This is a genomic window from Dactylosporangium sp. NPDC049140 (genome assembly GCF_040648435.1).
Map to the genome: position 1 here is coordinate 205,970 of NZ_JBEZDS010000002.1, position 57,671 is coordinate 263,640.

Consider the following 57,671-nt stretch of genomic DNA (forward strand, 5'->3'; position numbering starts at 1 on the left):
AGATGTGCGGCGTCACCGCGCGGGAGATGTGCGGCGTCACCGCGCGGGAGATGTGCGGCGTCACCGCGCGGGAGATGTGCGGCGTCACCGCGCGGGAGATGTGCGGCGTCACCGCGCGGGGCTGTGCGGCGTCACCGCGCGGGGCTGTGCGGCGCCACCGCGCGGGGCTGTGCGGCGTCACCGCGCGGGAGATGTGCGGCGTCACCGCGCGGGAGATGTGCGGCGTCACCGCGCGGGAGATGTGCGGCGCCACCGCGCGGGGCTGTGCGGCGTCACCGCGCGGGAGGTGTGGGGCGGCCCGCCGTACACGGTGACCTCGGCCGTCGCGGTGCTGGCCGTGAAGCCGTGCGGGCGGTGAACCGTCGCCGTGTCGCCGTACGGGTTGCGTCGGCACGCGCAGCGGGACGGGCCGGTCGCGGCGTCCGCGCGGGAGACTCGGACGGGCGGGATTGGGAGTGCATCCGCGGCGCCCGGAGCGGGCAACGGAACTCCGCCCGGAAAATGCGCCTCCGCGCGCCGGTAGGCTGGGGGCGTGAGAGTGCTAGCGGCGATGTCCGGCGGGGTCGACTCGGCGGTTGCGGCTGCCCGGGCGGTAGAGGCCGGGCACGACGTGACCGGCGTGCACCTCGCGCTGGCGCGTAACCCGCAGACGTACCGCACGGGCGCGCGCGGCTGCTGCACGCTCGAGGACTCGCGGGACGCCCGGCGGGCCGCGGACGTGATCGGGATTCCGTTCTACGTCTGGGACATGGCCGAGCAGTTCCACGAGGACGTCGTGGACGACTTCGTCGCCGAGTACGCGGCCGGGCGCACGCCGAATCCATGTCTGCGGTGCAACGAGAAGATCAAGTTCGCGGCCGTGCTCGATCGCGCGGTCGCGCTCGGGTTCGATGCCGTCGTGACGGGGCACCACGCGCGGCTGGGCGCCGACGGGCTGCTGCGGCGCAGCGTCGACCTGGCCAAGGACCAGTCGTACGTCCTGGCCGTGCTCACCCGCGCCCAGCTGGACCGGGCGATGTTTCCGCTCGGGAGCTCGACCAAGGCCGAGGTGCGCGCGGAGGCGGCCGAGCGGGGCCTCGCGGTGGCCGACAAGCCCGACAGCCACGACATCTGCTTCATCGCCGACGGCGACACCAAGCGCTTCCTCGCGGAGCGGCTCGGGCAGGCGCCCGGCGACATCGTCGACGCCACCACCGGCGCGGTCGTCGGGCGGCACGAGGGCGCGTACGCGTACACCGTCGGCCAGCGCCGCGGGCTCGACCTGCGCGTCTCCGCGCCCGACCGGCAGCCCCGCTACGTGTTGTCGATCACGCCCGTGACGAACACGGTGACCGTCGGGCCCGTGTCCGCGCTCGACGTCACGGGCGTCGTCGGGGAGCGGCCGGTCTGGACGGCACCGGTGGACGGCGCGGTCGCGTGCGAGGTGCAGATGCGCGCGCACGGTGAGACGCTGCCCGCGACCGTGCAGCTCGAGGAGGGCCGCCTCGTCGCCGCGCTCGGGCGTGCCGCGCGCGGCATCGCGACCGGGCAGGCCATCGTCTGTTACGAGCCCTCGCCCGACGGCGACATCGTGCTCGGCTCGGCCACCATTTCGCACACCTCGTGACCTCCGGAGCGGCAGTGACCTCATACCCCTGGCCGGTCGGGGCGGCGACCGGCATCGGTTCCCTGCCCGGCACCGACATCGCCGAAGCACAGCGCATCGTGCTCGGCGAGCTCCCCGACCTGCCGCACCTGCCCGAGCTGCCCGCGCGGGGGCCCGGGGCCGACATGATCGGGCGCGGGGGCACGTTCCTGCCGGAGATCCCGATCGAGCTGTACGCCGCGCGGTGGCGCGTCGCCGCCCGGCCCGGCCACGACCTGCGCGTCGCGCGCGACCTGCTCGAACGCGACCTGGACACGATGACGGAGCAGGCGGGCGCGTACACCGGGACCTTCAAGGTGCAGGTGCCCGGGCCGTGGACGCTCGCGACGTCGCTGGCCCTGCCCATCGGCGGCCAGGTGCTGCGTGACCCCGGCGCGACGCGCGACCTCGCGGGGTCGCTCGCCGAAGGCGTCCGCGCGCACATCGACGAGGTCCGGGCCCGGCTCCCGCACGCGACCGTGCTGCTGCAGATCGACGAGCCGTCGCTGCCGGCCGTGCTGGCCGGGCGCGTGCCGACCGAGAGCGGGTTCGGCACGCTGCGATCCGTGGACCCTTCGCTCGCCCGGTCGGCGTTGTCGGGGGTCATCACTGCGGCCGGAGTCCCGGTCGTCGTGCATTGCTGCGCTGCGGCGGTACCGCTGACGCTGCTTCGAGAGGCGGGTGCCGTCGCGGTGGCCGTCGACCTGTCGCTGGTGCGCAACCTCGACACGCTCGGCGAGCTGCTGGACGCCGGGATGGGCCTGCTGGCCGGGGTGTCCGGGGACTCGGCCGAGGCGCTGGCCGGCCAGGTCCGTGACCTGTGGCGCAAGCTCGGCTTCCCGCTGAAGTCCCTGCCCGCGCAGGTGGTCGTGACGCCGCCTTGCGGGCTGTCCGGCGAGGCCAAGGTGACGGCGGCGCTCACGGCGATCCGCGAGGCCGGCCGGCGTCTGACGGCTGACCTGGACTGACGCGGTTTTTGTCGTACCCCCGGAGTAAATTCTCAGCCATGACCGACGCTGAGTCCGAACCGACCGTCGAGGCGCGTGAGCGGCACGCGGAGCTGGCCCGTGAGCTGGACGAGCACCAGTACCGCTACTACGTGCTCCAGTCGCCCGCGGTGGATGACTCGGTCTACGACACGCTCATGCGCGAGCTCGAGGCGATCGAGCAGCAGTACCCGGCGCTGCTCACCCCGGACTCGCCGAGCCAGCGGGTCGGGGGCACGTTCTCGACCGAGTTCGCATCCGTCGACCACCGCGAGCGCATGCTCAGCCTCGACAACGCCTTGAACGAGCCGGCGCTGGAAGCCTGGGCGGAGCGGGTCGAGCGGGACGCGGGGAGCCCGCCGCGATACCTGTGCGAGCTCAAGATCGACGGGCTGGCGCTGAATCTGACGTACGAGCAGGGGCGGCTCACCCGGGCCGCGACCCGCGGCGACGGGCGCACCGGCGAGGACATCACGCTCAACGCCCGCACGATCCGCGAGATCCCCGAGCAGCTGGCCGGCGACAACGTGCCCGACCTGCTCGAGGTGCGCGGCGAGGTGTTCTTCACGCTGGAGGGCTTCCAGGAGGTCAACGCGGCCCAGGTGGCGGCGGGGGAGCGGCCCTTCGCCAACCCGCGCAACGCGGCCAGCGGGAGCCTGCGCCAGAAGGACCCGCACATCACCGCGGGCCGGCCGATGCGGATGCTGGTGCACGGGTTCGGGGCCCGGGAGGGGTTCAACCCGGCCAGCCAGTCCGAGGCCTACGAGCTCATGCACGCGTGGGGGCTGCCGACCTCGACCCGATACCGGGTGTGCGAGGACATGGCGGCGGTACAGGCGTACATCGCGGAGTACGGGGATCGGCGGCACAAGCTCGAGCACGAGATCGACGGCGTGGTCGTGAAGATCGACCAGATGTCGATCCAGCGCCGGCTCGGCTCGACGAGCAAGGCGCCGCGGTGGGCGATCGCGTTCAAGTACCCGCCCGAGGAGGCGATGACCAAGCTCGTCGACATCCAGGTCAACGTCGGGCGGACCGGGCGCGTCACACCGTTCGCGGTCATGGAGCCGGTCTTCGTCGGCGGCGTGACCGTGCGCCAGGCGACCCTGCACAACGCCCAGGAGGTCGTGCGCAAGGGCGTGCTGATCGGCGACACCGTGGTCATCCGCCGCGCCGGCGAGGTGATCCCGGAGGTCCTCGGCCCGGTCGTGGACCGCCGCGACGGCTCCGAGCAGGCGTTCGTGATGCCGGTGCAGTGCCCGTCGTGCGGTACGACGCTCGCCCCGGGCAAGGAGGGCGACGTCGACATCCGCTGCCCCAACACCCAGTTCTGCCCGGCCCAGCTGCGCGAACGGCTCTACGGCCTGGCGCACCGCAGCGCGCTCGACATCGAGGCGCTCGGCTGGGAGGCGGCCGCGGCGCTGCTCGAGTCGGTGATCCCCAACGAGAGCGAGCTCTTCGACATCGACGCCGAGCGCCTCGCCAAGTCCCCGTTCTTCGTCAACATGAACGGCGCCCTGGGCACCAACGCGGCCAACCTGCTGGCCAACCTCGAGGAGGTCAAGCAGCGGCCGCTCTGGCGGGTGCTCGTCGCGCTGTCGATCCGCCACGTCGGGCCGACCGCCGCGCAGGCCCTCGCCAACTCCCTCGGCTCCATGGAGGCGATCGCCAACGCCACCACCGAGGAGCTCGTCGCCGTCGAGGGCGTGGGCCCGACGATCGCCCGCGCCGTGCACGAGTGGTTCACGGTCGAGTGGCACCGCGCGTGGGTCGACCGCTGGGCTGCGGCCGGCGTCCGCATGGTCGAGGAGCGCGCCGACACCGGCCCGCGCCCGCTCGAGGGCGTGACGGTCGTGGTGACGGGGTCGCTGGAGCGGTACTCGCGGGACCAGGCCACCGAGGCCGTGACCTCGCGCGGCGGCAAGGTCTCCGGCTCCGTGTCGAAGAAGACGGCCTTCGTGGTCGTGGGCGAGTCGCCGGGCTCGAAGGCGGAGAAGGCGGCGGCGCTGAAGGTACCGATCCTGGACGAGGACGCCTTCGAGATCCTGCTCAGCGAGGGCCCGGACGCGGCGCGCGCGGCGGCGCAACCGCCGGACGAGGAGGCGGTCGCGGAGGCCGAGGCCGCGGACAAGACGGCCGCCGCGGAGAAGGCGGAGGCCGCCGCGGCGGAGTAGGACCGGCGGAGTTGGGCCGGGAGGAGTCCGCGTCCGGCGCGGCGGAGTAGCCCGAGGCAGTGGGCCGAGGCGCGGCGGCGGAGAAGGCGGAGGCCGCCGCGGCGGAGTAGGGGCCGGCGGAGTTGGGTCGGGAGGAGTCCGCGTCCGGCGCCGCGGAGAAGCCCGAGGCAGTGGGGCCGAGGCGCGGCGGCGGAGTAGGTCAGGAGGAGTCCGCGTCCGGCGCGGCGGAGAAGCCCGAGGCAGCGGGCCGAGGCGCGGCGGCGGAGTAGGCCGGGTGGAGTCCGAGGCGGCGCGGTGTAGGTCGGCGGAGGCTGCGGCGAAGCCTGTCCGCCGCGGTGGGCAGGCCGGGCGGCGTCCGAGGCTGCGGCGGCGCGGTGTAGGTCGGCGGAGGCTGCGGCGAAGCCTGTCCGCCACAGTGGGCAGGCCGGGCGGCGTCCGAGGCTGCGGCGGGGCGTGGGCCGGGGGAGGCTGCGGCGAAAGCGAGGCGGCCGCGGCGCGGCGGGTCGGGTCGGGTGGGCGCTAGAAGCCGCGGAAGGTGCGGATCGCCGTCTCCGTCGTGGTTTGTCCGGCGGTCGGACTTCCACCCAGGTGGGGTACCCATGCTCGTGGCGGGGCGCGGCGGCGAGATGCCGTAGGCACCGAGGCCGGGCCGGAGCGGCCGTGTTGGGATTCCGCGCCATCGGCATCGGGTCGGTTGGCGGCTGAATATGAGCGGCGCGTGGCGGGCCGGCCGCGTCTGCTGTTGCGAAGAACGGTGCCCGCGTCGAAGGAGAAAGCGCGGAGCGTAGTCGCCTCGATATATGTCCGTAACCGTACCTGGGGTTATCGGTGTCAATGCAAAAGCGTGACAGAAAGTCCGGCAGTGGTTACTCTGCACGGATATTCAAGCTGATCTGTCCATTGTGGGATCGCCCGGTCGGTTGATTAGGGGGTCGGTTCTGCATCGATTCGGCATCCTTTCCGGATACCTCCGGTGTTGAGGGTGCAGGCTCGCATGGCGTCCGAAACGTACGGCCGGCCCGGGGCACGAACGCATGCGGCGGAGAGCGGGGAGCGGATGGAGCAGAGCGCGCTGCGCAACGTCGCGCCGCCTCGGCATCGTCATCGGTTCTTCGCGTACGTCGCGGTTGTCGTCGGGCTCGCGGCACTGCTGCTCGTGGGCAGCGTGCTGCACGAGGGGCTCCGGGTCGACGCCGTGTTCTGGGTGTTCGCGGGCCTGGCCGTCGTGGCCGACACGCCGCCGTTCGTCCAAGGTTCGCGCGACGAGAGCATTCCCACCTTCCCGTCGGTGTGCTTCACCTTCGCCATTCTGATCGCGTACGGGTGTGCGCCCGCGGTCGCCGTGCAGCTCGTGGCCGTCGTGGTCGCCGCGGTGTGGCTCAAGCACACGTTCTGGCGGGCCGCTTTCAACGCCGCGCAGTACATCCTGTCTTTCCTGGCCGCGGGTCTCCTGCTGCCCGAACGGTCGGGCGGGGACGCCCACGAACTGTTGCACGCCGACCGGATCGGCTGGGTGCTCGCCGCCGCGGTGACGTGGTTCGTCGTGAACAACCTGCTCGTGTCCGCGGCCCTGTGGCTGCGCTTCGGAGGGCGATGGTGGTCGGTGTTCACGCAGGCGGTGCGCAACGATGCGCTGCCGAACGGGGCGCTGCTGCTCTCCGCGCCCGGGCTGGTCGCGGCGGCGCACGTCGACGCTCTACTGGTACCGCTGGCGCTGCTTTCGCTTTTCGCCGTTCGGCGCATGACGGAGCTCGCCGCCCAGCGGGCGCGGGCCGGGCGCCTGGACCCGCTGACGGGACTGCCCAACCGCAAGGCCCTGGAGCGCGAGGTCGCGGCGCGGCTGAAGGAGCACGCCGAGCGGGCCGAGGGCGGCGCGGCCGAGCGGCGCCTCGCCCTGCTGCTGCTCGATCTCGACGCGTTCAAGCAGGTCAACGACGCGCTCGGGCACCGGGTCGGGGACCGGCTGCTGGTGGAGGTCGGGGAGCGGCTCACCGCGGCCGCGCGGGCGTCCGGGGCCGACAACCTGGTCGGGCGGCTCGGGGGCGACGAGTTCGCGGTGGTCGTGCCGCACCTGCGCGACACCGCCGACGCGCGCCGGTTCGCCGCGGAGATCATGTGCGCGCTGGCCGAGCCGGTGCTGCTGGACGGGCTGCCGATCGACGTGGGCGCGTCGGTGGGCGTCGCGGTGTACCCGGAGCACGGCACGGACTTCGCCGAGCTCATGCGCCACGCCGACGTCGCGATGTACGACGCCAAGGGCCGCGGCGACAACCTCGCCGTCTACGCGCCCGAGTCCGACCACAACACCCCGGAGCGGCTCAGCCTGCTCGCCGACCTGCGCAAGGCGCTGGAGTGCGGGCCCGAGGGCGGCATCGAGCTGTACTACCAGCCGCAGGTCGAGCTCGCGACCGGCGCGGTCGTCGGCGTCGAGGCGCTGCTGCGCTGGCGGCATCCGCGCCGCGGGCCGATCGACCCGGAGGAGCTGATCCGGGTCGCCGAGCACAGCCCGGTGATGCGGCTGCTCACCCTGCGCGTCGTCGACGAGGCGATCGGGCAGCTCGCGGCGTGGCGCGCGACCGCGCCCGCGACCGAGGGCGTGCGCGTCGCGGTGAACGTGAGCGTGCGGGACCTGCACACCGGCGAGATCGCCGACCGGATCACGGCGCGGCTGGCCCAGATGTCGGTCGACCCGTCCCGGCTGGAGCTGGAGATCACCGAGAGCGCGCTGATGGCCGATCCGCGCCGGGTGCTGACCACGCTGGCGCGGCTGAAGAAGCTCGGGGTCGCGATCGCGCTGGACGACTTCGGCACCGGGTACTCCTCGATGCTCCACCTGCGCCGCCTGCCACTCGCCGAGGTGAAAATCGACCGCTCGTTCGTGCTCGGCGTGGCCACGGACCCGGACGACGCCGCGATCGTGCACTCCATGATCAACCTGGCCCGGGCGCTGGGGCTGCGCGTCGTCGCGGAGGGTGTCGAGGATGAGCGCACGTGGCGGATGCTGGTGGAGGCCGGCTGCGACGTCGCGCAGGGCTGGTACTTCGCCCGCCCGATGCCCCCGGACCGCCTGCTGGACTGGCTGTCCAAGACTGCCGCACGGCCCGCCTTCACCACGAAATAGACTCGTCGGGTTGACGCGGGCATGTAACGCTGCGTCCAAGCCGACGACCTGAAGGAGAAGCGCGCCGATGGCCACGATTTCCCGCGAGGAGGTAGCGCATCTCGCGCGCCTCGCGCGGCTTGCCGTCACCGATGAAGAACTCGACACCTTCGCCGGCCAGCTCGACGTGATCCTGCAGGCCGTCGCCCAGGTGGGTGAGGTCGCCGCCGCCGACGTGCCGCCGACGTCGCACTCCGTGCCGCTGACGAATGTGTACCGCGACGACGTCGTCGTTCCCGGCCTGGTGCGCGAGGACGCGCTCGCCGGCGCGCCGGACGCCGAGGAGAACCGCTTCCGCGTCCCGCGGATCCTGGACGAGGAGGCCTGAGCCGTGAGTGACCTGACGAAGCTGTCCGCCGCCGAGCTCGGCCGCCGCCTGGACGCCAAGGAGGTCTCGGCCGTCGAGGTCGCGACCGCGCACCTGGAGCGCATCGACGCCGTCGAGGACAAGGTCCACGCGTTCCTGCATGTCGACCGCGAGGGCGCGCTCGAGGCCGCCCGCGCCACCGACGAGCGCCGGGCCAAGGGCGCCGCGTTCGGCCCGCTCGACGGCGTGCCGATCGGCGTCAAGGACGTCATCACGACGCGCGGCGTGCCCACGACCGCGGGCTCGAAGATCCTCGAGGGCTGGCGCCCGCCGTACGACGCGACGATCATGACGCGCCTGCGCGAAGCCGGGCTCGTGATGGTCGGCAAGACCAACATGGACGAGTTCGCGATGGGCTCCTCGACGGAGTACAGCGCCTACGGCCCGACGTACAACCCCTGGGACACGACGCGCATCCCGGGCGGCTCCGGCGGTGGCTCCGCGGCCGCGGTGGCCGCGTTCGAGGCGCCGCTGGCCATCGGCACCGACACGGGTGGCTCGATCCGCCAGCCGGCCGCCGTCACCGGCACCGTGGGCGCCAAGCCGACCTATGGCGGCACGTCGCGGTACGGCCTCATCGCCTTCTCCTCGTCGCTCGACACCCCGGGCCCCTGCGCGCGGACCGTGGAGGACGCGGCGCTGCTGCACGCCGTCATCGGCGGCCACGACCCGCGCGACTCGACCTCGATCCCGCAGCCGGTGCCCGACGTCGTCGCGGCGGCGCGCCTGGGCGCGACGGGCGACCTGAGCGGCGTGCGCCTGGGCCTGGTGAAGGAGTTCGCGGGCGAGGGGGCCGAGCCCGGGGTCGCCGCGGCGTACCGCGAGTCGGTCGACGCCCTGGTCAAGCTGGGCGCGGAGATCGTCGAGGTGTCGTGCCCGAGCTTCAAGTTCGCGCTGCCGGCCTACTACCTGATCGCCCCGAGCGAGTGCTCGTCCAACCTGGCGCGCTTCGACGGCGTGCGCTACGGCCTGCGCACCGGCGACGACGGCAAGCGCTCGCTGGAAGAGGTCATGTCGCTCACCCGTGACGCCGGCTTCGGCCCGGAGGTCAAGCGGCGCATCATCCTCGGCACCTACGCGCTGTCGGCGGGCTACTACGACGCCTACTACGGCCAGGCGCAGAAGGTGCGCACGCTGATCACGCGCGACTTCACCGCCGCGTTCGAGGTCGCCGACGTGCTCATCGCGCCGACCACGCCGTTCGTGGCGTTCCCGCTCGGCTCGCGCACGTCGGACCCGTACCAGATGTACCTCGCGGACCTGTACACGATCCCTTCGAACCTCTACGGCGGGCCGGCCATCTCGGTGCCGTCCGGGCTCTCCGAGGGGCTGCCGGTCGGGCTGCAGATCATGGCGCCGACGATGGCCGACGACCGGATGTACCGGGTGGCGGCCGCGCTGGAGTCAGCGCTGCCGCCACTCACGCCACCGGCGTTGTGACCGCGGCCGGATCAGCCCCGGCCGCCCTGGCGCCACGAGAACGGGCCGGGCAGGTCAACGCGGTTCTTCTTGCTGCGCGAGTTCCACGACCAGGGGCCCAGCTTGAAGCTCCACGAGGAGAACCCCTCCTGCGTGAAGTGGAAAATGAACGGGCCGAACTTCTTGCTCTTCCGAAACTGCACCGGCATGACGTCGCTCCTTCCAGGTGTGCGATGGATACCCAATGTCGTGCGTGGATACACAAGGCTGAAAGCAGGCACTGACAATGAGCACCGTGACGCATATGTCGTACGAGGAGGCGGTGGCCGCGTTCGAGCCGGTCATCGGCCTGGAGACGCACGTCGAGCTCGGTACCAACACCAAAATGTTCTGCGGCTGCCCGACCGCGTTCGGCGCCGAGCCCAACACCCAGGTCTGCCCGGTCTGCCTTGGCCTGCCCGGCGCCCTGCCGGTCGCCAACCGCGCCGCGATCGAGGCCACGATCCGCATCGGGCTCGCGCTGAACTGCTCGATCGCGCCGTGGGGCCGCTTCGCGCGCAAGAACTACTTCTACCCGGACATGCCGAAGAACTTCCAGATCAGCCAGTACGACGAGCCGCTCTGCGTGGAGGGGTACCTCGACGTGGAGATCGACGGCGAGCTCGTGCGCATCGGTATCGAGCGCGTGCACCTCGAGGAGGACACGGGCAAGACGCTGCACGTCGGCGGCGCGACCGGGCGCATCCACGGCGCGACCGAGTCCCTCGTGGACTACAACCGCGCCGGCATCCCGCTCGTGGAGATCGTGACGAAGCCGGTCCCGGGCACGGGCGCCCGCGCGCCGGAGATCGCCCGCGCGTACGTCACGGAGCTGCGCGACGTCATCCGCACCCTCGACGTCTCCGACGTGCGCATGGAGCAGGGCTCGATGCGCTGCGACGTGAACACCTCGCTCAACCGCCCGGGCGCGGAGTGGGGTACCCGCACGGAGACGAAGAACGTCAACTCCCTGCGCAGCGTCGAGCGCGCCGTGCGCTCCGAGATCATCCGCCAGGCGGGCGTCCTCACCGACGGCGGCAAGATCATCCAGGAGACGCGCCACTTCCACGAGGACACCGGCGACACGACCTCGGGCCGCAGCAAGGAGACGGCGACGGACTACCGGTACTTCCCGGAGCCCGACCTCGTCCCGCTCGCCCCGTCCGCCGAGTGGATCGAGGAGCTGCGCGCCGCGCTGCCCGAGCTCCCGCGCGTGCGCCGCGAGCGGCTGCAGTCCGACTGGGGCTTCAGCGACCTCGACATGCAGTCGGTGATCAACGCCGGCGCCGTCGAGCTCATCGCCGCGACCGTCGAGGCGGGCGCGTCGGCCGCGTCCGCGCGCAAGTGGTGGCTCGGCGAGCTGGCCCGCCGCGCCAACGAGACCGAGACCGAGCTCGAGGCCCTGGGTGTGACCCCCGTCGCGGTCGCGGAGCTGCAGGCCCTGGTCGACAGCGGAAAGATCAACGACAAGCTTGCGCGCGTCGTCCTGGAGGGCGTCATCGCGGGCGAGGGCGCGCCGGCCGAGGTCGTCGCCGCGCGCGGCCTGGAGGTCGTCTCGGACGAGGGCGCCCTGACCAAGGCCGTCGACGAGGCGATCGCCGCCAACCCGGACGTCGCGACGAAGGTGCGCGAGGGCAAGGTGGCGGCGGCGGGCGCCCTGGTGGGCGCGGTCATGAAGGCCACGGGCGGCAAGGCGGACGCCAAGACCGTGCGCGAGCTGATCATCGCGCGCCTGTCGTAGTTCTGGTTATTTTTTGCTCGGGTCCGCGGCACTTGCGGACCGTTGCTCCCGCCAGACAAATGGGCGGTCCCTGAAGGCCTGCGGCCGGAGAGGGACCGCCCAGCCTGGTCCGTGGGGTCAAGGGCGGAAATGCGCCGCCGCACGGCGCCCCAGCTTGGTCGGCGGCGCCGAGGACGAAGCGCCCGCCGCCCTCGCCGAATCAGATTTATAACCCGACGCCGTATAAGTCCGAAAAGTCGCGGCGCGAAGCGCCCGACTTTTCGCTACGCCGCCCGCTCCTAGGACGGGGTCGGCGACGGAGACGGCGACGTCGAGACGGACGACGACGGGGTCGGAGTCGGGGCCGCCTTGGTGTCGGGCTGGACGATGTGGCGCTGGAGGGCCACCTCGGTCAGGCCGGTCCCGCCCACCTGGATGTCGTCGTAGGCGGAGAGGTGGCGGTCTTTGTCGAAGTACAAGATGGAAAGCGCCAATGGCAAGGGCTTCGTGCTCTCCAGGCCGCGCAGCCCCGCGCCGCCGGTCGAGCCCTCCACCATCAGCAGGGTGCGCTCCTGCAGGGCCTTGGCCGCCGCGGACGCCGACGGGGACGTCAGCGTGGCCGGCGCGACCGCCGCGGGGTTCGGGTTGAGGCGCGCGACCGAGCGCTCGTGCCGGTGTCCGGCCAGCACCAGTGGGCACAGCCCGGCGAGCTGCTGGGCCGCGACCGGGTCGTGCACCATCGCGACGTCCACCGGCTTGGGGCTGCTGCGGATCTTCTCGGCGAGGATGTTGCCGGAGGTGACGACCTCCTGGTGCTGCTGCTCGTTCGACTCGTCCGTCGACTTGTCCGGCGTGAAGCGGGGGTCGCCGATCCCGGCGAAGGTGAGCCCCTTGACCGTCACGATCGTGTCGTTGAGCACGGTGGCGTTGGGCTGCCGCGCGACCGCCGCCGCGGTGATCGCCGAGTCGTGGTTGCCGCGGACGTACAGGTACGGGACCTTGAGGTCGCCGATCACGTTGACGTAGGACGCCTCGGGCTCGCTGCCCCAGTCGTTGATGTCGCCGGTGTCGGCGATGATGTCGATGTCGAACTGGTCCGCGACCGAGCGCACGACGCCCCAGGCCGCCGGGTTCAGGTGCAGGTCGGAGATGTGCAGCACCTTGGTCGTGCTCGTGTCCGGCTCGTACACGGGCAGCGCCGAGATCGTGCCGTAGAGCTTGCTGACGTTGAGCACCAGCTTCTGCAGCTGCGCGCGGTACTCCTCGTACCGGTTGGTGATCCGCTTCGCGTCGCCGATGATGGCCGGGGCGTTGACGAGCAGGCCGCGGTACGTCGGCTCCTGGATCGCCGCCGGCTTGAAGGTCAGCAGCGTCGCCGCCCCGGTCGAGGCGAGCACCCCGATGACCACGAGGCCCGCGACCGCCGTCTCGCGCCGTGCCCGGAACACCAGTCCGACCAGGATCATCGCGCCGAGCAGGCCGCAGCCGGCGGTCTGCAGCGCCAGGCGCCGCACGCCGAGGCTGAGCTGGTCCACCGCGTCGTGGCTGATCTGCTCGAGGTTGCCGGTGTTGGCCGCGAACGCGCGGGTGCGCGCCTCGTCCAGCGACTCCAGCCGGATGCGCAGGTGCGCGGGACCGTCGTGGCTGTCCAGCTCCAGCGAGCCCAGCGGCGGGATCTCCACCGAGGTGTCGCCGTTCCACGACGGGGCGAGCGAGAGCTGCGCGCGGAAGGGCCCGATGTCCTGCGTCGTGGTGCCGCCCAGGGCGACGCCGATGAGCATGCCGACGATCGCCACCGCGCCCACGAGCAGCCAGCGGGCGACCCGGCGCAGGCGCGGGCGCCGTGGCGCCCGGGCGCGACCGCTCGCGGGCCCCGACGGGTGCCGCCGGCGCCCGGCGGCCATGACGATCGCCCGGCGCCGGGCCCGTGAGGCGGCCAGCGCGGTGCGACGGCGGAACGGTGACCTCAACTCTTGCCGGCCTCGCCGACGTCGCTGATCACCAGGCGCAGGAGCATGTCGTCGTCCGCCTTCGGCTCACCCCGGCCGTCCTTGTTCGACGTGGAGATCCACAGGCTGCCGTCGGGCGCCACCGCGGCCGCGCGCAGCCGGCCGTACTTGTCCTGCAGCAGCGGCGTGGGCGCGCCGAGGAGGGTGCCGGAGTCGGTGACCTGCATGACCCACATCCGCTGCCCCTTGAGGCAGGAGGTCACCAGGTAGCCGCTGAGGTAGGCCAGGCCCGCGCACGAGGCGTCGGCGGTCTTCCAGGTCTGGATCGGGTTGGTGTACTTCGGGTCGCTCCCGCGCCCCTCCACCGCCGGCCACCCGTAGTTCTTCCCGGCCTCGATCACGTTGAGCTCGTCGGCATCGCTGCCCCCGTACTCCATCGCGTACATGCGCTGGTTCTTGTCCCACGCGAACCCTTGCACGTTGCGATGTCCGTAGCTGTACACGGCGGTTCCGAACGGGTTACCGGGCGCGGGCTTCCCGTCCGTCTGGATCCGAAGGATCTTGCCGCCGAGGCTGGTCAGGTTCTGCGCGGTCTCGGGCTTGTCGCCGTCGCCGGTCGCCACGTACAGGAACCCGTCCGGGCCGAAGCGCAGCTGGCCGCCGTCGTGGACGTTGCCCTTGGGGATACCGGTCAGGATCGGCGCCGGCGTCTGCCCGAGCGTCAGCTTGGCAACGCGGTTGTCGTCCTGGGTGGTGTAGTACACAAAGACCGTTTTATCCGTGTCGTACTGCGGCGAAACCGCGATCCCCAGCAGCCCGCCCTCGCCCCCGGGCACCGCCGCGTCGATCTTCTGCAGCTCCGCGACAAGCATCCCGTCGGACGTGGTCTCCTTGCCGACCTTGAGCAGCCGCTTCGTGTCGCGCTCGGTCACCAGCGCGGAGCCGTCCGGCAGGAAGGCGATGCCCCACGGCACCGCGAGCCCCTTGGCCAGCACGGTCACCGACACCTCGGCCCCGCCCTCGTCGCTCCCGCCCGAGCGCGAAGGCGACGGGTACGGCGACATCTTCGGTGGCGACCCGAGCTCATCCGGCGGCGGCGGCCCGAACGAACAGCCCCCGAGGGCCAGGGCGGCCACGGCCGCGCAGAAGGCGGCGAGGCTCCGGCCGGCAGGCCGGCCAGCGAAACGGTGCGTCCGGGCGCTCACCGGGCCAAGCGTAGCGTTGCCGCCTGGGAGCCACCTTTTACCACCGCACTTCCACCAGCGTGCCGTCGAGTGAGCTCGCCCGGGGCCTGCCGGAGCCATCGACCACTCCGCTTTACTGTCGCCTTCGCCCGTCCTCCCACATGCCTCGCCCCGCGTCCGCGCGTGGGCTACCGGCCTCATCACCCTGCCGGTGCGTCTCCTTGCCGCCGCCTCGCGGCGTTTTTTGTCCCTGCCGCGCGGGCCTGCATCATCGACCGCATGGTGAAGATCTGGGTCGCCCACGAGTTCGGCGCGGACCTCGTCCGGGCCGCGACCGCGCGGCACGAGGTGCTCGTCGAGGTCATGCCGGCGCCGGGGGAGATGCCGTCGGACCCGGGCGACGTGGTCTTCTGGGTGCCGCCGTTCCTGGCCAAGCCCGAGGTCACCGTGCTCACCCGGCAGATGCCGCGGCTCGAGGTCATCCAGCTGCTGAGCGCGGGCGCGGACGCGTGGACGGGGCGGGTGCCGGACGGCGTGACGCTCTGCGACGCGCGCGGCGTGCACGACTCCTCGACCGCCGAGTGGGTCGTCGGCGCGATCTTGGCGTGCGTGCGCGAGTTCCCGTCGTTCGCGCGGGCGCAGGAGCGGGGCGAGTGGACGTACCGCCGCACGGACGAACTCGCCGGCAAGCGCGTGCTGATCGTCGGGGCCGGCTCCATCGGCCGCGCGACCGAGGCGCGGCTGGCCCCGTTCGACGTCGAGGTGACCCGGGTCGCGCGGCGCCCGCGCGCGGGCGTGCACGGCGTGGAGGAGCTGCCGCGCCTGCTGCCGGACGCCGATGTGGTCGTGCTGCTGGTACCGCTCACGCCGGAGACCCGTGGCCTCGTCTCGGCCGGATTCCTGTCGCACCTGTCCGACGGGGCCCTGCTCGTCAACGCCGCCCGGGGCCCGGTGGTCGACACCGAGGCGGTGACCGCGACCGCGCGTACCGGCCGCATCTCCTTCGCCACCGACGTCACCGACCCCGAGCCGCTGCCGCCCGACCACGAGCTGTGGCGCCTTCCGAACGTCTTCATCACGCCGCACGTGGCCGGCTCGGTGCCGGGCCTGTGGCGCCGCGGGTACGCCCTCGCCGCCGCCCAGCTGCGCCGCGTCCTCGCGAACGAGCCGCTCGACAACGTGGTGACCGACGGCTACTGACGCGTCGGGCCGCGCCCGGGCGGCTACTTGGCCGGCTGCGGGCTGTCCTCGGCGTCGTCCTTGCGCAGTGTGTCCGCCTCCGCGCCGTCCGTCGTCTCGGCGTCCGCGGGGCGGTCGGTCTCGAGGGGCTGGCCGCTGGCCTTGATCAGGCGCGGTACGTCCGCGGGGCGCACGGCGTCCAGGGGCACCAGGTGGCCGTTGGCCAGGCGCGCCTGCACCGAGTCGCCGTCGATGACCAGGCCGTCCACCGCGGCCCACTGGACGGTCCGGCTCCCGAACAGGGCCCGCACCGTGAAGCCGCGCTCGTTGACATCGGTCCCGGCCCGCCAGGCCCAGATGGCGAAGGCGAGCGGCACCAGAAGTACCAGCAGAAACCAGACACTTTCGGCGAGCAGCGGAACGGCGCCGATCACGGTGATGCCCGCCGCCACGGCGAGTGCTGCGCTGCGCCGGAACTTGACCTTGACCTGGTTGCTCACGCTGCCATCCTCCCACCTTCGAGGAACTGCCTCCGCGCGCCCGGGCGGGCATACTGAGCGCCGTGGGGGATGAGAACGGCCGCGCTTCGCCGTCACCGGCGGCCGGGGTTACGCTCGGTGCCGTGCTTGACGAGATCGCGACCGGCCGGGGGGCTCGTCGGGCGATCCGCGGCGATATGTCCGGACTTGCGGGAGGCTGCCCATGGCGGGAGGGCAGGACATGACGACCACTTTCCGCCGGGACGCGCCCGTGCAGTGGGCCGAGGGCATCAAGCGCAGCAAGCGGGTCGCGGTGCGCCCGACCGGCCTCGTCGCGGCCCTACTCCTGGCCGCCTCGGTGCTGGTCGCGCTGGCCGTGGCCGGCTGGGGGATCAAGGAGCTGAGCATCCTGTTCGGCGCCGCGGCGATCGTGGCGCTCGCCGGTGTGGTGGTGCTCACGCTGCGCGGCTTTCCGCTCTTCGCGATCCTGACCGTCGTCGCGGGCGCCGTCGCCTGGGGTGCGGCCACGCGCGGTCGCCTGCCGGACGGCTGGTTCGACATTGGCGGCGTTCTTGGCTTTATCGGGATCAATCTCGCTTATGTGGTACCACTGGCAGGCTCTTTTCTTTCCGCTCTCCTTCTTGATGCGCGTCGGGTGTCGCGGGTGTCGATCGACGAGGCCGTGAGCGGGCGCCGCTGGTGGGGCAAGCCCGATGACACGCTCCCGCGCCTCAAGGAGCTCGAGGCGATCCCGAGCGCCCGCTTCTTCGCGCTGGGCGAGGGCGGCTGCACGCATCTCGTGTCGGCCGGGCGCCGCGTCGCGCTGTTCCTGCCGACGGTCTGGCCACACGGCGAGTTCACGATGGACGCCGCGGGGCAGGTGCTGCGCGGGGGCCGCCTGTTCGTGCCGGGCTCGGAGGACGTCGACGGCCTCGCCGCGGAGGTGCACACCTGGCGCGAGCAGCTGGCCAAGGTCGGGGGTTCGGTGCGGGGGTACCTCGTGGTCGCCCCCTCCCGCGGCGACGTCTCCGAGGACCTGGTGATCTCCGTCGCTCCCGGCGAGCACCTGCACCTCGTCCATTCCCACGAGATGGCGGACGCGGCCGGGCGCTGGCTGGCGGCCGAGCCGTACCGCGTCGATCTCCACGTCATGGAGCGCCTCCTCGTCCTCGCGGCGGGCAACGAGCTGCCGGAGCCCCTGCCGCTGCCGCGCACCTTCGCCCGCGAGGCGAGTGCGCAACCCGAGGAGCGCCCGGCCGCCACGTCGCCGACGGACGCGGCCTTCGCCGCCGCGGCGTCCTCGCCGCCGGCGTCGTCCGCGTCTCCGGGCCCTCCGGCCGTGCTCGGAGGCGTCGGGGAGCCCGCCGCCCCGCCCTCGACCTGGCGCCCGGGCAACGGCGCGATGCGCGCCCGGCTGAGCCGCCTGACGAAGGGCGCCGCAACCCGGGGCGAGGCCGCGGCCGACCCCGATCTGGACGGCGCGGAGGCGGCCTTCCACGCCGACGCCGATGCGGACCGCACGTCCCGGTTCGATCGCGACGCGAGCCGTGCTTCCCGCTTCGACCGGGACCAGCCCTCCGACGGGGTGTCCCGCTTCGACCGCGACTCGGACCGCACCTCCCGCTTCGACCAGGAGCAGGCCCGCGACGCGACGTCCCGCTTCGACCGCGACTCGGACCGCACCTCGCGCTTCGACCAGGAGCAGGCCCGCGACGCGACGTCCCGCTTCGACAGCGACCCGGGCTCGGGCGCCTCATCCCGCCTTGACCGGGACGCGTCCCGTTCTGGCCGAGCGTCCGACGCGCCCGCGCAGCGGAGCGACGATGCTCGCGGTGTGGACGACGACTCGTTCGGCGTCTCCTCGCGTGGTCACGACCCGGATTTTGGTGATTCGTCCGGCTCCGCCCGCGATTCGGAGCCGAACGGTATGTCCCGCTTCAACCGTGACGGGAACATCGACAGCGCGAACGGCGCCCCGTCTCCCCTTGATCGCAACTCTGAGTCCGGCGGTGCATCTCGTTCGGACCGTAACCCTGACGCGTCCGCGCGGCGCAGTGAGGACGACGACGTGCGCGGTCGTGACGAATCGGACAGTTCCTGGGAGGCCCGTTCGACCCGCGAGCTGGTCGGAAACTGGGACAACGACTCCGCCAGCCGGCTGGCGGCCTGGGCCGCGGAGGACACGTCCGAGCCCGGCTCCCGCGCGTCCGCAGCGCGGCGTTCCTGGTCCCCGATGGGCGGCGACACACCGGCCCCGGGCGAGCGTTTCCGCTGGTCGAGCGAGGACGAAGACTTCCCGGCGCCGGACGAGGCGGGTGCTTCGCCCGAGACCGGTGCCGACTTCCGGCCGAGCCGCGCGGAGGCGTGGCGGGAGACGCCCGCCGCCGAGAACCGCGCTCCTGAAGCGGCGGCGGAGGCGTGGCGGGAGTCGCGGGCATCTGAGCCGTCGTGGCGGGAGTCGCAGGCGTCCGAGCCGGCGGGGGAGTCGTGGCGTTCGTCGGAGCCGTCGCGGCATTCTTCGGGGCCGGCCGCTGAGCCGTCGTGGCGTGAGGCCCGGTCGGCTGAGCCGGTGGCGGAGTCGTGGCGCGCGTCCGAGCCTGTGGCGGAGCCGTCGCGGCGTTCGTCGGAGCCTGCGGCGGAGTCGTGGCGCGCGCCCGAGCCGATCGTGGAACCCTCCTGGCGTGATGCTCGGACGCCGGAGCCGGTGGCCGATTCGTGGCGGGAGAACCACGCGCCCGAGCCGGTGAATGAGTCGTCCTGGCGTGAGGCGCCCGAGCCGGTGGCCGACTCCTGGCGGGATGTTCGTGCGCCCGAGCCGGTGAGTGAGTCGTGGCGGGATGTTCGTGCGCCCGAGCCGGTGAGTGAGTCGTGGCGGGACGTTCGGGCTCCCGAGCCCGTCGATGAGTCGTGGCGGGAGCGTCGGGCGCCTGAGCCGGTGGCTGAGGCCCGTGCGCCCCAGCCGGTTGATGATTGGCGTGCGTCCGGGCGGGAGCCTTGGGGTGCGGCGTCCGAGGGGGCGCGGCGGCCCGCTGCGGAGTGGCCGCCGCCGGCGGCCGAGCCGGGGCAGCGTGCGGCTGAGCGGCCCTCGGTGGACTGGCGTTCGCCGGAGTCGTCTGGGCCTTCCGCGCCCGAGCGGCCCTCTGTCGAGTGGCGCTCGGCCACTGAGTCCCCCGCGTCCGAGCGGCCGTCCGTTGAGTGGCGCTCCGCGTCCGAGCGGCCCGGGGGCGACTGGCCGGGCGCGTCCGAGCGGGCGTCGGCTGACAGGCGGTCCACGTCCGAGCGGCCGAGCGTCGAGTGGCAGGCGGCGCCTGAGCGGCCGTCGGTTGGGCGGCAGGCGGCCTCCGAGCGGCCGAGCGTTGAGTGGCAGGCGGCCTCCGACCGGCCGAACGTTGAGTGGCAGGCAGCCTCCGAGCGACCGAGCGTCCAGTGGCAGGCGGCGCCTGAGCGGCCGTCGGTCGAGCGGCAGGCGCCCTCCGAGCGGCCGAACGTTGAGCGGCAAGCGGCCTCCGAGCGGCCGAACGTCGAGTGGCAGGCAGCACCTGAGCGGCCGTCGGTTGAGTGGCGGTCCGGGGGCGAGCGGGCTGCAAGTGATTGGCAGTCAGAGCCGGCGGCGCCCGCGCGGAATGACGGGCGGCCCTCCGTTGAGTGGCGTACTGCGTCGGAGGCCCCAGCGCCCGAGCGGCCGTCGGTGGAGTGGCGGTCTGCCGGTGAGGCCATTGACGACGTGGCTCGGGATGGGCGGGGCTCGGAACAGGGCGCGCCCGGGGATCGGCGGCGGCGTCCTGAGCGGGCGGCCTTTACCGGGAGTCTGTTCGACGGGGACACGCCTGAGCTCGAGGCCAAGCCCCTGGACCTGCGGCGGACCTGGGACTCCGATGCGGCCTCGCGGTCGATTCGGCGGCGGGATCGGTCGCAGCCGGCGGCCGAGGGTGAAGAAGATGGGACCGCGGGCTGGTCCGGCGGGGGAAGCCCGCAGCCTGAGGCCTTGGACCGCGGTGGGCGTGCTGCCGAGGCGTGGGAAGCCCAGGCGGACGGTCGTGGGCGCCGGGACGGGCGTCCCACCGATGCGTGGGAGACCAGGTCCGAGGGCGCCGGCCGTGGTGGGCGGGGCGCCGGGGCTTGGGAGGCCCAGAGCGAGGGCGTCGGCGCGCATGCCGATGGAGGGCGTGACGCGAACGGACCCGCCGCAAGGTGGGCGGATGAGCCGAAGCCCGCTGCAGGGTGGGGCGACAACCCCCAACCCGCGGCGGGGTGGGGCGATAAGCCCGAGGCCGTGAGTGGACCGGTCGCCGGGCGGCCGGACAGGCCCGAGGCCGCTGCCGGCTGGGCGGACCCGCCGCGGTCGTCAGCCGGGTGGGGGAACGAGCCCGACGCCGCGAACGGCGCGGCCGCCGGTGGGTGGGCGGACAAGCCCGCGTCCGAAGAGGCGTGGTGGGACGCTCCCGCGGCGGCTGGGCCAGCGGCCGTTGCCGACGGCTCCGAGAAGGTCAAGAAGTCTCGGTGGGGGCGGAACAAAGACAAGGACAAGGACAAGGACCAGGGCGCCCGTGGCGTCGAGGAGCCTGGCAACGAATGGGCGACCGAGGCGACCAGTCGCTGGGATCGTGGGGCCCCCCGAAGTGACGAGCCGCGCAGCGCGCCGGCCCAGGCCCCCCGCGGCGGGGCGGCACAGGCGCCCGCGCCGCGGAACGAGGCCGCCCGCGGGGAGGGGGAGCGCATCCCTGAGCAGCGCAAGCGTGAGCTCTCCGCGTTCGAGGACCTCGCGCCGCTCGAGCTCAACCTCGATGAGGAGCCCAAGGAGAAGACTCGGCGGTTCGGGCGCCGGAAGTGAACTGAGCGAGGGCGCCCGCCGGGGACGGCGGACGCCCTCGACGGCTCAGATCGGGTACGCCGACAGCAGGTCCCGCACCTCGCCCGCGATGGTGTCCAGGGCCTCGTCGTCCGACTTCAGGGCGGCGTCCACGGCGCGTGAGATCCAGTCGGCCACCTGGGGCATCTGGGCCTCGGTCAGGCCGCGGGTCGTCAGGGCCGGCGTGCCCAGGCGGACGCCCGAGGGGTCGAAGGGCTTGCGCGTGTCGTACGGCACGGTGTTGTAGTTCGTCTCGATGCCCGCGCGGTCCAGGGCCTTCGCGACCGGCTTGCCGCCGATGCCCTTGCCGGTGAGGTCGAGCAGGATCAGGTGGTTGTCGGTGCCGCCCGACACGAGGTCGAAGCCGCGCTCGATGAGGGCTGTGGCCAGGGCGCGGGCGTTGGCGACGACCTGCTCGGCGTACACCCGGAAGGAAGGAAGCGCCGCCTCGCCCAGTGCGACCGCGATCGCCGCGGTGGTGTGGTTGTGCGGGCCGCCCTGCAGGCCCGGGAACACGGCCTTGTCGATCGCCTTGGCGTGCTCGGCGTCGCACATGAGCATCGCGCCGCGCGGGCCGCGGAGGGTCTTGTGCGTCGTGGTCGAGATGATGCCGGCGTGGCCGACCGGGGACGGGTGCGCGCCGCCCGCGATGAGGCCGGCGATGTGCGCGATGTCGGCGACCAGCACCGCGTCGACCTCGCGGGCGATCTCGGCGAAGCGCGGGAAGTCGATCGTGCGCGGGATGGCCGTGCCGCCGGCGAAGATCAGGCGGGGGCGGGAGCGCAGGGCCAGGTCGCGGACCTCGTCGAAGTCGACGCGGCCGGTGTCGCGGCGGACGGTGTACTGCACCGGCTTGAACCACGCGCCCGTCGCCGAGACCGGCCAGCCGTGCGTGAGGTGCCCGCCCATCGGCAGCGCCATGCCCATGACGGTGTCGCCGGGCTTGGCCAGGGCCAGGTACACGGCGAGGTTCGCGGGCGAGCCCGAGTACGGCTGGACGTTGGCGTGCTCGACGCCGAACAGCGACTTCGCGCGCTCGATCGCCAGCTCCTCGATGGGGTCGACGAAGCGCTGGCCCTCGTAGTACCGCTTGCCGGGGTAGCCCTCGGAGTACTTGTTGGTCAGCACGGAGCCGGTCGCCTCGAGGACGGCCCGGGAGACGTAGTTCTCCGAGGCGATCATCCGCAGGGTGTCGTGCTGGCGCTGGGTCTCGGCGCGGATCAGGTCGAACACCTGAGAGTCGTGCATGCACAGCCTCCTGATACGACGGGGCACCCAGGCGCGCGGTGCCCGCGATCGGAAGCTCCCCGGTGGTCGGTTCCACCTTGATGTGCGCCAGTCGCGGTGACTGACGCACATCTTAGTGCAAGTTACGGAACCTTGCGGTAAGCGCCGTCACTCGCCGAGGTGGCCATCGACGCGTACGCCCGCAGCGCCGCCGACACCGGCCGCTCGCGGTCGAGCGGGGTGTACGGCCGCTCCCGCTTCTCCTGCGCGATCTTCCGCGCGGCCAGCGCCTCGTCGGAGACGACGAGCTGGATGGAGCGGGCCGGGATGTCGATGTCGATGCGGTCGCCTTCCTCGACGAGCGCGATGAGCCCGCCGCCGGCCGCCTCGGGGCTGATGTGGCCGATCGACAGGCCCGAGGTACCGCCGGAGAAGCGCCCGTCCGTGATCAGCGCGCAGGCGCGGCCCAGGCCGCGGCCCTTGAGGAAGCTGGTGGGGTACAGCATCTCCTGCATCCCCGGGCCGCCCTTGGGGCCCTCGTACCGGATCACGACGACGTCGCCCGCGACGATCTGCTTGGCGAGGATGCCGTCGACCGCGGCCTCCTGCGACTCGAAGACCTTCGCACGGCCGGAGAAGGTCAGGTTCTCCTCGGGCACGCCGGCCGTCTTGACCACGCAGCCCTCGGGCGCGAGGTTGCCGAAGAGGATCGCGAGGCCGCCGTCCTGCGTGTACGCGTGCTCGACGCTGCGGATGCACCCGTCGGCGCCGTCGGTGTCGAGCGTGCTCCACCGGTTCTCGGTCGAGAACGGCTCGGTGGTGCGGACGCCTCCGGGCGCGGCGTGGAACAGCTCGAGCGCCTGCTGCGAGGCCTTCCCGCTACGGATGTCCCACTCGTCGACCCATTCCCGGAACGTCGGGGAGTGCACCGACCAGACCGACTCGTCCAGCAGGCCACCGCGCGACAGCTCGCCCATGATCGCCGGGATGCCGCCCGCGCGGTGCACGTCCTCCATGTGGTACTTCTGCGTGTTCGGCGCGACCTTGGCCAGGCACGGCACCCGGCGCGAGACGGCGTCGATGTCGGCGACCGAGAAGTCCAGCTCGGCCTCGCGGGCGGCGGCCAGCAGGTGCAGCACGGTGTTGGTGGAGCCGCCCATCGCGACGTCCAGCGCGACCGCGTTGAAGAAGGCCGGCCGGGACGCGATCGCGCGGGGCAGCACGGAGGCGTCGTCCTGGTCGTAGTACCGCCGGCAGAGATCGACGATCAGCGAACCGGCCTTTTCGAACAGCGCCTTGCGGGCGGCGTGCGTGGCGAGCGTCGAGCCGTTGCCCGGCAGCGCCAGGCCGATCGCCTCGGTCAGGCAGTTCATGGAGTTGGCGGTGAACATGCCGGAGCACGAGCCGCACGTCGGGCAGGCCGAGCGCTCGATCTGGCCGAGCTGCTCGTCCGTGACGGCCTCGTTGGCGGAGGCGATCATCGCGTCGATGAGGTCGAGCTTGGCGTCCTTCTCGTGGACGACTCCCTCGATGGCGATGGTCTTGCCGGCTTCCATGGGGCCGCCGGAGACGAAGACGGTGGGGATGTTGAGGCGGAGGGCGGCGAGCAGCATGCCGGGCGTGATTTTGTCGCAGTTGGAGATGCACACGAGGGCGTCGGCGCAGTGGGCCTGCACCATGTACTCGACGGCGTCGGCGATGAGCTCGCGGCTGGGCAGCGAGTACAGCATCCCGCCGTGGCCCATCGCGATGCCGTCGTCGACGGCGATGGTGTTGAACTCCTTGGCGACCCCACCGGCCTCGGCAACCGCGTCGGCAACGATGATGCCGAGGTTGCGGAGGTGGACGTGGCCCGGCACGAACTGCGTGAAACTGTTGGCGATGGCGACAATCGGCTTGCCGAAGTCGGAGTCGGTCATGCCGGTGGCGCGCCAGAGGGCGCGTGCGCCGGCCATGTTGCGACCAGAAGTGGAGGTCTTGGACCGCAGCTCGGGCATACCTGCGAGTCTGACACGTTCCGTATCTTGGGATAGGTTGACTCAGGCCGTGAGATGCGCCAGAGTGGGCTCATGTCGTCGAGGTCGCTCCGAGTACTTATCATCTAGCGCGCCGACGCCTCCCGTCAGCGCGCTAGCCCCCCGTGCCCAGCACGTGGGGTTTTTTCATGTCCGGAGCCTTGCCAAGACACCTTCGAGCGAAAGTGCTAAAGCGATGACGAGACCCACGCCAGAAGTCCTCGCCCACCGGGGGCACCCGGCCCCGCCGCCGCCCGCCGCGCCGGCCGCCGACAAGAAGACCCAGCCGGAGCTGCTCACCGGGGCGCAGGTACTCGTCCGCTCGCTCGAAGCGCTCGGCGCCGACGTCGTCTTCGGCATCCCGGGCGGCGCGATCCTCCCGGCCTACGACCCGCTGTTCGACTCCGAGACCGTCCGGCACATCCTGGTCCGCCACGAGCAGGGGGCCGGCCACGCCGCCACCGGCTACGCGCAGGCGACCGGCAAGGTCGGCGTGTGCATGGCGACCTCCGGCCCGGGCGCGACGAACCTGGTGACCCCGATCGCCGACGCCTACATGGACTCGGTCGCCATGGTCGCCATCACCGGCCAGGTCGCCTCCGCCTCGATCGGCACGGACGCCTTCCAGGAGGCGGACATCGCGGGCATCACGCTGCCGATCACCAAGCACAACTACCTGGTCCAGTCGGGCGAGGAGCTGCCCCGGGTGCTCGCCGAGGCCTTCCACCTGGCCGGCACCGGGCGTCCGGGCCCCGTCCTGGTCGACATCCCCAAGGACGTGCTGCAGAACAAGACCACGTTCAAGTGGCCGCCGACCATGGAGCTGCCCGGGTACCACCCGACGCTGCACCCGCACGGCAAGCAGATCCGCGAGGCGGCCCGCCTGATCGCCGGGGCCAAGCGCCCGGTCCTCTACGTCGGCGGCGGCGTGATCAAGGCCCACGCCTCCGAGGTGCTGCTGAAGCTGGCCGAGCTGATCGGCGCCCCGGTCGTCACCACGCTGATGGCGCGCGGCGCGTTCCCCGACTCCCACCCGCAGCACATGGGCATGCCGGGCATGCACGGCACCGTCGGCGCCGTCTACGCGCTGCAGAAGTCGGACCTGCTCATCACGATCGGCGCCCGTTTCGACGACCGGGTGACCGGCCAGCTGTCGACGTTCGCGCCGAACGCGGCGGTCATCCACGCCGACATCGACCCGGCCGAGATCGGCAAGAACCGCACCGCGGACGTGCCGATCGTCGGCGACGCCAAGCACGTGATCGAGGAGCTCATCACCGCGGTGTCGGCCGAGCACGCGGCCGGGCGCCAGCCGGTGCTCAAGGACTGGTGGGCGACGCTGGAGGACATCCGGGGCCGCTACCCGCTGGGCTACGAGGAGCCTTCGGACGGGACGCTGTCGCCGCAGTACGTCATCGAGCGCATCGGCAGCCTGGTCGGCCCGGAGGCCATCTACACCGCCGGGGTCGGGCAGCACCAGATGTGGGCGGCGCAGTTCATCAGGTACGAAAACCCCGGCACCTGGTTGAACTCGGGCGGCCTGGGCACGATGGGCTACGCGGTGCCCGCCGCGATGGGCGCGAAGGTCGGCCGGCCCGACAAGGTGGTCTGGGCGATCGACGGTGACGGCTGCTTCCAGATGACCAACCAGGAGCTGGCCACCTGCGCGCTGGAGGGTATCCCGATCAAGGTGGCCGTCATCAACAACGGCAACCTGGGCATGGTCCGGCAGTGGCAGACGCTGTTCTACGACCAGCGGTACTCAAACACCGAGCTCGGCACCCACAAGCACCGCATCCCGGACTTCGTGAAGCTCGCCGACGCGCTGGGCTGCGTGGGGCTGCGCTGCGAGACCAAGCGCGACGTCGACGCCACGATCGACGCCGCGATGAAGGTCACCGACCAGCCCGTGGTCATCGACTTCGTGGTCGGCAAGGACGCCATGGTGTGGCCCATGGTTGCGGCCGGCACCAGCAATGACGAGATCATGTTCGCGCGGGGCGTCCGCCCCGCGTTCGACCAGGACGACGTGTAGGAGATCCTGCGACCATGGCCAAGCACACGCTCTCCGTCCTGGTGGAGAACAAGCCCGGAATACTGGCTCGCGTCGCGGGCCTGTTCGCCCGGCGTGGCTTCAACATCGACTCCCTGGCCGTCGGCGAGACCGAGCACCCTGAGGTCTCCCGGATGACGATCGTGGTCAACGCGGACGAATCGCCGCTGGAACAGGTCACCAAGCAGCTCAACAAGCTCGTGCAGGTCCTGAAGATCGTCGAACTCGACACCAACGCCAGCGTGCAGCGCGAGCTGCTGCTGGTGAAGGTCCGCGCGGAACGCCCGGTGCGCTCGCAGGTCCTCGAGACCGTGAACCTGTTCCGGGCCCGCGTGGTCGACGTCGCCGCGGACGCCCTCACCATCGAGGCGACCGGCACGTCGGAAAAGCTGGACGCGCTGCTACGTGACCTGGAGCCGTTCGGTATCAAGGAAATGGTCCAGTCCGGCGTCGTGGCCATCGGCCGCGGTTCGCGCTCCATCACGACCGGCCCGGCGCTCCGCGCCGCCGCCTGAAAATCCTGAGAGGAAACACAATGCCCGCCGAGGTGTTTTACGACGACGACGCCGACCTGTCGTTGATCCAGGCCCGCAAGGTCGCGGTGCTGGGCTACGGCAGCCAGGGTCACGCCCACGCGCTGAGCCTGCGCGACTCCGGCGTCGACGTGCGCATCGGCCTGCCCGAGGGGTCCAAGAGCCGCGCCAAGGCCGAGGAGCAGGGCCTGCGCGTCCTCACCCCGGCCGAGGCGAGCGCCGAGGCGGACGTGATCATGATCCTCGCGCCCGACACCGCGCAGCGCTCGCTCTACACCGAGCACGTCGCCCCGAACCTGACCGCCGGCAAGGCGCTCTTCTTCGGCCACGGCCTCAACATCCGCTTCGGCCTGATCACGCCGCCGGCGGACGTGGACGTGTGCATGGTCGCCCCGAAGGGCCCGGGCCACCTGGTCCGCCGCCAGTTCGTCGACGGCAAGGGCGTGCCCTGCCTTGTGGCGATCGAGCAGGACGCGACCGGCCAGGCCCTGCAGCTGGCCCTGGCCTACGCCGCGGCCATCGGCGGCACCCGCGCCGGTGTGATCAAGACGACGTTCAAGGAGGAGACCGAGACGGATCTCTTCGGCGAGCAGGCCGTGCTCTGCGGCGGCGCGTCGGCCCTGGTCCAGACCGGCTTCGAGGTGCTCACCGAGGCGGGTTACGCCCCGGAGATCGCCTACTTCGAGTGCCTGCACGAGCTCAAGCTCATCGTGGACCTGATGTACGAGGGCGGCATCGCCCGCATGCGCTACAGCGTCTCCGACACCGCCGAGTACGGCGACTACACCCGTGGCCCGCGCGTCATCGACGGCCGGGTCAAGGAGGAGATGAAGCGCATTCTGGGCGAGATCCAGTCGGGCGAGTTCGCCCGCGAGCTGATCGCCGAGGACGACGCGGGCCGTCCGAACTTCACCAAGTACCGCGAGCAGGGCAACAACCACCCGATCGAGGAGACCGGCCGCCAGCTCCGCTCGATGATGAGCTGGGTCGACCGCCCGATCACCGAGACCGCGTGACGATCGCTTGATGAAGGGCCCCTTACTTCGATGAAGTAAGGGGCCCTTTTTTAGAATATTGCTCGGGCCCGCGTCACCTGCGGACCGTTGCTCCCGCCAGAAATCCCGGCGTCCGCCGTGACAAGGACCGATCAGCCCTGGCGGGCTGCGTTGGCCCGGATCGCGTCGCGGATGTACGCGGCGAGGCCGGGGTGCTCGGTGTCGTAGTTCGCGGTGAACCGGGGGTCCGCGACGTACATGTCGCCGAGCCCCTGGTGGATCTCGGTCGAGCAGTCGTAGAACCACCGGCTGATGTGCTGCCGGTGCGCCTCGGCGAGGTCCATGGCCCGCGCGTCGGTGGCGGGCACGCCGGCGCCGAACGCCGCGGCGAACCCGGCCGTGTTCTCGGCGGCCTCGGCCTTGATCGACTGCCAGTCGTCCTTGGTGTACCGCGCCGTACGCTGCGCGGACTGCCGGTACGCCTCGGTGTTGCCCCAGCGCTGCTCGACCTCGTCGGCGTACTGGTCGGGGTCGGAGGAGCCGAACAGCTCCCGCTTCTCCTCGGGGGTCAGGTTCATCGTCATGTCCTCCAGCGTGGAGTCTCCAGCGACTGGAGGGTCAACCCCCCGGGGTCGGATAAATCCGAACACTTCGTGTCCGAATTTATCCGACTTATCACCATAAGTTGCGCGCTGTTACGGTGGCCCGATGAGCGAGCTGGAGCAGATTCTCGCCCCCCACGTCAGCAGCGGCGCGATCCCCGGCGCCGTGGCCGTGATCGACCGCGACGGCCGGCGGGAGGTCGCCGTCGTGGGCGACGCGATCCTCGGTACCGCCCCGATGACCGCGGACGCGATCTTCCGCATTGCCTCCGCGACCAAGCCCGTCACCGCGGCGACCTTGATGGCGCTGGTGGACGACGGGGCGGTACAACTCGAGGATCCCGTGCGGGAATGGCTGCCGGAGCTGTCCGCCCCGCTGGTGGCCCGCGCCCCGGACGCCCCGGCCGGCGACGTCGTCCCCGCGGTCCGCCCGATCACCGTGCACGACCTGCTCAGCTCGACCACGGGCTGGGGCTTCCCGTCCGACTTCACGCTCCCGGCGGTCCAGGCCCTGTTCCCGGTCCAGCAGGACGGCCGCAACGTGCAGGCGTTCCCGCCGCGCGACCGGTGGCTGCGCGACCTGGCCGGCGTCCCGATGCTCTACCAGCCGGGGCAGGCGTGGCTGTACGACACCAGCTCCACCCTCCAGGGCGCCCTCATCGAACGCATCACGTCGCGCCCGCTGGGCGAGGTGATGACGGAGCGCATCTTCGCGCCGCTGGCCATGCACGACGCGGCGTTCCACGTGCCGGGCGCGCAGCGGCACCGGATGACGGAGCTGTACCAGCCGGGCGACAACGGCCTGGAGCCGGTCGACGGCCCCGAGGGCCAGTGGAGCACGCCGCCCGCGTTCGAGCTGGGCAACGGCGGCCTGGCGACGACCGCGGGCGACTGGGTCGCGTTCGGCCGGATGCTCCTGGCCGGAGGCGTCGCGCCGGACGGCCGGCGGGTGCTCTCCGAGGCGTCCGTGCGCGCGATGACCACCGACGCCACGACCTCGGCCCAGCGCGCGCCCGCGCGGCTGTTCCTCGAGGAGGGGCAGGGCTGGGGGTACGGCGGATCGGTCGACCTCGCGGCCGCGGGCCCGGGCCTCGTGCCCGGTCGCTACGGCTGGGTCGGCGGTACGGGCACCTCGGCGTACGTGACGCCCGCGACGTCGACCGTCGGCGTGCTCTTCACCCAGGTGAACGCCACGAGCCCGGTGACGCCGCCCTGGATGGTCGACTTCTGGCGGTACACGGCGGCGTAGGGGCGATGCGAGAACGGCCCCGGCGGGCAGGGAGTCCGCGCCGGGGCCGTTCGCTGTTCCCTGATCCGGTCGGCCGGTCAGGAGCGCACGTAGTCTTTGTCGCCACCGTCGTACTGCTTGTCGCCGTCGTACGCCTGCTCGCCGTCGTACGCCTGCTCGCCGTCGTAGCCCTGGTTCGCGTCGTAGTCCTTGGCGTCGGCGTCGTAGCCCTTGTCCGCGTCGTAGTTCTTGTCGTCCGCGTCGTAGGCCTTCTCGCCCTCGTACGCCTTGTCCTCGTCGTAGGCCTTGTCGCCGTCGTGGCCCTTGTCGGCGTCGTACGCCTTGTCCTCGTCGTACCCGTGGTCGCCCGCGTACGCCTTGTCCCCGTACGCCTGCTCGTGGTCGGCGTGCTCGTCGTACCCCGGAGCGTGCCCCGCCTCGTAGCCGTGCACCTTCTCCTCGATGCGCTCGATCGCCTCGTGGACCTTCTCCTCGATGTCCCCGTGCGCGTCGTAGCCGTGCGCCTCGTAGCCGGGCTGGTACTCGGCCTCATGGCCGTGCGCCTCATAGCCGGGCTCGTGCCCCGCGTCGTAGCCGGGCTCGTGCCCCGCGTCGTAGCCGTGCTCTTGACCGGCGTCGTAGCCGCCGTCGTAGTACTCGCTCATCTCGCTCTCCTCGCGCCGGTGCCGGGTGTGTCGCTGATGCCGGTGGACACGGCCCGCGCGCGGTCGCGGGTTCAGGGGGCGAGCGTCGGGAGTGCGACACGACGACCAGCGCGCCGCGTCCGCGCGGGCCGTCCGGGGGCGGTGCCGATTGCCACCCACCGTGGCGTTCGCGCGGACACGGGCCGCGCGGACGCGTCGCCCGCGCGGCGCTCTGCCTGACCTCGGCCCGGGGACGCAATGCCCTGCCTGACGCCGCCCGAGCGCCGCGCCCGCGTGCACGCCGCCGACTCGCCCAGCCACTGCCCACCCACCCCCGGCGCCCGCGCGGACGCGTCGCCCACTCACCCCCGGGCGCCTGCGCGACGGGGCGCCCGCGCGACGGGGCGCCGGCGTGGACACGACCCCGCGCGGACGCGTCGCCCGCGCGGCGCTCTGCCTGACCTCGGTCCGGGGACCGCATCGCCCTGCCTGACGCCGCCCGAGCGCCGCGCCCGCGCGGACGCCGCCGACTCGCCCAGCCACCGCCCCGGCGCCCGCGCGGACGCGTCGCCCGCGGACGGGTTGCCTGCGTGGACACGATCCCGCGCGGACGCGTCGCCCGCGCGGCACTCTGCCCGACCTCGGCCTGGGAACCGCATCGCCCTGCCTGACGCCGCCCGAGTACCGAGGCCGCGTACACCCGCCGCCGACTCGCCTAGCCACTGCCCACCCACCCCCGGCGCCTGCGGGGACGCGGCGCCCGCGCGGACGGGCCGCTCGCGTGGACGCGGCGCATCTGCGGCGGTCGGCCTGACGCGGCCCAACGCCGCTCCCACGCGTGCACCCGGCGCCGAATCCGCGGCGGGAGTCGGTGGCGTGCACGCGCGGGAGCGGTGTTCGGGCGGCAGCGGGCAGGCGCGGGAGCGGTGTTCGGGCGGCAGCGGGCAGGCGCGGGAGCGGTGTTCGGGCGGCAGCGGGCAGGCGCGGGAGCGGCGCTCGGGCGGCAGCGGGCACGCGCGGGATGGGCGCTCGGGCGGCGTCCGGCGGGGCGGTCGGGCGGCCTCGGGCGGGGCACTCGGGTGGCGTCGGGCCCGGCGTTGCGAGTCCCCGAGTGGCGGGGCGCTCGGGCGCGTGCGACCGCTGCGCGGTGAGCGTTTCTTGCCGCCGGTGGACTTTGCCGGCGTCCGAGCGCGCGGGTGCTTCGTGTAAGGGGTTGTGATCGCGCTCACGTCTTTGTATCCGTGGGGGGTGGGGCGGCGGGCCTACCATCGCCTGAAGAGGCCGTCCGCCCGGCCCCGTCGCGGTTCCCCCAGTGCGTGGCGGGCAGTGTCGCGCGCCCCGCAGCCGACGCCGACCGAAGCCTGGAAGTCGAGGTCCTATGATCCTCCCTCCTGACCGCCCGGTGGTGCTCATCGCCGAGGAGCTGGCTCCCGCCGCTCTCGAGGTGCTCGCCGACGACTACGAGGTCCGTCACATCGACGGTACGGACCGCCCCGCCCTGCTGGCCGAGCTCGCCGACGCGAGCGCCGTGATCGTGCGCAGCGCCACCCGCATCGATGCCGAAGCGGTCGCCGCGGCGCCCCGGCTCAAGGTTGTCGCGCGCGCCGGCGTCGGCCTGGACAACGTCGACGTGCCGGCCGCGACCGAGCGTGGCGTCATGGTCGTCAACGCGCCCACGTCCAACATCGTCTCCGCGGCCGAGCAGGCCGTCGCGCTGCTGCTCGCCGTCGCGCGCAACACCGCCGCCGCGTCCGCCGCGCTCAAGGCGGGGGAGTGGAAGCGCTCGAAGTACACCGGCGTCGAACTTTCCGGAAAGATCGTCGGAGTGGTCGGCCTCGGGCGCATCGGTGTGCTTTTCGCGCAGCGCATGGCGGCTTTCGGGGTACGGCTGGTCGCGTACGACCCGTACATCCAGCCGGCGCGCGCGGCGGGGCTCGGGGTACGGCTGCTGGGGTTGGACGAGCTCCTCCGGGAGAGTGACTTCATCTCGATCCACCTGCCCAAGACGCCGGAGACCGTCGGGCTGATCGGCGTGCGTGAGCTTTCGATCGTCAAGCCGGGCGTGCGCATCATCAACGCGGCGCGCGGAGGCCTCGTCGACGAGCAGGCGCTCGCCGACGCGATTGCCGACGGGCGGGTCGCGGGCGCGGGCATCGACGTGTTCTCGAAGGAGCCGTGCGTCGCCTCGCCGCTGTTCGCGTTCGACAGCGTGGTCGCCACCCCGCACCTGGGCGCCTCCACGGTGGAGGCGCAGGACAAGGCCGGTCTTGCGGTCGCGCGCAGCGTCAAGCTCGCCCTCGACGGCGAGTTCGTGCCCGACGCGGTGAACGTGCAGGCCGGCGGCGTGGTCGCGGAGGAGGTGCGGCCGCTGCTGCCGCTGGCGGAGCGGCTCGGCGCCGTGTTCACCGCGGTCGCGGGCGGCATCGCGTCGTCGGTGACCGTCGAGGTGCACGGCGAGGTGGCCAAGCACGACGTGTCGGTACTGAAGCTGGCGGCCACCAAGGGGCTGTTCGGCAGCGTGGTGGCGGAGCAGGTAACGTACGTGAACGCTCCTCATCTGGCGGCCGATCGCGGGGTCGAGGTAGCACTCGCGGTCTTCACTGACTCATCCGACCAGCCCAACCTGGTGACCGTGCGTGGAGCGCTGCCGGACGGGCGGGTAGCCTCGGTATCCGGTACGTATGTCGCGGGCCCGCGCGAGTCGCTGAAGCTGACCGAGATCGACGGCTTCAGTCTCGAGCTGGCGGCGGAGGGCGTGCTGTTGTTCTTCCGCTACGCCGACCGCCCCGGCGTGGTGGGCACGGTGGGGTCGATACTGGGTTCCGCTGGGGTCAACATCGGTTCGATGCAGGTCGCCCGGCGCGAGGCCGGCGGGGAGGCGCTCATGACGCTCACCGTCGACCAGGCGGTCGGTGCGGATCTGCTCGGCGAGGCCCAGCAGGCCATCGGCGCGACCGCGGCAAGCACGGCGGACCTGTCCGCCGACTAGAGACTTTCCTCCAAGAGGGCGGGGAGCGTGGCGGCGCTCCCCGCCCTCATTCTTTTCCGCGCCTTCTCAGTGGGCGGGACGTGCGTCCACGGATTAGGACGGGGGCGTACGGTGGAGCGGTCCGGAGCGGAGCGTAGGGGCCGCGACCAGGGGGCACAGGGCGGGGCTCGCGGCGGCGCCGGAGCTTGCGGAGGTGCCGGCGTGGGCGGTCTACGAGAGGGGCTAGAGGTGGCGAAGATCGCGGTGGTGGCCGGGGACGGCATCGGCACCGAGGTGGTGGCGCAGGCGCTCAAGGTGCTACGCGTCGTGCTGCCCGGCGTCGAGACGACCGACTACGACCTGGGCGCCGCCCGGTACAACCGCACCGGCGAGGTCCTGCCCACCAGCGTGCTGGACGAGCTGCGCGGCCACGACGCCATCCTGCTCGGCGCGGTCGGCGACCCCAGCGTCCCGCCGGGCGTGCTGGAGCGGGGCCTGCTGCTGAAGCTGCGCTTCGACTTCGACCAGTACGTCAACCTGCGCCCCTCCCGCCTCTGGCCCGGCACCACCAGCCCGCTGGCCGGGGTGAAGCCGGGCGAGATCGACCTGGTCGTGGTCCGCGAGGGTACCGAGGGCCTGTACGTCGGCGCCGGCGGCAACCTGCACCCGGACACGCCCGCCGAGGTCGCCACCGAGGAGAGCCTCAACACCCGCCACGGCGTCGAGCGCGTCATCCGCGACGCCTTCGCCCGCGCGGCCAAGCGCCCGCGGCGCAAGGTGACGCTGGTGCACAAGACCAACGTGCTCACGCACGCGGGCGGCCTGTGGGCCCGGACCTTCAACGCGGTCAAGGCCGAGTTCCCGGACATCGAGACCGAGTACCAGCACGTCGACGCGGCCGCCATGTTCCTGGTGAGCAACCCCCAGCGCTACGACGTGGTCGTCACCGACAACCTGTTCGGCGACATCCTCACCGACATCGCCGCCGCCGTCACCGGCGGCATCGGCCTGGCCGCCAGCGGCTCCATCAACCCGGAGCGCGCGTTCCCGTCGATGTTCGAGCCGGTACACGGATCGGCCCCCGACATCGCCGGCAAGGGCGTCGCCGACCCGTCGGCCGCGGTGCTGTCGACGGCGCTGCTGCTGGACCACCTCGGCCACCCCGAGGCGGCGGCGCGCGTGACCGAGGCCGTCGGCAACGAGGTCGCGGGTCGCAGCCCGGGCTCGGCGCTGTCCACCGACGCGATCGGTGACCGCCTCGCGGCCGCGGTGGCGTAACGGCGCGCTGGCTGCGATTGAACGTCCGTTCGGGTAAGTTGGCGGCACGGCACGGCACGGCACGCGGCGTGAGCGTGCCGCCGCGACTTCTTGTGGAGGCATGCATGAACGGCGGTGAAACGCTCGACTTCGAGATTCGTCCGAACACGCAGCCCGTAGCCGCCGCGGAGCGATCCGCGCTGATGGCCAACCCGGGATTCGGACGGATCTTCACCGACCACATGGTCACCGTGCGCTACGCCGAGGGTAAGGGCTGGTACGACGCCCGGGTCGAGCCGCGGGGACCGATCCCGATGGACCCGGCCAGCGCGGTGCTGCACTACGCGCAGGAGATCTTCGAGGGGCTCAAGGCGTACCGGGCGGCGGACGGCGGCGTGACGATGTTCCGCCCCGACGCGAACGCGGCCCGGTTCCGCAACTCGGCGCAGCGCCTCGCGATGGCGCCCGTGCCGGACCGGCTCTTCCTGGACTCGCTCGAGGCGCTCATCCGCGCCGACCGGGACTGGGTGCCGACGGACCCGGAGGGCAGCCTGTACCTGCGGCCCTTCCAGTACGCCAGCGAGGTCTTCCTGGGGGTCAAGCCGTCCTCGGAGTACCTCTTCCTGGTCATCGCCTCGCCGGTCGGCAGCTACTTCAAGGGTGGCGTGCAGCCCGTCAGCGTCTGGGTGTCGCGGGACTACACCCGCGCGGCGCCCGGCGGCACGGGCGCGGCCAAGTGCGGCGGCAACTACGCGGCGAGCCTCGTGGCCCAGGCCGAGGCGATCGAGCACGGCTGTGACCAGGTCGTCTTCCTGGACGCGGTCGAGCAGAAGTACGTCGAGGAGCTCGGCGGCATGAACGTGTTCTACGTGTTCGACGACGGGTCGATCACGACGCCGCCGCTCACCGGCTCGATCCTGCCCGGCATCACCCGCGAGTCGGTCCTGCGCCTGGCCGCGGACAAGGGGCACGTGGTGCGCGAGGAGCAGTACTCGTACGAGCAGTGGCGCGCCGACGCCGCCTCGGGCCGCCTGCGCGAGGCGTTCGCGTGCGGGACGGCCGCGGTCATCACGCCGATCGGTACCGTGCGCGACGCCGACGGGGAGTTCACCGTCGGGGAGGGCAAGGCCGGCGACGTGACGATGGGGCTGCGGGAACAGCTCGTTTCGATCCAGCGGGGGACCGCCCCGGACCCGTACGGCTGGGTCCATCGCGTCTTGTAACGAATCGTTCACAAGCGGCGCCGGGTTTTCGCCCGGCGCCGCTTGTGCTTTGTCGGACTTTTCCGACTCGCGTGGCTGGTGGGTGTTGTGCGTGCTCTCGGGGGTTCGGTGAGCGCCCGCGTGGTGAGCTTCGCGTATGTCGCCCGCCGGGGGAAATGTCGGATATGTCGGCCGGTTCGGCCGCGAAGCGGCCGACATATCCGGGTGGGAATGGGCTCTCGCGCCGAACGGGGTTTCAAAGGGGGACTGTCTCGGGTCAGGCGGAGGCGACCCCGGGGGTTGAGCGCGGGCTTCTCGAGGTTGAGGGGCCGGCCTTCAGGCGTGCGAGCGTCGCGGCAGAGCCGCCGTGCCGGCCGAACCCGGGCACCTCGACGAGAGCTGGGCCGCGCGGCCGTCCCGAGCCGAGCGCGCACCTCAGTGCGAAACCGCGTCCAGCGTCTACACGCCTCAGGCCGACCAGCGACCCAGATTCGAGGTCCGCGCCGCCCCCGCGCGCGACCCCCGCGGCGACGGCCGCTCGTACGCCAGCTGCAACGCCTCCTCCGCCAGCTCCGCATCCGGGCAGGGCCAGAACGCCTTGCACTCGCAGAAGTTGTCGGTGCGCGGGCGGTGGGCGTCGTGCAGGGCGCGCGCCACGCGCCAGAGTATCGGGTCGGCGCAGCCCAGCGGCGGTTCGACCGGCGGCTCGGCGGCCGGCTCCCGCGGTACTTCGTCGATCATGCTGCGCCCCCAAAGACCCGAGCCCGTATGCGCACCCGATGTGCCGATAGCAACGGTAACGGTGATTCCGGCACCGACGCAGACACGATGTGCGCAAGTTGCACGACCGGGCTATGGGCCACGGGGGAAATGTCCGGAAAATGCGTACGGGTGCCGGAGCCGCCACTCCGACACCCGTACAAGAGGAAAGCTCCTAGTAGGAAGCCGCCTCTGCATCGAGGGTTACCGCCAACGCGTGAACTACCGCGGCGACGCGCAACACCTCGTCGACCGCTTCGCGGGACACCCCTGCACCGCGAAGCGATCTTTCGTGCGATTCCAGGCACACCCCGCACCCGGTGATCGCGGATACTGCAACTGACCACGCCTCGACGTCGGCGGCGCCGACCCCGGGCGTGGAGGAGACCTGGCGGCGCAGGCGCGCGGGCAGGCTCTGGTACGCCTCGTCACCGATGAGGTGCTTGGCGCGGAAGTACACGTTGTGGATCGCCATGCGCGACGCGACCGCCTTCGCGGCCTCGACCGCGTCCGGCTTGAGCCGGCCGGCGACCTCCGCGGCGACGTTGCGGATCACCGGCACACTGCGGGTCGTCATCGCGCTGGCAAGCACGGCGCCCCACAGCTGCTGCTCGTCCAGGAGGTCCGCGGCGAGGATCGAGTCGAGGTTGAGCCGCAGATCATGCGCGTACGGCGGAATCGCCGCCCGCAGCGTCTCGATGGACACGAACCTCACCCCCTCACCAACGGTGATCGACGCCCCGCACGGGGGCGTCGTTCCGGACTGGCTCCAACAGTGACCGACGCTCGTTACGAGGACGTGACGAACAGGGTGAATCGTGAAGCAGATCACCCCGTTTCTCAAAATCCGGAATCACGTGTCACGCGAGGCTCGTGCGTGGCAAGCTACCGAACGTGACTCGGCTCATTATTGGCCCCTAGCGCGCCCGGCAACCATCCGCCGGACGCGCAGACCTCTCGCATTTCGCGAGGGGTCTTTTTGTTGGCCCCGATCCGCCGAGACCGAAGGCCCCCTCTTCCCGCCGAAGGAGCAAAACCATGCAGGTGTACGACACGACGCTGCGCGACGGGGCCCAGCGCGAGGCGATCAGCTACTCCGTCGTCGACAAGCTCGCGGTCGCGCGGCTGCTCGACGAGTTCGGCGTCGGGTTCATCGAAGGCGGCTGGCCCGGGGCGATGCCGAAGGACACCGAGTTCTTCCGCCGGGCGCGCACGGAGCTCAACCTCAAGCACGCCGTGTTCGTGGCGTTCGGCGCGACCCGCAAGGCCGGCGTGCGCGTCCAGGACGACCCCCAGGTCCGGGCGCTGCTGGAGGCCGGCACCCCGGCCGTGACGCTCGTGGCCAAGTCCGACATCCGCCACGTGGAGCGCGCCCTGCGGACCACCCGCGAGGAGAACCTCGCGATGGTGCGCGACACCGTCGGGTACCTCGTCGCCGAGGGCCGCCGGGTCTTCCTCGACTGCGAGCACTTCTTCGACGGGTACCGCTTCGACCCCGAGTACACCGCGAGCGTCGCCGCGGCCGCGCTCGCCGCCGGCGCCGAGGCCGCCGTCATGTGCGACACCAACGGCGGCATGCTGCCCTCCCTGATCACCGGCACCATCTCCGAGGTCCGCGACCGGCTCGCCGTCGCGCTCGGGGTCAGCGCCGAGGAGGCCGTCGCCCGCCTCGGCATCCACTGCCAGAACGACACCTCGTGCGCGGTCGCGAACACCGTCGCCGCGGTCGAGGCCGGGGTGCCGCACTTCCAGTGCACCGCCAACGGCTACGGCGAGCGGCCCGGCAACGCCGACCTGTTCGCCGTCGTCGGCAACCTCCAGCTCAAGCTCGGGATGCCCGTCCTACCGGAGGGCTGCATCGAGCAGATGGTGCGCGTCTCGCACTCCATCGCCGAGATCGCCAACATCGCACCCGACACCCACCAGGCCTATGTCGGGTCGTCAGCGTTCGCTCACAAGGCGGGCCTGCACGCGAGCGCGATCAAAGTGGACCCCGTGTTGTACAACCACATCGACCCGGTCGTCGTGGGCAACGACATGCGGATCCTGGTCACGGAGATGGCCGGCCGGGCCAGCATCGAGCTCAAGGCACGCGAGCTCGGTGTCGACCTGGCCGGCCATCCGGAGGCGCTGTCGCGGGTCACGAACCGGGTCAAGGAGCTCGAGGCCCAGGGCTGGTCCTTCGAGGCCGCCGACGCCTCGTTCGAGCTGCTCGCCCGGGCCGAGCTGGCCGAGGGGGCGCTGCCGAAGCCGTTCGCGCTGGAGTCGTACCGGGTGCTGGTCGAGCACCGCGAGGACGGCGCGGTCGTGTCCGAGGCGACCGTGAAGGTACGCGTCCGCGGCGAGCGGGTCATCGCCACCGCCGAGGGCAACGGCCCCGTCAACGCCCTGGACGAGGCGCTGCGCGTCGCGCTCACCCGGCACTACCCGGAGCTGGGCCGCTTCCAGCTCGCCGACTACAAGGTGCGCATCCTCGAGGGCAGCCACGGCACGGGCGCGGTCACCCGCGTGCTCGTCGAGACCCACGCGACCGGGGACGACTGGACCACCGTCGGCGTGCACGAGAACGTCGTCGAGGCCAGCTGGCAGGCGCTCGTCGACGCGCTGACCTACGGACTTTCGCACGCGGTGCGCGTCTGACGGTTTTTCGCCCGTGGCACCACGGGCATGGCTAGGGCGGTCCCTCCCGGCCGAAGGCCTTTCGGGACCGCCCTTTTGTCTGGCGGGAGCGACGGTCCGCAAGTGATGCGGACCCGAGCAAAAAGCTAAGGGCATTTGTTCTGTTTGTACGCGCTGAGCGCGGCCGGGTCCGGTTCGAAACGCCACAGCCCGTTCTGGTACTTCACCGTGCTCTGCCCCGTCGTCTGGGCGGTCCCGGCGGTGGCGGTGTGCGTCCACTTGATCGTCGCCGTCGCGTCGTCGACCGGCGTCACGCCCGTGACCTGGTACTCACCCTGCTGCCCGGTGCAGGTCGCGACGAGGTCGATGTAGGCGTCCTTGGCGATCGCCGCCTTGGCGCTGTCGGTCCAGAGGTCCCAGGCACCGGCCCAGTCGCCGTCCGACAGGTTGTCGAGCACCTGCTCGGCCGTCACCTGCGCCGACTGCGCGTCCTGCGGCTGCGCGGTCACCTCCACCGTCGGCCGGTCCGACGCCGAGTCCGCCTTGTCGGCCTTGTCCGAGCAGGCGGCCGCCGCGCTCAGGACCAGCGGCACGGCGATGGCGAGCGCGAGACCGCGAAACGTTCGTGTCACCCATCTGCTCCAACGTGTTCAACGTCCGGGCGGGGGCCCGATTCGTACGTGAAGGTACTCCCGGCCAACGAACCGCGTATAGCCGGAGGTACGCCTTCGGTACGTTCGGCCGGTTTCAGGCCTTCGGCAGGACCAGTTCGGCATAGACCGCTTTGTGGTCGGAGTCGGGAATGCGGTGAACCGATACCTTCCGGACGCCCACCCGGCGGTCCGCCACCACGTGGTCGAGCACCACGCCGGGGATGAACCAGCGCTCGTCGTACGGCCACGAGGCGTCGAACCCCGCCCCCGCGACGTCCGCGGCGTCGCGGTAGCCCGAGTCGAGCACCGCGCGGAAGCGCTCGTGGTCCAGCGTCGCGTTGAAGTCGCCGATGAGCAGGTTCACCGGGCCCTGCGGCGTCGCGGCCGGCTCCTGCACGATGTCGTGCTCCCAGCACTCCGCGCCGTGCGCGGTCGCGGGCGCGCACGGATGCACGGACTCGACCCGCACGTCCTTCGCACCGGGGACCGCCACGCCGGCCTGGGCCTGGCCGAAGTCGCTCTGGAAGTGGCGGTAGCCGAGGTCCGTCACCGGGAAGCGGCTGTACACCGCGGAGCCGGTCACGCCCGGGCGCGGGTACGACACCGCGTTGGGCAGCATCGTGTCCAGCCCCGCGGCGTTGAGCGCGGCCTTGGCCTCCGGGGTGTACTCCTGCAGCGCCACCAGGTCCACGTGGAGGTCGCGCACCAGCCCGACGATGGTGCCCGCGTCCGCGCCGCCCATGAGCATGTTGACGCTGAGCACGCGCAGCCCCGGCCCGTCCTGCGGCGTCGGGTCGCTGTCGGCGATCCAGCGCGGCAGTACGCAGGCCGCGAGCGCGATTGTCGCGACGGCGGTGAGGACGGCGGGCCAGAGCCGCTTCGTGAGCAGGGCGACGACGAGCGGGACCAGGGAGGCGGCCGCGACGTAGGGCGTGAAGGCGATGAGCTGGACCGTGGGGAATCCGGTGTCGAGGCCGAACACGCGCAGGGCCGCCCACAGGACGAAGGGCACCGCCATGAGCCACACCACGGCGCTCCACCACCGGCTACGTCGTCTGACCGGCTTCTCGGGCAGCAACGGCAGGGTGTCCTCCGTGGTGACCATCCGGCCAGCGTAGGACAGGCCCGCAACGTACGGCCGAATCGTCACAGGACCTTCACGTGCGGAGTGCGCTCCCGCGCGTTGTCCCTTTCGTGGCCGTTCGGCCGCGCGGAACAGCCGTATGACGCCGCTGGATGCCATTAGGCTCGGCATCCGTGCACCCGGTGATCACCAGAATCGGCCCGGTGGCGATCCTGTCCCACGACGTGTTCGTGGCGCTCGGCGTCGGGGTCGCCGCCCTCGTGCTGCTCTGGGAGATCCGCCGGCGCCGGGCCGAGGACGAGCGCCTCTGGTACGTCCTCGCCGGCGCTCTCGTCGGCGGGGCGCTCCTCGCGCGGCTGGGCACCTGGGCGCAGCACCTCGACCCGCGCGAGAACGCGTCGCTGCTGGCGCAGTGGGCGTACGGCAACCGCAGCATCCTCTCCGGGCTCGTCGGCGCCTATCTGGGCGCCCTGCTCGGCAAGCGGATCGGCGGGTACCCCCACAAGACCGGCAACCTGTTCGCCCCCGCCGTCGCCGCGGGCATGGCGGTCGGCCGGATCGGCTGCCTGCTGGCCGAGCCCCCGGGCACCCCCACGAGCCTGCCGTGGGGCATCCGCCTCGACGAGGCGCACGCCGCGGCCATGCACGTGCCCGCGAACGTGGCGCTGCACCCCTCGTTCGTGTACGAGATCCTCTTCCACCTCGCCGCGTTCGCCGCCCTTCTCGCGCTGCGCGAGCGGGTCACCGCGCCCGGGCGGCTGTTCACGTACTACCTCGCCGCGTACGCCGTGTTCCGCTTCGGCGTCGAGTTCGTGCGCGGCAACGAGGTCGTGTGGGCGGGCCTGACCCGTTCCCAGCTGTTCCTGCTCGCGCTGCTGCCGCTGACCGTGGCGCGCATCGCGTGGGCCCACACGCGCGGACGCGCCGTGGAGACCGAATCATTGGAGGCCGCATCATGAGCTGGACCGTGCCCCCGCCGCCCGGACCGGATCGGCCCATCCGCGCCCCCAAGGTCTTCATCGGCATCGGCCTGGTGTTCGCCGCGCAGCTCGTCGTCATCCTGGTCGGCGTCGGCGCCGTCGCGATCGGCAACGCCAGCGCGGACTCCGAGAACGCCCTGCTGGGCGTGTGGCTCGAGGTCCTGCTCCAGGTCGTGCTGTTCGCCGTCTGCCTCACGTTCGGCATCATCTGGATCGTGCGCAAGGACCGCGGCGTCGGCCTCGGCCTGCTCATCGGCTGGGCCGCCAGCGTGCTGCTCTGCCCCGTCGCCGGCATCGGCGTCTGCCTCGCCATCGTCAACCAAGGATCGTCATGACCTCCGGAATGCAGCTGCGGGGCGACCGCATCCACCGCTACGTCAACGCGTTCTGCCCCACGTGCGCGGCCGAGGACCCGGACCGTCCACTGGAGAACGTCCAGCGCCTGTCGGGCTGGCTCGCGGAGCGCGACGGGCGCATCTGGCTCGAGCGCGGGTGCCCGAGCCACGGCCTGGTCCGCACGCTCTACGACGAGGAGCCGGAGATTCTGCGGTACCTCGAACGCTGGACCGCCCCTACCAAGACGCACGTGCCCGACCTGGCCGGCAACTTCGCCCCGGTCCCGTCGGCCTACCTGGCCGGGTTGCCGGAGATGCAGACCCAGCACACGTGCATCCTGCTCGCCGACCTCACCGACAGCTGCAACCTGCGCTGCCCGACCTGCTTCACCGACTCCTCGCCGGCCATCGAGGGCGTCGTACCCCTTGCCGACATCCTGGCCGGCGTCGACACCAAGCTGTCGCGCGAGAACGGCCGCATCGACGTGCTCATGCTCTCCGGCGGCGAGCCGACCCTCTATCCGCACCTCGAGCAGCTGCTCGAGGAGGTCAGCGCCCGCAACGTGGTCCGGATCCTGATCAACTCCAACGGCGTCCGCATCGCGCGCGACGATACGCTGCTGGACCTCCTCACGCGGCACCGCGAGCGCGTCGAGGTGTACCTGCAGTACGACGGCGTGTCCGAGCGCGCCGCCCGCCACCACCGCGGCGCCGACCTGCGCCGCCTCAAGGACCAGGCCGTCGACCGCCTCTCCGCGCGCGGCATCTTCACCACGCTGACCATGACCTGCGCCCTGGGCGTGAACGACGACGAGATCGGCGCGGTCGTGAAGCGGGCGCTGGACACCCCGTACATCGGCGGCGTCTCGCTCCAGCCGCAGTTCGGCTCCGGCCGTTCGGGCCCGATCGACCCGATGGACCGGCTCACCCACACGGGCGTCCTCGCGCGCCTCGGCCCGCAGACCGGCGACCTCGTCACCTGGCGCGACCTCACAGCCCTGCCCTGCTCGCACCCGCACTGCTGCTCGGTCGGGTACATGCTGCGCGACGACGCGGGCCGCTGGCAGTCCATGACCGCGCTCATCGGCCACGACCGGCTGCTCGAGTTCCTCGACCTGGCCCCCGACCTGGTCGCGAACCGCATCGCCGACGTCCAGCTGCCGGCCGCGCTGCGCGGCGCCGTCAAGGAGTCGCTGCTGGGCCTGCTCTCGGAGCAGTCGTCGCTGTCCCACCCCGACGTGGGCAGCCTGTGGCGCGACATCTGCGAGAACTGCGACCTGGGCATCTCGACCCTGACGACCCTCGTCTCCGCCTCGCTGCCGGGCGGCCGGGCGCGGCTGCGCAAGATGCTGGGGGAGCGGGTCAAGCGCATCACCGTGAAGCCCTTCATGGACATGCACACGATGATCGAGGAGCGCCTCCTGCAGTGCTGCGTGCACGTCGCAACCCGCCGCACGGACGCGGACGGCCCGCACGACCAGTGCGCCCCGTTCTGCGCCGTGCAGGCCTGGCCTGCGCTGTCCGCCCAGCGCCTGCCCCGCGCGGCCGCCCGGTGACGAGCCCGCCCTACGATCCGCTGCGGCTCTGCGTGTACGCCACGATCGCCGCCCTGGCCTGGCTGCTGGGCCCGGTCGCGGTGGTGGGCTTCGCGCTGCTCGGGTTCGCCGGCTACGCCCGCGCGCGCCGCCAGGGCCTGACCCGGTCCAAGTGCGTCCTGCGTGACACGCGCCTCGTGCTCGCGTACCTGGGCGTGCTGGCCCTGGCCGGCGCGACCGCGATCGGCTGGCAGGTGTACCACTTCTTCGCCTGACCCTGTCGCCCTCTTGTGCTTTTTGCACTTTGCGCCGGGCCGGTCCCACGGTGCTCCCGGTCAGCGCTCCCTTCGCCCGGCTTTGCGTCGTGCGGCCGTCCTCCGGGCTTGCCTTTTGCCCGCTTTCGCGCCGATCGGCCGGTCCTGCTGGCTCCCGCGCGGGCGCAGGTCTACGTTGACTGCCGTGAGTGATCTGCCGCCCGCGCTGAATCGCGGCTCCAGCGGTACGCCCGAGCCGGCCCGGCCCGCCCAGCTGCCCGGCTGGCTGCGCCGCACGGAGGCGGAGCAGCGCTGGCCCGCCGCGCTGGTCATCGCCATCGCCATCGTGATCCACCTGGTGCTGCCGGCCGACCTGGCCCCAAGACCGCGCTGGCTGCTGCCCGGCCTGGAGGGCGCCATGCTGCTCTCGATCGTGGTGGTCAACCCGCTGCGCATCAACCGCGAGACGCGCATCCTGCGCCCCCTGGCCCTGGGCCTGGTCGCCCTGCTGACGCTGGTCACCGCCTGGTCGGTATGGCTGCTGGTCCAGGCGCTGTTCGCCAAGCACCAGAACGAGATCCCGCCCGCACACCTGCTGCTGTGGGGCGCCGCCATCTGGTTCACCAACGTCATCGTGTTCGCCCTGTGGTTCTGGGAGACCGACCGCGGCGGCCCGGCCGCCCGCGCGGACGCGGACACCCCGCACCCCGACTTCCTGTTCACCCAGATGCAGGTCCCGGAGCTGGCCCGCCACGACTGGGAACCGGGCTTCTTCGACTACTTCTACCTGGCCTTCACCAACGCGACCGCCTTCAGCCCGACCGACACCCTGCCCATGTCCACCTGGGCGAAAATGCTCATGGCCGCCGAGTCGGTGATATCCCTGGTAACGGTGCTGCTGGTGGTAGCCCGAGCCGTGAACGTCATAGGCGGCTGAGGATGCCCCAGCCGTACCTCCACGACCTCATCACGTGCGTAGCCGCCCCCGCCACATGGCTCTCCAGCCCTTCGGGAGCCATGACGTCCGGCGCCGAGGGCCTCTACGTCGAGGACCGCCGCATCCTGTCGAGCTGGCAGCTGACGGTGGACGGCACCGCCCCGGTGACCCTGACCACCCGCCAGACCGGCGCCTCGTCAGCCCATTTCTCGGCGGTACCGCCGGCGCCGGCCCTCTCCGTGCAACGCCACCGCCTGGCCGAACCAACCGGCGGAACGGAGACCATCACACTCTCGAACGCGTCGCCCAGGCCACTGGAGGTCGAGGTAGCACTCCGCGCCGCGACCGACTTCGCCGCGCTGGGCACCGTACGCGCAGGCCACCCCGCACCTCTTACGCCACCCACGCCGACGCCCGCCGAGTCCGGCGTTGGATCGCTGTCACCCGTCGAGTCCGGTGCTGGGCTGTCACCCGTCGAGTCCGGCGTTGGATGGCCGTCACCCGCCGGGTCCGGTGCTGGATCGCCGGCGCCCGCTACGTCCGCACCCGCCCGGTCCTCCTTCGCATCCGCGCCATCCACCGGCGCCGGTCCGCTCCAACCGGATCAGGCTCAGGCCGATCCATCGGGCCATCTCGACTGGCGAGCACCGGACGACATCTCGGTCCGCATCCAGACGACCCCACCCGCCACCGTGACCCCGGGCGCGGGCGCGGAGGCGACCCTGGTCTGGCGCGCGCTGGTGCCCCCGCGCGGCACCTGGTCCGCCGAGGTCCGCATCACCCGCACCGACCTCCCACCGACCGCCCGACCCAAGCGCTTCAGCACCCTGCGCGTCGCCGCGGACGACCGGCGCCTCGATGCCCTGGTCCGCGCCGGTGTCCAGGACCTGGACGCCCTCCGCCGCACCGATGGCGCGGACGCGTACTACACCGCAGGCAGCCCCTGGTACCTGACCCTGTTCGGCCGCGACGCCCTGTGGTCCGCCCGCCTGGCCCTCCCGCTCGGCCACGAGGTCGCCGCGGGCACCCTGCGCGCCCTCGCGGCCCGCCAGGGCACCCACTACAACCCGGAAACGGAGGAGGAGCCGGGCCGGATCCTGCACGAGGTACGCCGCGAGGACAGCGCCCCCAGCTTCCCCCCGGTCTACTACGGCACGGTCGACGCGACACCACTGTTCGTGAGCACCCTCGCGGACGCATACCGCTGGGGCATGCCCGCCGCGGCTGTCCGCCCCTTGCTACCGAACGTCCGCCGCGCCCTGGCCTGGCTCACCCGGCACGACGGCTTCGTCACCCACGCGACCGCCGGCCCCGGCCTGTCCAACCAGGGCTGGAAGGACTCGTCCGAGGCCATCCAACACGCGGACGGCCGCATCGCGGGAGGCCCGATCGCCCTGAGCGAGGTCCAGGCGTACGCCTACCGAGCCGCCCTGGACGGCGCCTGGCTCCTCGACCAGCTCGCCGACACCGCACCCGCGCCCGTGCCCGCCGCGCTCGCGCTCGCCGAACCCGCGCCCGCGCCCGCGCCCGCCGCGCCTGCGCCCGCCGAACCCGCGCCCGCGCCCGCGCCTGCCACGCCTGCGCCCGCCGCGCCCGTGCCCGCCGCGCCGGCCGCGCCCGCGCCCGCCGAACCCGCGCCTGCCACGCCCGCGCCTGCCACGCCCGTGCCCGCGGCTGCCGCGCCCGCGCCTGCCGCACCAGAGCGCGCGGCCGCGAATCGGGCCGTCCGGGGCGCATTTGACGGCGCCGGATCAGGCGCGGATGCGGCCGCCCGTGATGCGTCCGCGGGCCAGCAAGGGGCAGGCCCGAGCGGCGCGGGCGCGCAACGCGCGGACGCGTCGGGTGCAGGCGACGTGCACTCAGGTCTGCTGGATCTCAACGCATGGCTCGCCGAGGCGGCGCCTCGCGGTCCGGAAGTGCTCGCCGCGAATCCGCCGGGGGCCGGCTCCGAGGGAGCGGCCGAGGCCAGCCGCTGGCGGGCGTGGGCGAGCGAGCTCGCCGAGCGCTTCCGCGCGGAGTTCTGGTCCCCCGAGGGGTACCCGGCAATCGCCCTCGACGGCGACGGCGCCCGCGTCGACCTGGTCGCGTCCAACATGGGGCATCTGCTCGGAACCGGGCTCCTCACACCGGAGGAGAGCACCGCCGTGGCCGGGCGCCTCGCCGAGCTCCGATCGCCGTTCGGGATCCGGACGGTGTCGCCGGCGTCGGCCGGGTACGACTTCCTGTCCTATCATCTCGGCTCCGTCTGGCCCCACGACAACGCGATCGCGCTGCTGGGCCTCGTGCGTGGCGGTCACCGCGCGGAGGCGTCCGCGGTGATCGCGGCGCTGCTCGACGCGGCGGAGCGGTTCGACTACCGGCTGCCGGAGCTGTACGGCGGGGACGATCTCCCCACCCCGTACCCGTCCGCGTGCCGCCCCCAGGCGTGGGCCGCAGCCGCCGCACCGGCGATCCTGACCGCCCTGCTCGGCCTGGACGTCGACGTGCCCGGCGGGCGCATCACATTCGCGCCGCTCGCCCCGTCCCCGGTCGGCGCGTACCGCATCCGAGGCCTGAAGATCGCCGACGGCGAACTGGACGTGAGCGTCACGGCCGCGGGTGAACTCACGGTCCACAATGGACCACTCGGCGTGACGTTCCACAACGCCGATGGCGGTCCCGCCCGAATCGCCCGTCCGGCGTAGCGGCGCTCGGCGGGTCAGTTGGCGCGCGGAGGCGTCAGGCGCAGGATGGTACCGCTGCCGTCGTCACTGATCAGGACCGTTCCGTCGGTGTCGATCGCGGCGTCCACGGGGCGGCCCCACCACGTGCCGTCGGCGCCCACGAAACCGGCCGCCAGGTCCACCGGGTCGCCCGGGCCGCTCGCTGTCCAGGGGATGTAGACCACCTTGTACCCGGCCGGCTTCGTGCGGTTCCAGGAGCCGTGCAGCGGCACGATCGCCGCACCGTTGTAGAACGTCAGGCCCAAGGGCGCGCTGTGCGGGGGCAGGCCGAGGTCGATCGGGTCCGCCTTGGCGCAGTCGGCCTTCGAGCCGTCGCGGTTGAGCTCGTAGTCGCGCAGGAAGCCCATGTTGTGCAGGCCGTTGTCGCTGTTCGGGTTGCAGAAGGGCCAGCCGTAGAAGCCGCCGTCGCGGACCTTGATGAACTCCTCCGGCGGGTAGTCGTCGACGAACTCGGGCATGCGCTTGCCCTTGTCGGACTTGCCGTCGCCGTCGACGTCGCGGTCGTCGGGGACCAGGGTGTTGTCGCGGTTGTTGACGACGATCCACAGCTCGTCGGTACCGGGGCGGAAGGCGAGGCCCTCGGCGTTGCGGATGCCGCGGGCGAGCAGGTGCCGCGACGCGTTCGTGCCGCCCGCGGCGTACGTGTAGATCGTGGCGCGCTGCGGGTCGCTCACCGTGTCGGAGACGCAGGCGTTGCAGGTGGAGGCGACGGAGACGTACAGCGTCTCGCCGTGCACGGCGATGTTCTTGAGCACGTGCGCATACGTGCCGCGCAGCTCCGGCGTGCTGGTGTCGGGCAGCCCGTCCACGACCACCTGGCCGTCGTGCGCCTTCGTGTCGCCGTTGCTGTACGGGTACCGCATGACGCGGTTCGATTCGGCGACAAACAGGAACATCTGCCCGTTGACCGGCGCGAAGACCATGTCGTGGGGCTGGCGCAGGCCGGTCGCGAACTCCGACACCGCGCCCGCGCGCACGAGCTGCACCTTTCCGGCGCCCGGCTGGGACACGAGCAGGTCGCCGCTCGGCGTCGGGGCCATGAACCGGGCCTTGTCCACCCGCGCGTAGACCGTCGCCGTCCAGCCGGCGGGCAGCTGAAGGTACCGATCCTGGTTGAACGGCGCGGACGCGAGCCCGGACGGCACAGTGACCTTGACGCGCGTCGGTGCCCCGAGCCCCGACGCCGCGGGGGAGCCGTTCGAACCCGAAGGACCCGGCCGCGCGGGCGCGGGCTCGGCTGAGTTGCCGGGTGCGTCCGAGCACGCGGCCAGGGCCAGTGAGCAGGCGAGCAGCAACGCGGCGAGCTTGCGCATGGCCCCGACGCTACCTCTCCGTAAGCTTGTACGGTGCAGCTGATCGTTCTGGACCGGCCGACCTGGGAGGCCCGCCGCGCCGCCCACGAGGCCCGGGTGGACGCGTGGATCGAGCCGCACCTTGCCCGCCGCCGGCTCGGGCGCAGGCACCCCGTCGAGGACTTCCTGTTCACGTACTACTCGTACCGGCCGGCACAGCTGCGCCGCTGGCACCCGGGCGCGGGCGTCGAGCTGGCGGGCTTGGGCGCGGAGGCGGCGACGGTGCCGGCCCGCCGCGCGGAGGCGATCGCCTGGATCCGCGACCTGCTCGTCGCGACGGCCGCGCGGACGCCGCACCTCGGGTGCTTCGGGCTGCACGAGTGGGCGATGGTGTACCGCCAGACGCAGGACGAGCTGCGGCACAACGCGTGGCCGTTGCGCCTCGGCTCGGAGGGCACCGACGCGGTCGTCGATGCGAGCCGGATCCGGTGCAGCCACTTCGACGCATTCCGCTTCTACACCGCGCCCGCGCGTCCGCTGAACCTGCTGCAGCCGACCCGCGAGTCCCAGATCGCCAACGAGCAGCCGGGCTGCCTGCACGCCAACATGGATCTGTACAAGCACGCGTACAAGCTGGCGCCCCTCGTGCCCGCCGAGCTGATCGCCGACTGCTTCGAACTCGCGCGCGACGTGCGCACCCTCGACATGCGCGCCTCGCCCTACGACCTGGCCGACCTCGGCTACGAGGCGGTGGGCATCGAGACGCCCGAGGGCCGCGCCCGCTATGTCGAGGCGCAGCGCTCCTTCGCCGAGCGGGCCGTGCCTCTGCGCGGGCGCCTGATCGCCGAGTGCGAGAGGCTCCTGGAGGCCGTCGCCGACTGACCGGCGGGAGGAGCCCGGGCGCGACGGGCTGGTGTATAAGTCGGGTTCATGTTCTGGCGGGAACGAGGATCCGGGGAGTGGCGATGAGCGAGGTACGGCGGCGTTTAGGGTCCCTGCTGGGCATGTGGGACACCGTCGCCACCGTGAACGGCCAGGTCACCATGCGCGGCTGGGCGAGCTTCGCGTGGGCGGACGACGGGGAGTTCCTCGTCCAGCGCGCGGACGCGGACCCGCCGGGCGACGACCTGCCGCGGGAATGGATCGAGAACGCGCCCTTTCCGACCACGTCGGTGATCGGCTATGACGACGGCAGCAAGATCTTCACGATGCTCTACTCCGACGCGCGCGGCGTGCTGCGGGTCTACGGCATGGACGTCGACGGCGGCACGTGGCGCATCTGGCGCGCGGCCGAGGGCTTCAACCAGCGCTTCACGGGCACCATTGCCCCGGACGGCAAGCGCATCGACGCGCACTGGGAGATGTCCAAGGACGGCCTGAAGTGGTCCAAGGACTTCGACCTGACGTACACCCGCGGCTGAGCGGCGGTTCCAGCCTCTCCCAGCCTCGCCAAAGCAGGACCTTCCCATCTTCGCTTCGACGGCGCGCCCGCGCGGGACCGTCCCCGGTTCGGACGGTGGCCCGCGCGCGGCGCGTTCCGAGCCCCTGCGTCCGCGCGGAGGCGCGCCGAGTCGAGGCGGCCGACCTAACGCAGCGCAACGGTGACCGCGTCGCGCGGCCGACTGCCGTGCGCACGAGCCGTGCGATCGTCAAGCGTCATCTTCACAGCGCGAGGCGTACGACCTCCTCGGCGCAGCCCCACGACAACGTGACACCCGCGCCGCCGTGGCCGTAGCAGTGCACGACGCGCGTGCCGCCCGGCAGCGGCTCCGGGTCCACCTCAAGCCGCGGCCCGCCCTCCCGCGCGGGTCGCAGCCCCGCCGCCTCCCGCAGCGGCCGCGCGCCGGCCAGCTCGGGCACGAGCTCCGCACACCGCCGCAGGATCGCCGCGGTCGTGGCCGGGTCGGGCGCCTCGTTCCAGTCGCCGGGCTGGAACGTCCCGCCGAGCACGATGTCACGCGAGCGCGGATGGATGTACGTCATCCCGCCCGGATGCTCCTCATCACGCACCGAAGTCTCGAGCCCCGGGTTGGCGACGACCACGATCTGCCCCCGGGCGGGAAAAACCGCTGCGTCGTCGGCGAGCCCGCGGGCGGCGAGCCCGGTCGCGTTGACCACCGTGCCGGCCTGCCCGCCCAGGTCAGCGAGCCGCGCCACGCGCCCGCGCGTCAGCGTGCCGCCGAGGGCCCGGACGCGTTCGGCAAGCCACGGAAGGTACGCCTCCATCTCCGCCGACGGCACCGTGAACCGCCACTCTCCGGTGACCCCCTCCGGCCTCGTGGACGACCGCTCGCCGCCGGGCGCCGGCTGCTCCGTCGAGTTCCGCGCGCCTGTCGATGGCCCTTCGTCTCTCGGCGGCGCCTCGTCTCCCGCCGGCCGCTCGTCGGTGTATCGCCGCGCATCCGTGCCCGGCCACTCGTCCCCCTCGGCCAGATCGGCCGGGCCTTCGTCGGTAAGGCGCCGCGCATCCGGGCCAGGCCGCTCGCCCGGGTGCACCGTGAAGTCCGGCACCGCCCCGGCCCACCAGGGCGTTCCGGTGGGCCGGCGGATCACCATCCGGGTCGGCCGCGGTGCGACACCAGGGATGGCCTCCACCGCCTGCGCCATCAGGATGTCGTACGTCCTGTGCGCCCACCCGAGCACCCGCGGATCGGCCTCGGTGTGCGTCGGATACCAAACGGCCGCGGCAAGCCGGGACACTGTCTGCCCGGGCTCGTCGGCCGTAACGACCCGCACCCGCGCGCCGGCTTCGAGCAGCCGTACCGCGCAGGTCAGCCCGATCACTCCTGCACCCAACACGATCACGTCATCCATGGATTCAGGCAACCAGCGCCCGGTCCGCTTGTCCAAGTCCGGTGCGCTACCGCGCGATAAGCCACGCTTATCGCCGGGCCGGGCCCCGCCTCCGCGCGCTGCTTCGACGGCGAGTTCGCCGACACCGTGTGCGAGGCTGCGGCCGTCATCTGTGCCCCGCTTCGCGTCCACTTCGAGGCACCGCACGCGAGGCCACATCTGTGCCCTGCTTCCGCGCGCGCTCCGAGGCACCGTGCGCGAGGCCGGCCGTCTTCCGCGTCCCGCCTCCGCGCGCACGCCGCATTGGTACGCACCTGGTGGCGCGCTTCCCGTTCCGATCCCCGCCCGCGTCCAGGTCCTGCCACCGATCGCCGACCCTTGTCTGAGGTCCGCGTCAACCGTCGCCCGCCCCCGGCCCCACAACGCGACCACGTTGCGCGGCCGCGCCTATGCTCGGCCGATGGAACCGCTGGATCTGCGGCGACTGCGGTACTTCGCGGTGCTGGCCGAGGAGCTGCACTTCACGCGCGCGGCCGCGCGACTGCGCATCGCCCAGCCGGCGTTGAGTCAGCAGGTCCGCACGCTGGAGCGAGAAGTCGGCGCGCGGCTCGTCGAGCGCGGCGCGGGCGCGTGCTCCCTCACCCCGGCGGGCGAGGTCGTGGCCGTCGAGGCCGCGCTGCTGCTCGCCCAGGCGAGTGCCGCGCGGGAGCGTATCGAGGCGGTCGCGCGGGGGCAGGGCGGGCGGATTCGGCTGGCCTACACACGATCCGCCCGCGGCGGGCGCGTGGACGCGCTCGTCGAGCGCTTCCGGGCCCAGAACCCGCTCGTCGAGGTGCTGCCCGAGACCGGCTGGCACGCCCCGAACGTCGCGGGACTGCTCGCCGGGCGGTACGACGCGGCGTTCGTCCGGCCGCCGCTCGACGAGCCCGGCATCCGCTGGCGGCTCGTCGACACCGAGGAGCTGCTCCTCGTCCTGCCGGTCGGGCACCGTCTGGCCCCCCAGCGCCGTGTCGCGCGGGAGGCGATCGCGGGCGAGCCGGCGGTCATGTGGCCGCGCGAGAACGGACCCGGCATGTTCGACCGCATCGTCGCGCAGGTGTGGCCGTCCGGGATCAACCTGGTCCGCTACGAGCCCGACGACGAGCAGCTCCTGCGCGCGGTCGCGGCGGGCGGCGTGGTCGCCGCGGTGCCGGAGGGCCGCGCGAAGGCCCTGCGGCTGCGCGGGGTGGTGCTGCGTCGCCTCACCCCGCCGGCGGCCACAGTCGACATCGGCCTCGCCTGGAACGACCGCACCGCGACACCCCTGGTGCGACGCCTCCTCGCGGCGCTGGACGACCTCGGCTGATCCACCGGATGTGTTGGCGGCCCAAGGAGCCGGGTCGAACTCGCCGATACACGTGCTGGCAGCGCCGTGGTCAGTCCTGGATGAAGGCGAGGAGGTCGGCGTTGAACGCGGCCTCGTAGGCGCCGCTGATGCCGTGGGGCGCGCCCGGGTACACCTTCAGGCTCGCGTTCTTGAGCAGCCGCACGGTCTGGACGGCGGCGGCCTGGATCGGCACGATCTGGTCGTCGTCGCCGTGCGCGACGAACACGGGGATGTCGATGCGCTGGAGGTCCTCGGTGAAGTCGGTCTCGGAGAATTCGCGCACGCAGTCGTACGCGGCCTTGAGCCCCACCTGCATGCTCAGCCGCCAGAACTGCTCACGCAGACCCTCCGACACGTTGCTGCCCGGCCGGTTGGCGCCGTAGAACGGGAGGCTCAGGTCGCGGTAGTACTGCGCGCGGTCGGCGGCCAGGCCGGCGCGGATCTCGTCGAACACGCTGCGCGGACTGCCCTCCGGGTTGGCGTCGGTCTTGAGCATCAGCGGCGGGATGGCGCCCACCAGCACCGCCTTCGACACGCGCGACGTGCCGTGGCGGCCGAGGTACCGCGTGACCTCGCCGCCGCCGGTGGAGTGTCCGACCATCACCGCGTCGGTGAGGCCGAGCTCGTCCATCAGCTCCGCCAGGTCGTCGGCGTAGGTGTTCATGTCGTTGCCCTGCCACGTCTGCGTGGACCGTCCGTGGCCGCGGCGGTCGTGCGCGACCGCGCGGAAGCCCCGCGACGCGAGCAGCATCAGCTGGTCGTCCCAGGCGTCGGCGCTGAGCGGCCAGCCGTGGCTGAACACGACGGGGCGGCCGGAGCCCCAGTCCTTGTAGAAGATGTGGGCGCCGTCGGACGTGGTGATAAAGGGCATGGCGTCTCCTAGCGGGCCGGGTCGGGCGGACTCGTGGTGAACGTGACCACGATCCTGGGAACCAACCTCGCCCTCCCGGATGGCCTTGCGCGCGTCGCACTCACCGCACACCACATGAGGGCCCGAAATCGGGAGACGGCGCGCGCGGACGCGTGGCGCGAGCTGACCCGGTCGACTCGGGAACGTCGCCGGGAGAAGCCCTTAAAGGCTGGTCAACCCTACCTCAAGTGAGAGCGCTCCATCGACCAATATTCATAAAGGTTATTTACTGTTAACAATCCTTCCCTTACATTGGGCGGCATCACCCCCCACCGCTGGAAGGAGCGATTGGATGCGCAAAGCGATCGCTGCGGTACTCCTGACGTTGGCCGCCGTGGCCGCCGCACTCCTGGTGACGGTGTCCCCGGCGTCCGCGCACGGGTACATCTCCTCGCCGCCCAGCCGCCAGGCGATGTGCGCCCAAGGCCGCGTGGCCAACTGCGGCGAGATCGTCTACGAACCGCAGAGCGTCGAAGGCCCCAAGGGCCTGACGAGCTGCAGTGGCGGCAACAGCCGGTTCGCCGAGCTCGACGACCCGAACAAGGGCTGGCCGGCCACGTCGGTCGGCAACACCGTCACGTTCTCGTGGGTGTTCACCGCCCGCCACGCCACGACGAACTTCGAGTACTTCGTGGGCGGCACCCGCATCGCCAACATCGACGGCGGCGGTCGGCAGCCCGACGCCACCGTCTCCCACACGGTGAGTCTCGGCGGCCGCACCGGCCGGATCCTGGTGCTGGCCCGCTGGAACATCGCCGACACCGGCAACGCCTTCTACTCGTGCGTCGACCTGCAGGTCGGCACCGGCGGCGGGAACCCGACGCCGACGCCCACGCAGCCGACGCCGTCGCCGACGCGTCCGAGCCCGTCCCCGTCCGTCTCCCCGACCACGCAGCCGCCGACCGGTACCACCACGTGGGCCGCCGGCACCGCGTACAAGGTCGGCGACCGGGTCACCTACAACGGCGTGACCTACCAGTGCCGCCAGGCGCACACCGCGATCCCCGGCTGGGAGCCGCCCAACGTCCCGGCTCTGTGGCAGCGCGTCTGATCATCCGGTACCGCTGAAAGAAGGGTGGCGTTCCGAGCGTCGGGACGCCACCCGTGGGCAAGGAGACCCATGAAACGCATCGCGCTCCTACTCGCGGCGTTCCTGCTCGCGGGCTGCGCCGCCGCCCCGGCCCAGCCCGCCCCCGCAGGCACCGAGCAACGCGTCTTCAACGACACGGACGTCATGTTCAGCCAGATGATGGCGGCCCACCACAGCCAGGCCCTGGAGATGGTGCGCCTCGCCGCCACGAAGGCCGCGCGCGCGGACGTGCGCACCCTCGCGGCCGCAATCGACGCCACCGAGACCGACGAGCTCAAGACGATGCAGGTCTGGCTCGACGCGTGGGGCCGGCCGCCCGCCGCCGACGCGTCCGCGCACGCGGGCCACGGCGGCGCGCACGGCGCCAACCCCGAGGACATCAAAGCGCTGCAGGCCGCGACCGGCGCCGACTTCGAGACCAAGTTCCTGAACCTGCTCATCGCCCACCAGCACAACGCGATCGAGATCGCGCGGATGGAGACGGGCACGGGCATCAACCCGGGGGCGCTGGACCTGGCCAAGCGGATCGACGAGTCACGCACCGCCGAGATTCAGCAGATGCTTCGGTACCTCAACCAGCTCGCCTGAGCCCAATTCGGCAGCCCCCGGACGCTCAGGCGGTCACTCGCATCCGATGCCGTCGTGATCGGTGTCCAGGCCGTACGGGTCGCTGCCGATCACCTGGACCGGCCCCTGCACGTAGGACGGGCCGTTGCCCGAGCCCCCGGCGCAGTCCACGTCGACCGGGTCGTTCGGGACGCACGGCGAGTAGTTGGGGTTGCAGTTCTGCGTGGGCGGCTTGGTCGTGGGCTTCGTCGCCGGCCTGGTGGTCGCCGGCTTCGTGGCCGGCGGCTTGGTGGTCGGCTTCGCGCCCGGGGCACCGGCGGCGGTCGTCGGTGCCGTCGTCGGCGCGGCCGCGGCGGTGGTCGGTGCCGGGGCGGTCGTGGTCTGTGTGTCGAACGCCGTCGTGGCGGGAGAAGAGGCGGGAGCGTCGCTGATGGGTGCCCCGAGCGCCCCGTTGCGCGCGACGTCCTCGGTCTTGGCCGGCTTGTCCTGGTTGCCCGCGGCGGCGACCACGATGCCGCAGAAGACGAGGACGCCGAGCACGGCGGCGGCGATGACCAGGTACCAGCCGTGCTTCCGCGCGCCGGTCGGCGGCGGCGGCGCAGTCCACGGCCCGCCGGCGGGAGCGGCATACACGGGCGGCATGGGCGCGGGCGCGGCGTGCGGCATCGCCGAGCGGCCGGGCCCGGAGACCGGGACACTGTGCTGTTCGGGCCGCCAGGACCCAGTGCCGTGCGGTGGCTGAGAGGTCACGAAGCGAAGTCTGCGCGGGCGTCCGTGCCCGGGGGAACGGCCGAATGGCCCTCTCGGGCTTCGTTCGGTGGCGAACAACTCTCGTTCGGTGACCAACGATCGGCGAATGGGCGGGCGGGGCGACCCGTCCGCGCGGAGGCGCCCGGAGATCGGCGTGCGCGGATCGGCTGTCCGACGCCGCGTTCCGGGCCCGCTCGACCGTGTCGTGGCTGTACAACGGAGCCCGGCAGAACAATCGCCGCGTCCGGGCGCGAGCGTCGGGAACCCTCGGGACGGCGAGGCGGAGCTCATGTGCGGACCATGTCCGGCGGGCGTCGACGTGCCGAGACTCCCCGACGGACCGGGCGGCGTGTCCGAACTCTCCTTACGGAGCGGGTGTCCGCGAGGGCGCGCGGAGGCGGGGACGGCTCCGGGTGGCTACCGTGGCGGGCAGTACGGGGCTTCGTGGGGCTGGGAGGCGGCAAAATGAGCGAGCGGCTGCGGAACTGGGCCGGGAACATCGAGTTCGGCGCGGCGCGGGTGCATCGGCCCGGCAGCGTCGAGCAGGTGCAGGAGATCGTCGCCGCGGCCGAGCGGGTTCGGGTGCTCGGGACCGGGCACTCGTTCAACGCGATCGCCGACACCGACTCCGACCTGCTTAGCGTGGCCGGGCTGCCCGCGGACATCCAGGTCGACGCCGGCGCGGGAACGGTCAGTGTCGCGGGCGGAGTGCGCTACGGGGAGCTGGCGCGGCACCTGGACGCCGCGGGGTACGCGCTGCACAACCTCGGCTCGCTGCCCCACATCTCGATCGCGGGCGCGGTCGCGACGGGCACGCACGGGTCCGGGGCGCGGCTGGGCAACCTCGCCACCGCGGTCGCCGGGGTCGATATCGTGGCCGGCGGCGGCGAGCTGGTGTCGCTGCGGCGCGGGGACGCGGACTTCGACGGCGCCGTCGTGGCGCTCGGGGCGCTCGGCGCCGTCGTGCGTATCACGCTCGACATCCAGCCTCGGTACCGCGTCAGCCAGTACGTCTACGAGCGGCTCCCGCGCGCACAGCTCGACGCGCACTGGGAGGAGATCGCGTCCGCGGGGTACAGCGTCAGTCTGTTCACCGGCTGGCACGGCGACACCGTCGACCAGGTCTGGCTCAAGCGGCGCGACGAGGACGCCCCCGCGCCCGCCGAGCTGT

Annotated in this window: 46 protein-coding genes (1 of these 46 cut by a window edge); 29 read left to right on the forward strand and 17 right to left on the reverse strand. The window is 72.3% G+C overall.

From position 1 onward, the window contains the following. Nucleotides 1–253, reverse strand: a 253-nt coding sequence (locus AB0B76_RS04615) for a hypothetical protein (RefSeq protein ID WP_360369287.1), incomplete at its 3' end; no start/stop codon positions are given. Nucleotides 254–532: 279 nt separating this feature from the next. On the opposite strand from AB0B76_RS04615, the gene mnmA reads away from it, so the two are divergent. From mnmA to gatA, 6 genes are all read left to right on the forward strand, one after another. Beyond that, entirely contained in the window at nt 533–1,606 is a 1,074-nt protein-coding gene (gene mnmA / locus AB0B76_RS04620) for a tRNA 2-thiouridine(34) synthase MnmA (RefSeq protein WP_360369290.1), read from the forward strand. A 14-nt stretch (nt 1,607–1,620) separates the two neighbouring features. After that, nucleotides 1,621–2,592 (forward strand): methionine synthase, encoded by a 972-nt coding sequence (locus AB0B76_RS04625; protein ID WP_360369293.1) that lies wholly within the window; start codon nt 1,621–1,623, stop codon nt 2,590–2,592. 38 nt (nt 2,593–2,630) lie between these two features. Next, nucleotides 2,631–4,784 (forward strand): NAD-dependent DNA ligase LigA, encoded by a 2,154-nt coding sequence (ligA, locus tag AB0B76_RS04630; RefSeq protein ID WP_360369296.1) that lies wholly within the window; start codon nt 2,631–2,633, stop codon nt 4,782–4,784. Between the two features lie 994 nt (nt 4,785–5,778). Further along, complete coding sequence (locus AB0B76_RS04635; protein WP_360369299.1) at nt 5,779–7,905, forward strand: bifunctional diguanylate cyclase/phosphodiesterase; 2,127 nt, start codon at nt 5,779–5,781, stop codon at nt 7,903–7,905. Between the two features lie 67 nt (nt 7,906–7,972). Continuing rightward, entirely contained in the window at nt 7,973–8,272 is a 300-nt protein-coding gene (gene gatC / locus AB0B76_RS04640) for an Asp-tRNA(Asn)/Glu-tRNA(Gln) amidotransferase subunit GatC (RefSeq protein WP_360369302.1), read from the forward strand. A gap of 3 nt (nt 8,273–8,275) precedes the next feature. Continuing rightward, on the forward strand, nt 8,276–9,751 hold the full coding sequence (gatA, locus tag AB0B76_RS04645; protein ID WP_360369304.1) for an Asp-tRNA(Asn)/Glu-tRNA(Gln) amidotransferase subunit GatA: 1,476 nt from the start codon (nt 8,276–8,278) through the stop codon (nt 9,749–9,751). Between the two features lie 11 nt (nt 9,752–9,762). Here the strand turns inward: gatA and AB0B76_RS04650 are convergent, their stop codons facing one another. Continuing rightward, nucleotides 9,763–9,939 (reverse strand): DUF4236 domain-containing protein, encoded by a 177-nt coding sequence (locus AB0B76_RS04650; RefSeq protein ID WP_360369307.1) that lies wholly within the window; start codon nt 9,937–9,939, stop codon nt 9,763–9,765. A gap of 77 nt (nt 9,940–10,016) precedes the next feature. Between AB0B76_RS04650 and gatB the strand changes: the two genes are divergently transcribed. After that, complete coding sequence (gene gatB / locus AB0B76_RS04655; RefSeq protein WP_360369310.1) at nt 10,017–11,510, forward strand: Asp-tRNA(Asn)/Glu-tRNA(Gln) amidotransferase subunit GatB; 1,494 nt, start codon at nt 10,017–10,019, stop codon at nt 11,508–11,510. A gap of 278 nt (nt 11,511–11,788) precedes the next feature. On the opposite strand, the gene AB0B76_RS04660 is transcribed toward gatB, so the two are convergent. Together AB0B76_RS04660 and AB0B76_RS04665 are read right to left on the reverse strand one after the other, a co-directional pair. Continuing rightward, a complete protein-coding gene (locus AB0B76_RS04660) occupies nt 11,789–13,459 on the reverse strand; it encodes a metallophosphoesterase (RefSeq protein WP_360369313.1) in 1,671 nt (556 codons plus the stop codon). Then, nucleotides 13,456–14,574, reverse strand: coding sequence for a PQQ-dependent sugar dehydrogenase (locus tag AB0B76_RS04665; RefSeq protein ID WP_360370202.1), 1,119 nt, complete (start codon nt 14,572–14,574; stop codon nt 13,456–13,458). The genes AB0B76_RS04660 and AB0B76_RS04665 overlap by 4 nt, the downstream gene beginning before the upstream one ends. A 330-nt stretch (nt 14,575–14,904) precedes the next feature. Between AB0B76_RS04665 and AB0B76_RS04670 the strand changes: the two genes are divergently transcribed. After that, entirely contained in the window at nt 14,905–15,822 is a 918-nt protein-coding gene (locus AB0B76_RS04670; RefSeq protein ID WP_360370205.1) for a 2-hydroxyacid dehydrogenase, read from the forward strand. 23 nt (nt 15,823–15,845) lie between these two features. On the opposite strand, the gene AB0B76_RS04675 is transcribed toward AB0B76_RS04670, so the two are convergent. After that, nucleotides 15,846–16,301, reverse strand: a complete 456-nt coding sequence (locus AB0B76_RS04675) for a PH domain-containing protein (RefSeq protein WP_360369316.1) — start codon at nt 16,299–16,301, stop codon at nt 15,846–15,848. A gap of 292 nt (nt 16,302–16,593) precedes the next feature. Here AB0B76_RS04675 and AB0B76_RS04680 point away from each other — a divergent pair, with 292 nt between their 5' ends. Beyond that, nucleotides 16,594–21,111 carry a hypothetical protein gene (locus tag AB0B76_RS04680; protein WP_360369319.1) on the forward strand — a complete coding sequence of 1,506 codons (4,518 nt, stop codon included), beginning with the start codon at nt 16,594–16,596 and terminating at the stop codon, nt 21,109–21,111. A gap of 45 nt (nt 21,112–21,156) precedes the next feature. Here AB0B76_RS04680 and glyA read toward each other — a convergent pair whose 3' ends face one another. Both glyA and ilvD read right to left on the reverse strand, forming a co-directional pair. Further along, nucleotides 21,157–22,377, reverse strand: a complete 1,221-nt coding sequence (gene glyA, locus AB0B76_RS04685) for a serine hydroxymethyltransferase (RefSeq protein ID WP_360369322.1) — start codon at nt 22,375–22,377, stop codon at nt 21,157–21,159. 122 nt (nt 22,378–22,499) lie between these two features. Beyond that, nucleotides 22,500–24,353: a dihydroxy-acid dehydratase gene (ilvD, locus tag AB0B76_RS04690; protein ID WP_360369325.1), complete on the reverse strand. Its 1,854-nt coding sequence runs from the start codon at nt 24,351–24,353 to the stop codon at nt 22,500–22,502. 214 nt (nt 24,354–24,567) lie between these two features. Here ilvD and AB0B76_RS04695 point away from each other — a divergent pair, with 214 nt between their 5' ends. From AB0B76_RS04695 to ilvC, 3 genes are read left to right on the forward strand one after another with little or no spacing between them, the layout of a single operon-like run. Then, complete coding sequence (locus AB0B76_RS04695) at nt 24,568–26,406, forward strand: acetolactate synthase large subunit (protein ID WP_360369328.1); 1,839 nt, start codon at nt 24,568–24,570, stop codon at nt 26,404–26,406. A gap of 14 nt (nt 26,407–26,420) precedes the next feature. After that, entirely contained in the window at nt 26,421–26,939 is a 519-nt protein-coding gene (gene ilvN, locus AB0B76_RS04700) for an acetolactate synthase small subunit (RefSeq protein WP_360369331.1), read from the forward strand. A gap of 20 nt (nt 26,940–26,959) precedes the next feature. Next, on the forward strand, nt 26,960–27,973 hold the full coding sequence (ilvC, locus tag AB0B76_RS04705; protein ID WP_360369334.1) for a ketol-acid reductoisomerase: 1,014 nt from the start codon (nt 26,960–26,962) through the stop codon (nt 27,971–27,973). A gap of 131 nt (nt 27,974–28,104) precedes the next feature. Here the strand turns inward: ilvC and AB0B76_RS04710 are convergent, their stop codons facing one another. After that, on the reverse strand, nt 28,105–28,536 hold the full coding sequence (locus AB0B76_RS04710) for a TipAS antibiotic-recognition domain-containing protein (protein ID WP_360369337.1): 432 nt from the start codon (nt 28,534–28,536) through the stop codon (nt 28,105–28,107). A gap of 124 nt (nt 28,537–28,660) precedes the next feature. Between AB0B76_RS04710 and AB0B76_RS04715 the strand changes: the two genes are divergently transcribed. Beyond that, nucleotides 28,661–29,803, forward strand: coding sequence for a serine hydrolase domain-containing protein (locus tag AB0B76_RS04715; protein WP_360369340.1), 1,143 nt, complete (start codon nt 28,661–28,663; stop codon nt 29,801–29,803). A 77-nt stretch (nt 29,804–29,880) separates the two neighbouring features. Here the strand turns inward: AB0B76_RS04715 and AB0B76_RS04720 are convergent, their stop codons facing one another. Further along, the gene (locus tag AB0B76_RS04720; RefSeq protein ID WP_360369343.1) at nt 29,881–30,447 is read right to left on the reverse strand and encodes a hypothetical protein; all 567 of its coding nucleotides are present in this window, start codon (nt 30,445–30,447) and stop codon (nt 29,881–29,883) included. A gap of 1,357 nt (nt 30,448–31,804) precedes the next feature. Here AB0B76_RS04720 and serA point away from each other — a divergent pair. The 3 genes from serA to AB0B76_RS04735 all read left to right on the forward strand — a co-directional run bounded on the left by serA (nt 31,805) and on the right by AB0B76_RS04735 (nt 35,874). Then, entirely contained in the window at nt 31,805–33,415 is a 1,611-nt protein-coding gene (gene serA / locus AB0B76_RS04725; protein ID WP_360369346.1) for a phosphoglycerate dehydrogenase, read from the forward strand. Nucleotides 33,416–33,643: 228 nt separating this feature from the next. Continuing rightward, nucleotides 33,644–34,672 carry a 3-isopropylmalate dehydrogenase gene (locus AB0B76_RS04730; RefSeq protein ID WP_360370208.1) on the forward strand — a complete coding sequence of 343 codons (1,029 nt, stop codon included), beginning with the start codon at nt 33,644–33,646 and terminating at the stop codon, nt 34,670–34,672. A 104-nt stretch (nt 34,673–34,776) separates the two neighbouring features. Continuing rightward, a complete protein-coding gene (locus tag AB0B76_RS04735) occupies nt 34,777–35,874 on the forward strand; it encodes a branched-chain amino acid aminotransferase (protein WP_360369349.1) in 1,098 nt (365 codons plus the stop codon). A gap of 447 nt (nt 35,875–36,321) precedes the next feature. Here AB0B76_RS04735 and AB0B76_RS04740 read toward each other — a convergent pair whose 3' ends face one another. After that, a complete protein-coding gene (locus tag AB0B76_RS04740; protein ID WP_360369352.1) occupies nt 36,322–36,594 on the reverse strand; it encodes a hypothetical protein in 273 nt (90 codons plus the stop codon). Nucleotides 36,595–36,787: 193 nt separating this feature from the next. Next, entirely contained in the window at nt 36,788–37,318 is a 531-nt protein-coding gene (locus AB0B76_RS04745) for a carboxymuconolactone decarboxylase family protein (protein ID WP_360369355.1), read from the reverse strand. Nucleotides 37,319–37,650: 332 nt separating this feature from the next. On the opposite strand from AB0B76_RS04745, the gene cimA reads away from it, so the two are divergent. Next, nucleotides 37,651–39,252 (forward strand): citramalate synthase, encoded by a 1,602-nt coding sequence (cimA, locus tag AB0B76_RS04750; protein ID WP_360369358.1) that lies wholly within the window; start codon nt 37,651–37,653, stop codon nt 39,250–39,252. A 125-nt stretch (nt 39,253–39,377) separates the two neighbouring features. On the opposite strand, the gene AB0B76_RS04755 is transcribed toward cimA, so the two are convergent. Together AB0B76_RS04755 and AB0B76_RS04760 are read right to left on the reverse strand one after the other, a co-directional pair. Then, the gene (locus AB0B76_RS04755) at nt 39,378–39,863 is read right to left on the reverse strand and encodes a hypothetical protein (protein ID WP_360369361.1); all 486 of its coding nucleotides are present in this window, start codon (nt 39,861–39,863) and stop codon (nt 39,378–39,380) included. Nucleotides 39,864–39,978: 115 nt separating this feature from the next. Beyond that, a complete protein-coding gene (locus AB0B76_RS04760) occupies nt 39,979–40,989 on the reverse strand; it encodes an endonuclease/exonuclease/phosphatase family protein (protein WP_360369364.1) in 1,011 nt (336 codons plus the stop codon). Nucleotides 40,990–41,150: 161 nt separating this feature from the next. On the opposite strand from AB0B76_RS04760, the gene AB0B76_RS04765 reads away from it, so the two are divergent. The 6 genes from AB0B76_RS04765 to AB0B76_RS04790 all read left to right on the forward strand — a co-directional run bounded on the left by AB0B76_RS04765 (nt 41,151) and on the right by AB0B76_RS04790 (nt 47,693). Beyond that, a complete protein-coding gene (locus AB0B76_RS04765) occupies nt 41,151–41,927 on the forward strand; it encodes a prolipoprotein diacylglyceryl transferase family protein (RefSeq protein ID WP_360369367.1) in 777 nt (258 codons plus the stop codon). Then, a complete protein-coding gene (locus AB0B76_RS04770; protein ID WP_360369370.1) occupies nt 41,924–42,283 on the forward strand; it encodes a hypothetical protein in 360 nt (119 codons plus the stop codon). Before AB0B76_RS04765 ends, AB0B76_RS04770 begins: the two co-directional genes overlap by 4 nt. Then, entirely contained in the window at nt 42,280–43,839 is a 1,560-nt protein-coding gene (locus AB0B76_RS04775; RefSeq protein ID WP_360369373.1) for a radical SAM protein, read from the forward strand. The genes AB0B76_RS04770 and AB0B76_RS04775 overlap by 4 nt, the downstream gene beginning before the upstream one ends. Further along, entirely contained in the window at nt 43,836–44,093 is a 258-nt protein-coding gene (locus AB0B76_RS04780; RefSeq protein ID WP_360369376.1) for a hypothetical protein, read from the forward strand. The genes AB0B76_RS04775 and AB0B76_RS04780 overlap by 4 nt, the downstream gene beginning before the upstream one ends. A 184-nt stretch (nt 44,094–44,277) precedes the next feature. Beyond that, entirely contained in the window at nt 44,278–45,009 is a 732-nt protein-coding gene (locus AB0B76_RS04785) for a hypothetical protein (protein ID WP_360369379.1), read from the forward strand. A 2-nt stretch (nt 45,010–45,011) separates the two neighbouring features. Beyond that, complete coding sequence (locus tag AB0B76_RS04790; protein ID WP_360369382.1) at nt 45,012–47,693, forward strand: glycogen debranching N-terminal domain-containing protein; 2,682 nt, start codon at nt 45,012–45,014, stop codon at nt 47,691–47,693. 14 nt (nt 47,694–47,707) lie between these two features. Here AB0B76_RS04790 and AB0B76_RS04795 read toward each other — a convergent pair whose 3' ends face one another. Then, nucleotides 47,708–49,045: a gluconolaconase gene (locus AB0B76_RS04795; protein ID WP_360369384.1), complete on the reverse strand. Its 1,338-nt coding sequence runs from the start codon at nt 49,043–49,045 to the stop codon at nt 47,708–47,710. A gap of 33 nt (nt 49,046–49,078) precedes the next feature. On the opposite strand from AB0B76_RS04795, the gene AB0B76_RS04800 reads away from it, so the two are divergent. Both AB0B76_RS04800 and AB0B76_RS04805 read left to right on the forward strand, forming a co-directional pair. Further along, complete coding sequence (locus tag AB0B76_RS04800) at nt 49,079–49,906, forward strand: 3-methyladenine DNA glycosylase (RefSeq protein WP_360369387.1); 828 nt, start codon at nt 49,079–49,081, stop codon at nt 49,904–49,906. Nucleotides 49,907–49,989: 83 nt separating this feature from the next. Beyond that, a complete protein-coding gene (locus tag AB0B76_RS04805; protein ID WP_360369390.1) occupies nt 49,990–50,445 on the forward strand; it encodes a hypothetical protein in 456 nt (151 codons plus the stop codon). Nucleotides 50,446–50,686: 241 nt separating this feature from the next. Here AB0B76_RS04805 and AB0B76_RS04810 read toward each other — a convergent pair whose 3' ends face one another. After that, nucleotides 50,687–51,838 (reverse strand): FAD-dependent oxidoreductase, encoded by a 1,152-nt coding sequence (locus AB0B76_RS04810; RefSeq protein ID WP_360369393.1) that lies wholly within the window; start codon nt 51,836–51,838, stop codon nt 50,687–50,689. A 439-nt stretch (nt 51,839–52,277) separates the two neighbouring features. Between AB0B76_RS04810 and AB0B76_RS04815 the strand changes: the two genes are divergently transcribed. Beyond that, nucleotides 52,278–53,162, forward strand: a complete 885-nt coding sequence (locus AB0B76_RS04815) for a LysR substrate-binding domain-containing protein (RefSeq protein ID WP_360369396.1) — start codon at nt 52,278–52,280, stop codon at nt 53,160–53,162. A 70-nt stretch (nt 53,163–53,232) separates the two neighbouring features. Here AB0B76_RS04815 and AB0B76_RS04820 read toward each other — a convergent pair whose 3' ends face one another. After that, nucleotides 53,233–54,054 (reverse strand): alpha/beta hydrolase, encoded by an 822-nt coding sequence (locus tag AB0B76_RS04820; protein ID WP_360369399.1) that lies wholly within the window; start codon nt 54,052–54,054, stop codon nt 53,233–53,235. A gap of 331 nt (nt 54,055–54,385) precedes the next feature. Here AB0B76_RS04820 and AB0B76_RS04825 point away from each other — a divergent pair, with 331 nt between their 5' ends. Together AB0B76_RS04825 and AB0B76_RS04830 are read left to right on the forward strand one after the other, a co-directional pair. Beyond that, nucleotides 54,386–55,144, forward strand: a complete 759-nt coding sequence (locus AB0B76_RS04825; RefSeq protein ID WP_360369403.1) for a lytic polysaccharide monooxygenase — start codon at nt 54,386–54,388, stop codon at nt 55,142–55,144. A 69-nt stretch (nt 55,145–55,213) separates the two neighbouring features. Then, nucleotides 55,214–55,771 carry a DUF305 domain-containing protein gene (locus AB0B76_RS04830; protein WP_360369406.1) on the forward strand — a complete coding sequence of 186 codons (558 nt, stop codon included), beginning with the start codon at nt 55,214–55,216 and terminating at the stop codon, nt 55,769–55,771. Between the two features lie 33 nt (nt 55,772–55,804). Here the strand turns inward: AB0B76_RS04830 and AB0B76_RS04835 are convergent, their stop codons facing one another. Then, nucleotides 55,805–56,500, reverse strand: coding sequence for a hypothetical protein (locus AB0B76_RS04835; RefSeq protein WP_360369409.1), 696 nt, complete (start codon nt 56,498–56,500; stop codon nt 55,805–55,807). A 465-nt stretch (nt 56,501–56,965) separates the two neighbouring features. Here AB0B76_RS04835 and AB0B76_RS04840 point away from each other — a divergent pair, with 465 nt between their 5' ends. Continuing rightward, nucleotides 56,966–57,671 carry the 5' portion of an FAD-binding protein gene (locus tag AB0B76_RS04840; protein ID WP_360369412.1) on the forward strand. 533 nt of this gene lie beyond the right edge of the window, so 706 of the gene's 1,239 nt are visible here — the first part of the coding sequence; the start codon lies at nt 56,966–56,968; the stop codon falls past the right edge of the window.

Coding starts and splice junctions, on each gene's coding strand:
- ligA (WP_360369296.1), top strand. CDS start 2,631: ATGACCGACGCTGAGTCCGAACCGACCGTCGAGGCGCGTGAGCGGCAC.
- AB0B76_RS04735 (WP_360369349.1), top strand. CDS start 34,777: ATGAACGGCGGTGAAACGCTCGACTTCGAGATTCGTCCGAACACGCAG.
- AB0B76_RS04825 (WP_360369403.1), top strand. CDS start 54,386: ATGCGCAAAGCGATCGCTGCGGTACTCCTGACGTTGGCCGCCGTGGCC.
- AB0B76_RS04790 (WP_360369382.1), top strand. CDS start 45,012: ATGCCCCAGCCGTACCTCCACGACCTCATCACGTGCGTAGCCGCCCCC.
- ilvC (WP_360369334.1), top strand. CDS start 26,960: ATGCCCGCCGAGGTGTTTTACGACGACGACGCCGACCTGTCGTTGATC.
- AB0B76_RS04810 (WP_360369393.1), bottom strand. CDS start 51,838: ATGGATGACGTGATCGTGTTGGGTGCAGGAGTGATCGGGCTGACCTGC.
- AB0B76_RS04770 (WP_360369370.1), top strand. CDS start 41,924: ATGAGCTGGACCGTGCCCCCGCCGCCCGGACCGGATCGGCCCATCCGC.
- AB0B76_RS04775 (WP_360369373.1), top strand. CDS start 42,280: ATGACCTCCGGAATGCAGCTGCGGGGCGACCGCATCCACCGCTACGTC.
- ilvD (WP_360369325.1), bottom strand. CDS start 24,353: ATGCCCGAGCTGCGGTCCAAGACCTCCACTTCTGGTCGCAACATGGCC.
- AB0B76_RS04650 (WP_360369307.1), bottom strand. CDS start 9,939: ATGCCGGTGCAGTTTCGGAAGAGCAAGAAGTTCGGCCCGTTCATTTTC.
- AB0B76_RS04760 (WP_360369364.1), bottom strand. CDS start 40,989: ATGGTCACCACGGAGGACACCCTGCCGTTGCTGCCCGAGAAGCCGGTC.
- AB0B76_RS04720 (WP_360369343.1), bottom strand. CDS start 30,447: ATGAGCGAGTACTACGACGGCGGCTACGACGCCGGTCAAGAGCACGGC.
- AB0B76_RS04795 (WP_360369384.1), bottom strand. CDS start 49,045: ATGCGCAAGCTCGCCGCGTTGCTGCTCGCCTGCTCACTGGCCCTGGCC.
- AB0B76_RS04805 (WP_360369390.1), top strand. CDS start 49,990: ATGAGCGAGGTACGGCGGCGTTTAGGGTCCCTGCTGGGCATGTGGGAC.
- serA (WP_360369346.1), top strand. CDS start 31,805: ATGATCCTCCCTCCTGACCGCCCGGTGGTGCTCATCGCCGAGGAGCTG.
- gatC (WP_360369302.1), top strand. CDS start 7,973: ATGGCCACGATTTCCCGCGAGGAGGTAGCGCATCTCGCGCGCCTCGCG.
- AB0B76_RS04695 (WP_360369328.1), top strand. CDS start 24,568: ATGACGAGACCCACGCCAGAAGTCCTCGCCCACCGGGGGCACCCGGCC.
- AB0B76_RS04740 (WP_360369352.1), bottom strand. CDS start 36,594: ATGATCGACGAAGTACCGCGGGAGCCGGCCGCCGAGCCGCCGGTCGAA.
- cimA (WP_360369358.1), top strand. CDS start 37,651: ATGCAGGTGTACGACACGACGCTGCGCGACGGGGCCCAGCGCGAGGCG.
- AB0B76_RS04635 (WP_360369299.1), top strand. CDS start 5,779: ATGGCGTCCGAAACGTACGGCCGGCCCGGGGCACGAACGCATGCGGCG.
- gatB (WP_360369310.1), top strand. CDS start 10,017: ATGAGCACCGTGACGCATATGTCGTACGAGGAGGCGGTGGCCGCGTTC.
- AB0B76_RS04710 (WP_360369337.1), bottom strand. CDS start 28,536: ATGACGATGAACCTGACCCCCGAGGAGAAGCGGGAGCTGTTCGGCTCC.
- AB0B76_RS04715 (WP_360369340.1), top strand. CDS start 28,661: ATGAGCGAGCTGGAGCAGATTCTCGCCCCCCACGTCAGCAGCGGCGCG.
- AB0B76_RS04820 (WP_360369399.1), bottom strand. CDS start 54,054: ATGCCCTTTATCACCACGTCCGACGGCGCCCACATCTTCTACAAGGAC.
- ilvN (WP_360369331.1), top strand. CDS start 26,421: ATGGCCAAGCACACGCTCTCCGTCCTGGTGGAGAACAAGCCCGGAATA.
- AB0B76_RS04815 (WP_360369396.1), top strand. CDS start 52,278: ATGGAACCGCTGGATCTGCGGCGACTGCGGTACTTCGCGGTGCTGGCC.
- glyA (WP_360369322.1), bottom strand. CDS start 22,377: ATGCACGACTCTCAGGTGTTCGACCTGATCCGCGCCGAGACCCAGCGC.
- AB0B76_RS04830 (WP_360369406.1), top strand. CDS start 55,214: ATGAAACGCATCGCGCTCCTACTCGCGGCGTTCCTGCTCGCGGGCTGC.